Source organism: Duganella violaceipulchra, from assembly GCF_019166075.1.
Taxonomy (GTDB): domain Bacteria; phylum Pseudomonadota; class Gammaproteobacteria; order Burkholderiales; family Burkholderiaceae_D; genus Rugamonas; species Rugamonas violaceipulchra.
The window spans coordinates 515578-571917 of sequence record NZ_JAHTGR010000001.1; the positions used below are offsets into that span (position 1 = coordinate 515578).

The 56340-nt window shown below is 63.2% G+C and carries 53 protein-coding genes and 1 pseudogene (2 of these 54 cut by a window edge); 30 read left to right on the forward strand and 24 right to left on the reverse strand.

From position 1 onward, the window contains the following. Positions 1-2509, forward strand: partial view of a hybrid sensor histidine kinase/response regulator gene (locus KVP70_RS02170; protein WP_217940348.1) — the 3' portion only. Its footprint begins 2396 nt before the window's first position; only the last 2509 of its 4905 coding nucleotides appear in the window; its start codon lies off the left edge, out of view; its stop codon occupies positions 2507-2509. Between the two features lie 8 nt (positions 2510-2517). Beyond that, the gene (locus KVP70_RS02175; RefSeq protein ID WP_229224525.1) at positions 2518-3468 is read left to right on the forward strand and encodes a CheR family methyltransferase; all 951 of its coding nucleotides are present in this window, start codon (positions 2518-2520) and stop codon (positions 3466-3468) included. A gap of 4 nt (positions 3469-3472) precedes the next feature. Here KVP70_RS02175 and KVP70_RS02180 read toward each other — a convergent pair whose 3' ends face one another. Beyond that, positions 3473-4099, reverse strand: coding sequence for a glutathione S-transferase family protein (locus KVP70_RS02180; protein ID WP_217940350.1), 627 nt, complete (start codon positions 4097-4099; stop codon positions 3473-3475). 130 nt (positions 4100-4229) lie between these two features. Here KVP70_RS02180 and KVP70_RS02185 point away from each other — a divergent pair, with 130 nt between their 5' ends. The 5 genes from KVP70_RS02185 to KVP70_RS02205 all read left to right on the forward strand — a co-directional run bounded on the left by KVP70_RS02185 (position 4230) and on the right by KVP70_RS02205 (position 9709). Next, the gene (locus KVP70_RS02185) at positions 4230-6887 is read left to right on the forward strand and encodes a M1 family metallopeptidase (RefSeq protein ID WP_217940351.1); all 2658 of its coding nucleotides are present in this window, start codon (positions 4230-4232) and stop codon (positions 6885-6887) included. A gap of 405 nt (positions 6888-7292) precedes the next feature. Next, a complete protein-coding gene (locus KVP70_RS02190; protein WP_217940352.1) occupies positions 7293-7967 on the forward strand; it encodes a YceI family protein in 675 nt (224 codons plus the stop codon). 114 nt (positions 7968-8081) lie between these two features. Then, on the forward strand, positions 8082-8654 hold the full coding sequence (locus KVP70_RS02195; protein WP_255575711.1) for an FxDxF family PEP-CTERM protein: 573 nt from the start codon (positions 8082-8084) through the stop codon (positions 8652-8654). Positions 8655-8833: 179 nt separating this feature from the next. After that, positions 8834-9343, forward strand: a complete 510-nt coding sequence (locus KVP70_RS02200; protein WP_217940354.1) for a glycoside hydrolase family 73 protein — start codon at positions 8834-8836, stop codon at positions 9341-9343. 15 nt (positions 9344-9358) lie between these two features. Beyond that, positions 9359-9709 (forward strand): hypothetical protein, encoded by a 351-nt coding sequence (locus KVP70_RS02205; protein ID WP_217940355.1) that lies wholly within the window; start codon positions 9359-9361, stop codon positions 9707-9709. A 254-nt stretch (positions 9710-9963) separates the two neighbouring features. Here KVP70_RS02205 and KVP70_RS02210 read toward each other — a convergent pair whose 3' ends face one another. After that, positions 9964-10593, reverse strand: coding sequence for a LysE family translocator (locus KVP70_RS02210; RefSeq protein WP_262311675.1), 630 nt, complete (start codon positions 10591-10593; stop codon positions 9964-9966). 247 nt (positions 10594-10840) lie between these two features. Here KVP70_RS02210 and KVP70_RS02215 point away from each other — a divergent pair, with 247 nt between their 5' ends. Continuing rightward, positions 10841-13636, forward strand: a complete 2796-nt coding sequence (locus tag KVP70_RS02215; RefSeq protein ID WP_229224526.1) for a hybrid sensor histidine kinase/response regulator — start codon at positions 10841-10843, stop codon at positions 13634-13636. Positions 13637-13693: 57 nt separating this feature from the next. After that, on the forward strand, positions 13694-14353 hold the full coding sequence (locus KVP70_RS02220) for a class I SAM-dependent methyltransferase (RefSeq protein ID WP_217940358.1): 660 nt from the start codon (positions 13694-13696) through the stop codon (positions 14351-14353). 3 nt (positions 14354-14356) lie between these two features. Here the strand turns inward: KVP70_RS02220 and KVP70_RS02225 are convergent, their stop codons facing one another. Beyond that, positions 14357-15439 carry a flavodoxin family protein gene (locus tag KVP70_RS02225; protein WP_217940359.1) on the reverse strand — a complete coding sequence of 361 codons (1083 nt, stop codon included), beginning with the start codon at positions 15437-15439 and terminating at the stop codon, positions 14357-14359. Between the two features lie 107 nt (positions 15440-15546). Then, positions 15547-18672 (reverse strand): NAD(P)-binding protein, encoded by a 3126-nt coding sequence (locus KVP70_RS02230; protein ID WP_217940360.1) that lies wholly within the window; start codon positions 18670-18672, stop codon positions 15547-15549. Between the two features lie 121 nt (positions 18673-18793). Here KVP70_RS02230 and KVP70_RS02235 point away from each other — a divergent pair, with 121 nt between their 5' ends. After that, the gene (locus tag KVP70_RS02235; RefSeq protein ID WP_229224527.1) at positions 18794-19435 is read left to right on the forward strand and encodes a phosphohydrolase; all 642 of its coding nucleotides are present in this window, start codon (positions 18794-18796) and stop codon (positions 19433-19435) included. A gap of 68 nt (positions 19436-19503) precedes the next feature. Further along, entirely contained in the window at positions 19504-19908 is a 405-nt protein-coding gene (locus tag KVP70_RS02240) for a hypothetical protein (protein ID WP_217940361.1), read from the forward strand. 5 nt (positions 19909-19913) lie between these two features. Here the strand turns inward: KVP70_RS02240 and KVP70_RS02245 are convergent, their stop codons facing one another. The 6 genes and pseudogenes from KVP70_RS02245 to KVP70_RS02270 all read right to left on the reverse strand — a co-directional run. Continuing rightward, positions 19914-20177 carry a PAAR domain-containing protein gene (locus KVP70_RS02245; RefSeq protein ID WP_217940362.1) on the reverse strand — a complete coding sequence of 88 codons (264 nt, stop codon included), beginning with the start codon at positions 20175-20177 and terminating at the stop codon, positions 19914-19916. Positions 20178-20192: 15 nt separating this feature from the next. After that, positions 20193-20645 carry a hypothetical protein gene (locus tag KVP70_RS02250; protein ID WP_217940363.1) on the reverse strand — a complete coding sequence of 151 codons (453 nt, stop codon included), beginning with the start codon at positions 20643-20645 and terminating at the stop codon, positions 20193-20195. 14 nt (positions 20646-20659) lie between these two features. Next, the gene (locus KVP70_RS02255) at positions 20660-22474 is read right to left on the reverse strand and encodes a TIGR02594 family protein (protein WP_217940364.1); all 1815 of its coding nucleotides are present in this window, start codon (positions 22472-22474) and stop codon (positions 20660-20662) included. Next, the gene (locus tag KVP70_RS02260; RefSeq protein WP_217940365.1) at positions 22474-23625 is read right to left on the reverse strand and encodes a hypothetical protein; all 1152 of its coding nucleotides are present in this window, start codon (positions 23623-23625) and stop codon (positions 22474-22476) included. Before KVP70_RS02260 ends, KVP70_RS02255 begins: the two co-directional genes overlap by 1 nt. A gap of 133 nt (positions 23626-23758) precedes the next feature. Continuing rightward, complete coding sequence (locus KVP70_RS02265) at positions 23759-26515, reverse strand: type VI secretion system Vgr family protein (RefSeq protein WP_229224528.1); 2757 nt, start codon at positions 26513-26515, stop codon at positions 23759-23761. 140 nt (positions 26516-26655) lie between these two features. Beyond that, positions 26656-27684 (reverse strand): annotated as a pseudogene (locus KVP70_RS02270) (pectate lyase family protein); the annotation flags it as partial. A 1068-nt stretch (positions 27685-28752) separates the two neighbouring features. Here KVP70_RS02270 and KVP70_RS02275 point away from each other — a divergent pair. Further along, positions 28753-29655, forward strand: coding sequence for a PAS domain S-box protein (locus KVP70_RS02275; protein ID WP_217940368.1), 903 nt, complete (start codon positions 28753-28755; stop codon positions 29653-29655). Between the two features lie 264 nt (positions 29656-29919). On the opposite strand, the gene KVP70_RS02280 is transcribed toward KVP70_RS02275, so the two are convergent. Next, complete coding sequence (locus KVP70_RS02280; protein ID WP_116989348.1) at positions 29920-30108, reverse strand: hypothetical protein; 189 nt, start codon at positions 30106-30108, stop codon at positions 29920-29922. 169 nt (positions 30109-30277) lie between these two features. Here KVP70_RS02280 and KVP70_RS02285 point away from each other — a divergent pair, with 169 nt between their 5' ends. Both KVP70_RS02285 and KVP70_RS02290 read left to right on the forward strand, forming a co-directional pair. Continuing rightward, positions 30278-30856, forward strand: a complete 579-nt coding sequence (locus KVP70_RS02285) for a chromate transporter (protein WP_217940369.1) — start codon at positions 30278-30280, stop codon at positions 30854-30856. Then, positions 30853-31440, forward strand: coding sequence for a chromate transporter (locus tag KVP70_RS02290; protein ID WP_217940370.1), 588 nt, complete (start codon positions 30853-30855; stop codon positions 31438-31440). Before KVP70_RS02285 ends, KVP70_RS02290 begins: the two co-directional genes overlap by 4 nt. Before the next feature lie 20 nt (positions 31441-31460). On the opposite strand, the gene KVP70_RS02295 is transcribed toward KVP70_RS02290, so the two are convergent. The 5 genes from KVP70_RS02295 to KVP70_RS02315 all read right to left on the reverse strand — a co-directional run bounded on the left by KVP70_RS02295 (position 31461) and on the right by KVP70_RS02315 (position 35904). Beyond that, complete coding sequence (locus tag KVP70_RS02295; RefSeq protein ID WP_217940371.1) at positions 31461-32027, reverse strand: YceI family protein; 567 nt, start codon at positions 32025-32027, stop codon at positions 31461-31463. A 172-nt stretch (positions 32028-32199) separates the two neighbouring features. Next, complete coding sequence (locus KVP70_RS02300; RefSeq protein ID WP_217940372.1) at positions 32200-33003, reverse strand: ATP-binding cassette domain-containing protein; 804 nt, start codon at positions 33001-33003, stop codon at positions 32200-32202. Between the two features lie 13 nt (positions 33004-33016). Continuing rightward, positions 33017-33787, reverse strand: a complete 771-nt coding sequence (ssuC, locus tag KVP70_RS02305; protein ID WP_217940373.1) for an aliphatic sulfonate ABC transporter permease SsuC — start codon at positions 33785-33787, stop codon at positions 33017-33019. Position 33788: 1 nt separating this feature from the next. Further along, entirely contained in the window at positions 33789-34931 is a 1143-nt protein-coding gene (ssuD, locus tag KVP70_RS02310) for an FMNH2-dependent alkanesulfonate monooxygenase (RefSeq protein ID WP_217940523.1), read from the reverse strand. A 16-nt stretch (positions 34932-34947) separates the two neighbouring features. Next, positions 34948-35904, reverse strand: a complete 957-nt coding sequence (locus KVP70_RS02315; RefSeq protein ID WP_217940374.1) for a sulfonate ABC transporter substrate-binding protein — start codon at positions 35902-35904, stop codon at positions 34948-34950. Positions 35905-36108: 204 nt separating this feature from the next. Between KVP70_RS02315 and KVP70_RS02320 the strand changes: the two genes are divergently transcribed. Genes KVP70_RS02320 through KVP70_RS02330 form a run of 3 tightly spaced genes read left to right on the forward strand, consistent with a single transcriptional unit; the run spans position 36109 to position 38470 of the window. Continuing rightward, complete coding sequence (locus KVP70_RS02320) at positions 36109-36936, forward strand: methionine ABC transporter ATP-binding protein (protein ID WP_217940375.1); 828 nt, start codon at positions 36109-36111, stop codon at positions 36934-36936. Next, a complete protein-coding gene (locus tag KVP70_RS02325) occupies positions 36929-37609 on the forward strand; it encodes a methionine ABC transporter permease (RefSeq protein ID WP_217940376.1) in 681 nt (226 codons plus the stop codon). Before KVP70_RS02320 ends, KVP70_RS02325 begins: the two co-directional genes overlap by 8 nt. A 15-nt stretch (positions 37610-37624) precedes the next feature. Then, positions 37625-38470, forward strand: coding sequence for a MetQ/NlpA family ABC transporter substrate-binding protein (locus KVP70_RS02330; protein ID WP_217940377.1), 846 nt, complete (start codon positions 37625-37627; stop codon positions 38468-38470). Positions 38471-38483: 13 nt separating this feature from the next. Here the strand turns inward: KVP70_RS02330 and KVP70_RS34115 are convergent, their stop codons facing one another. The 3 genes from KVP70_RS34115 to epsC all read right to left on the reverse strand — a co-directional run bounded on the left by KVP70_RS34115 (position 38484) and on the right by epsC (position 41061). Continuing rightward, entirely contained in the window at positions 38484-39167 is a 684-nt protein-coding gene (locus KVP70_RS34115; RefSeq protein ID WP_229224529.1) for a PEP-CTERM sorting domain-containing protein, read from the reverse strand. 91 nt (positions 39168-39258) lie between these two features. Continuing rightward, positions 39259-40101 carry a glutathione-dependent disulfide-bond oxidoreductase gene (yghU, locus tag KVP70_RS02340; RefSeq protein WP_217940378.1) on the reverse strand — a complete coding sequence of 281 codons (843 nt, stop codon included), beginning with the start codon at positions 40099-40101 and terminating at the stop codon, positions 39259-39261. A gap of 36 nt (positions 40102-40137) precedes the next feature. After that, positions 40138-41061 (reverse strand): serine O-acetyltransferase EpsC, encoded by a 924-nt coding sequence (gene epsC, locus KVP70_RS02345; RefSeq protein ID WP_217940379.1) that lies wholly within the window; start codon positions 41059-41061, stop codon positions 40138-40140. 93 nt (positions 41062-41154) lie between these two features. On the opposite strand from epsC, the gene KVP70_RS02350 reads away from it, so the two are divergent. Further along, positions 41155-42336, forward strand: a complete 1182-nt coding sequence (locus tag KVP70_RS02350; RefSeq protein ID WP_217940380.1) for a multidrug effflux MFS transporter — start codon at positions 41155-41157, stop codon at positions 42334-42336. Between the two features lie 15 nt (positions 42337-42351). Here KVP70_RS02350 and KVP70_RS02355 read toward each other — a convergent pair whose 3' ends face one another. Next, a complete protein-coding gene (locus tag KVP70_RS02355) occupies positions 42352-42621 on the reverse strand; it encodes a hypothetical protein (protein WP_217940381.1) in 270 nt (89 codons plus the stop codon). A 74-nt stretch (positions 42622-42695) separates the two neighbouring features. On the opposite strand from KVP70_RS02355, the gene pdxR reads away from it, so the two are divergent. Both pdxR and KVP70_RS02365 read left to right on the forward strand, forming a co-directional pair. Then, a complete protein-coding gene (pdxR, locus tag KVP70_RS02360; RefSeq protein ID WP_217940382.1) occupies positions 42696-44129 on the forward strand; it encodes a MocR-like pyridoxine biosynthesis transcription factor PdxR in 1434 nt (477 codons plus the stop codon). A gap of 54 nt (positions 44130-44183) precedes the next feature. Then, entirely contained in the window at positions 44184-44639 is a 456-nt protein-coding gene (locus KVP70_RS02365) for an RrF2 family transcriptional regulator (RefSeq protein WP_217940383.1), read from the forward strand. Positions 44640-44641: 2 nt separating this feature from the next. Here KVP70_RS02365 and KVP70_RS02370 read toward each other — a convergent pair whose 3' ends face one another. Beyond that, a complete protein-coding gene (locus KVP70_RS02370; protein WP_217940384.1) occupies positions 44642-45304 on the reverse strand; it encodes a GntR family transcriptional regulator in 663 nt (220 codons plus the stop codon). Between the two features lie 131 nt (positions 45305-45435). Here KVP70_RS02370 and KVP70_RS02375 point away from each other — a divergent pair, with 131 nt between their 5' ends. Genes KVP70_RS02375 through KVP70_RS02420 form a run of 10 tightly spaced genes read left to right on the forward strand, consistent with a single transcriptional unit; the run spans position 45436 to position 54496 of the window. After that, positions 45436-46452 carry a TRAP transporter substrate-binding protein gene (locus KVP70_RS02375; RefSeq protein ID WP_217940385.1) on the forward strand — a complete coding sequence of 339 codons (1017 nt, stop codon included), beginning with the start codon at positions 45436-45438 and terminating at the stop codon, positions 46450-46452. Continuing rightward, positions 46449-47006 (forward strand): TRAP transporter small permease, encoded by a 558-nt coding sequence (locus KVP70_RS02380; RefSeq protein WP_217940386.1) that lies wholly within the window; start codon positions 46449-46451, stop codon positions 47004-47006. Before KVP70_RS02375 ends, KVP70_RS02380 begins: the two co-directional genes overlap by 4 nt. Then, on the forward strand, positions 47003-48352 hold the full coding sequence (locus KVP70_RS02385) for a TRAP transporter large permease (RefSeq protein WP_217940387.1): 1350 nt from the start codon (positions 47003-47005) through the stop codon (positions 48350-48352). Before KVP70_RS02380 ends, KVP70_RS02385 begins: the two co-directional genes overlap by 4 nt. Further along, positions 48353-50005 carry a malonate decarboxylase subunit alpha gene (mdcA, locus tag KVP70_RS02390; RefSeq protein ID WP_217940388.1) on the forward strand — a complete coding sequence of 551 codons (1653 nt, stop codon included), beginning with the start codon at positions 48353-48355 and terminating at the stop codon, positions 50003-50005. A 10-nt stretch (positions 50006-50015) separates the two neighbouring features. After that, on the forward strand, positions 50016-50327 hold the full coding sequence (gene mdcC, locus KVP70_RS02395) for a malonate decarboxylase acyl carrier protein (RefSeq protein ID WP_217940389.1): 312 nt from the start codon (positions 50016-50018) through the stop codon (positions 50325-50327). After that, a complete protein-coding gene (locus KVP70_RS02400; protein ID WP_217940390.1) occupies positions 50327-51229 on the forward strand; it encodes a biotin-independent malonate decarboxylase subunit beta in 903 nt (300 codons plus the stop codon). Before mdcC ends, KVP70_RS02400 begins: the two co-directional genes overlap by 1 nt. Position 51230: 1 nt before the next feature. Then, the gene (gene mdcE / locus KVP70_RS02405; protein WP_217940391.1) at positions 51231-51947 is read left to right on the forward strand and encodes a biotin-independent malonate decarboxylase subunit gamma; all 717 of its coding nucleotides are present in this window, start codon (positions 51231-51233) and stop codon (positions 51945-51947) included. Between the two features lie 10 nt (positions 51948-51957). Next, entirely contained in the window at positions 51958-52638 is a 681-nt protein-coding gene (gene mdcG / locus KVP70_RS02410) for a malonate decarboxylase holo-[acyl-carrier-protein] synthase (RefSeq protein ID WP_217940392.1), read from the forward strand. Further along, a complete protein-coding gene (gene mdcB, locus KVP70_RS02415) occupies positions 52638-53573 on the forward strand; it encodes a triphosphoribosyl-dephospho-CoA synthase MdcB (RefSeq protein ID WP_217940393.1) in 936 nt (311 codons plus the stop codon). The genes mdcG and mdcB overlap by 1 nt, the downstream gene beginning before the upstream one ends. Continuing rightward, entirely contained in the window at positions 53570-54496 is a 927-nt protein-coding gene (locus KVP70_RS02420; RefSeq protein ID WP_217940394.1) for an ACP S-malonyltransferase, read from the forward strand. Before mdcB ends, KVP70_RS02420 begins: the two co-directional genes overlap by 4 nt. A gap of 16 nt (positions 54497-54512) precedes the next feature. On the opposite strand, the gene trxC is transcribed toward KVP70_RS02420, so the two are convergent. The 3 genes from trxC to KVP70_RS02435 all read right to left on the reverse strand — a co-directional run. Beyond that, positions 54513-54974 carry a thioredoxin TrxC gene (gene trxC, locus KVP70_RS02425; protein ID WP_217940395.1) on the reverse strand — a complete coding sequence of 154 codons (462 nt, stop codon included), beginning with the start codon at positions 54972-54974 and terminating at the stop codon, positions 54513-54515. Positions 54975-55095: 121 nt separating this feature from the next. Further along, positions 55096-55737 (reverse strand): phasin family protein, encoded by a 642-nt coding sequence (locus KVP70_RS02430; RefSeq protein ID WP_217940396.1) that lies wholly within the window; start codon positions 55735-55737, stop codon positions 55096-55098. Positions 55738-55918: 181 nt separating this feature from the next. Continuing rightward, a protein-coding gene (locus tag KVP70_RS02435; protein WP_217940397.1) for an ABC transporter permease crosses the window boundary here: on the reverse strand, positions 55919-56340 show its end. The gene runs 1150 nt beyond the window's last position; the window shows 422 of its 1572 coding nt (coding positions 1151-1572); the start codon falls outside the window, past its right edge; its stop codon occupies positions 55919-55921.

A 56340-nucleotide genomic window follows, 5' to 3' on the forward strand; every position in this document is an offset into this window, starting at 1 on the left:
GGTGCGCATCTGGCTGACCGACGTGCCGCGCGATTACATCGTCGTCTCGTCCGGGCTGGGCGCGGCGCCACCGACCAACATCGTCGTGCTGCCGATCCTGTTCGAGCAGCAGGTCAAGGCGGTGATCGAGATCGCGTCGCTGGACCGCTTCACCGAAACCCACCTGTCCTTCCTCGATCAGCTGATGGAATCGATCGGCGTGGTGCTCAACACCATCGAGGCGAACAGCCGTACCGAATCGCTGCTGACGCAGTCGCAATCGCTGGCGCAGGAACTGCAACAGACCAACCAGGAACTGGCCGAAAAGGCCCGCCTGCTGTCCGAGCAGAACATCGAGGTGGAACGCAAGAACCGCGAAGTGGAGCAGGCAAAACTGGCGCTGGAAGAAAAAGCCACCCAGCTGGCGCTGTCCTCCAAGTACAAATCCGAGTTCCTGGCGAATATGTCGCACGAGCTGCGCACGCCTCTGAACTCGCTGCTGATCCTGGCGCAGCAGCTGGGCGACAACCCGGACGGCAACCTGTCCGGCAAGCAGGTGGAATTCGCCAAGACCATCCACGGCTCCGGCTCCGACTTGCTCACGCTGATTAACGACATCCTGGATCTGTCGAAGATCGAATCCGGTACCGTGACGCTGGACGTCTCCGAGTATCGCTTCCAGAACCTGCGCAACTACGTCGACCGCACCTTCCGCCACATGGCCGAGGCCAAGCACCTGGGCTTCTCGGTGGAGCTGAAGGACAACCTGCCGACCGCGATGATGACCGACACCACGCGCTTGCAGCAGGTGCTGAAAAACCTGCTGTCGAACGCGTTCAAGTTCACCACGCACGGCCAGGTCTCGCTCAGTATCAGCCTGGTGAACAGCGGCTTCTCCAGCGACCACCCCAACCTGCTGCATGCGGACGCCGTGCTGTCGTTTGCCGTCTGCGACACCGGCGTCGGCATCGCCGCCGACAAACTGCAACTGATCTTTGAAGCGTTCCAGCAGGCCGACGGCTCCACCGCCCGCAAATACGGCGGCACGGGCCTGGGCCTGTCGATCTCGCGCGAGCTGGCGCGCCTGCTGGGCGGCGAGATCCGCGTCGAATCGGCGGTCGGCAACGGCTCGACCTTCACGCTGTTCCTGCCGTATAACCGGGCCGGCTTCGTCAACTACGACATGGGCCGCCAGCCGCAGGTCCGCCTGCCGATGCCGGCCCCGCAAGTGGTGTACACCGCCCCGCACTACAGCGAACTGTCGCAGCCGGAGCACGACAGCCTGAGCGCCATCACCGACATCGAAGCAGATATGGAGCAATACGGCAGCAGCGACGACCGTGGCCTGGTGGCGCCGGGCGATCCATCGGTGCTGATCATCGAGGACGACGAGCGCTTCTCCAAGATCGTGCTGGACTTCGCGCGCGAGAAAAACTTCAAGGGCATCGTTACGCTGCAAGGCGATTCGGCCCTGAGCCTGGCGCGCGACTACCTGCCGTCCGCCATCCTGCTCGATCTCGACCTGCCGGACATCGACGGCTTCACAGTGCTGGACCGCCTGAAACGCGACCCCAGCACGCGCCACATTCCGGTGCATGTGATGTCCAGCCTGCGCGAGCGCGAACGGGCGCTGCGCCTGGGCGCGATCTCCTACCTGAACAAGCCGGTCAGCAAGGCGGCCTTGCAGGAAGAGTTCACGCGGATTCAGAAATTCCTGCTGGGCGGTAAGCGCAGCCTGCTGGTGGTGGACGACGAACAAATGCAGCGCGACGCCATCGTCGCCCTGATCGGCGACGCCGACCTGCACATCGTCGCCGTCGATACCGGCCAGGCGGCGCTGGACGCGCTGCGCGAGGCGCGCTTCGACTGCATGGTGCTGGACCTGACACTGCCCGACATCAGCGGCTTCGACCTGCTCGACATCATCGGCAAGGACGAATCGCTGCGCGACCTGCCGATCGTGATCAACACCGCCAAGGAGTTGAACCGCAAGGAAGTGGCAAAGCTGAAGCGCTACGCCAAGACCATCGTCATCAAGGACGCCCGCTCGCCGGAACGCCTGCTGGATGAAACCGCGCTGTTCCTGCACCGTTCGCAGGCCAGCCTGCCGGAAGCGCAGCGCCGCATGCTGGAAGAGATCCACGCGGCCGACGGCGGCCTGGCTGGCCGCAAGGTGCTGATCGTCGATGATGACTTGCGCAACATCTTCGCGCTGTCGTCGCTGCTGGAGCGCCAGCAGATGCAGGTGTCGTTCGCTGAAAATGGCCGCGACGGCATCGAGGTGCTGGAAAAGGATCCGACCATCGAGATCGTGCTGATGGACATCATGATGCCGGAGATGGATGGCTACGACACCATGCGCGCCATCCGCCGCATCCCCAAATTCAAATCGCTGCCGATCATCACGCTGACGGCGAAGGCGATGAAGGGCGACCGCGATAAATGTATCGCGGCCGGCGCGTCGGACTACATCACCAAGCCAGTGGACGTGGCGCAACTGCTGTCGCTGATGCGGGTGTGGCTGCACTGATGAGTGTCATGAATTCGTTACTGGCATCGCTGCGGGCGGCGTTGCGCCCCACCGACTCCGGCGGCGCCAGCGCAATGCCGCCCGAACCGGCTTGCGCGCCGGTCGCCGGCCATGCGGATGGCCCGCGTCGCCACTCGCCTTCCACGGTCGAGGAGTTGGAGCTTGAGCTGCTGCTGGAGGCCACGTTCCAGGTCTACGGCTACGACTATCGCGGCTACCAGCGCGACGTCGTCACGCGCCGGGTGCAGGCGGCGATGAAGCAGCTGTCGCTGCCCACCATCTCGGAGCTGCAAGCGCGCGTGCTGCACGACCCGCATGCGTGGAATGCCCTGTTGCATGAACTATCGGTGGAGCAGGCGTCGATGTTCGATGACGCATCGGAGGTGTCGCTGCTGCGGATGTCGCTGGGCGTGTGCCTGCACGGGGCCGCGCTGCCGCGCGTGTGGCTGGCCGATTGCGCCGGCGCGCAACAGGCGTGGACGCTGGCCATCCTGCTGGAACAGGAACAGCTGGGCGCGCGCACCGAAATCTACGCCACCGTCTCCAGCGACGCGCTGCTGGCGGAGGCGCAGGCGGCAAGCCTGCCGGTGGCGCGCCTGGGCGAGCTGCAAGCGAACTACGTGCGCTGCGGCGGCGTGGGCAAGCTGCTCGACTATTTCGAAGTCAGCGGCGACGGGCTGCACGCGGCGCTGCTGCCGCAACTGCGCAGCCGCATCACCTGGGCGCAGTACAACCTGGTGACGGACGCCTCGTTCAATGAATTCCAGATGATATCCGGGCGACGCGCCCTGCCCGACTTCGGCCCGGCGCTGCGCCAGCGCGTGCTGCGGCTGTTCAACGACAGCCTGGCGCAATCCGGTCTGCTGGTGCTGGACCGCCCGCTGGAACTGGACGACCCGCTGGCCGTCCATTACAAGCCGGTGTTCCCGCAACAGCCTTGGTACAAGCGGGTGGCCTGACAGCCTAGTACACCACCGAGGCGCTGGAGCGTTCAGCAATGCGGTCGCGCCAGGCCTGCAAATGCGCCATGCCTTCCGCACCCGGCCGGAACTTCATCAGGCCGCGCCCGAACTCCAGCGCGCAGAACGCCGTGATATCGGCGATGGTGAAGCGCTGCCCTGCCACGAACGGCTGCTTAGCCAACACGCCATCGAGCCAACGGGCCGTCTCGCGCATCTTCTCGCCCTGCGAAGCGCCAAAGTCGGCAAACTGCGGCTGTTCCAACATCGCCAGGCCCGGATGCGTGTGGCGCACGCAGTTGGCGATGCCCATGAACAGATGCAGCTCAACGCGGCGATCGGTCATCTCGATGAAGGCGCGTTCGTCGAACCCGTCGCCCATCAGGTTAGGCTCGGGCGCATAGCCTTCCAGCCAGGTGCAGATGGCGCGGGTTTCGCACAAGATGCGGCCATCGTCCAGCTCCAGCGCCGGCACCCGGCCGAACGGATTCTTTTCCAGGTACTCGGCACTGCGGTGGGCGCCCCCAACCAGGTCGATCGACACCAGCTCGATATCGGTCAGGCCCTTCTCAGCCATAAACATGGCGACCCGGCGCGGATTAGGCGTGCGCGGCGACGTATAGAACTTCATATCCAACTCCTGTTGACGTGATGGGTAGATTGACATTGTAACCAGTTAGCCTTAGATTGCTCGTTGGCCCACGAAGCCAATAACGGTTTATATCGTATGCCTCCCGGCTCACCCAACTGAAGGATATTGCATGCAACGTAGTCTGATTTCGCTCGCCGTGATGGCGCTGCTCGGCCTTACCTCCGGCCTCGCTCCACTGACCGTGGCCGCCGCGCCGGCCGCCAAGGCCGCCAACAAGGTCACCACGCAGCTCCCCCGCAACGCCGTGCCGACCCACTACGCGGTTTCGCTGACGCCGGACGCCGCCAAAAGCAGTTTCAGTGCCAGCGTCACCATCGCGCTCGACATCAAGCAAGCCAGCAATAGCATCACCCTCAATGCCGCCGACCTGAAATTCAGCACCGTCTCGATCAGCGCCGGTCCCGGCAAGCCGGCGCTGGCCGCCAGCAAGATCAACGTCGACAACGACAAACAGACCGCCACCTTCGAGTTCGCCCAGCCGCTGGCCGTGGGCAGCTACCAGCTCAAGCTGGACTACACCGGCGTGATCGGCACCCAGGCGACCGGCATGTTCTCACTGGACTACCAGAACGGCGGCGACAAGAAGCGCGCGCTGTACACCCAGTTTGAAAACTCCGAAGCGCGCCGCGTGATCCCGTCGTGGGACGAGCCGTTCTACAAAGCCACCTTCGCGCTGGAAGCGACCGTGCCGGCCGGCCAGATGGCCGTGTCGAACATGCCGGTGGCCTCCACCAGCAAGCTGGCCGACGGCCGCGAACTGGTGCGCTTTGCCACTTCGCCGAAGATGTCGACCTACCTGCTGTTCTTCGGCCTGGGCGAATTCGAACGCGCGACCGCGGTCGAAGGCGGCACCGAATTGGGCGTCGTCACACAAAAGGGATCGATAGGCCAGGCCCAGTTCGCGCTTGATTCGTCGGTCGCCGTGCTGAAGGAATACAACGACTACTTCGGCGTGAAGTATCCGCTGCCTAAGCTGGACAACATCGCCGCGCCGGGCCGCAGCCAGTTCTTCAGCGCGATGGAAAACTGGGGTGCGATCTTCACCTTCGAATCCGCGATCCTGCTCGATCCACGCGTGGCCACGCAGTCCGACAAGGAAACCTCGTTCCTGGTGGCCGCGCACGAAATGGCGCACCAGTGGTTCGGCGATCTGGTGACGATGGCATGGTGGGACGACCTGTGGCTGAACGAAGGCTTCGCATCGTGGATGGAATCGCGCACCACCACTCGCCTGCACCCTGAATGGAAATGGGAACTGCGCGCCGTCGGCACCCGCGAACAGGCCATGAGCCGCGACGCGTTGGCCACCACCCACCCGGTGGTACAGCACATCAGCACTGTGGAACAAGCCAGCCAGGCCTTCGACAGCATCACCTATCAAAAAGGCGAGTCGGTCATCCGCATGCTGGAAAACTATGTGGGCGATGACGCCTGGCGCGCCGGCGTGCGCAGCTACATGGCCAAGCACGCATATGGCAACACGGTGTCCGACGACCTGTGGCGCGAAGTGGAAAAGGCTGCGCACAAGCCGGTGACCGCGATCGCGCACGACTTCACGCTCAAGCCGGGCGTGCCGATGATACGCGTGGCCGATGCCGTCTGCAAAAACGGCCAGACCACCATCGCGCTGACGCAGGGTGAGTTCAGCAAAGACCAAACCGACAAGAAGCCGCTGAGCTGGCGCGTGCCGGTGATCGCGCAGACGGTGGGCGGCGCCCCCGTGCGCGCCATCGTCAACGGCAAGGCCGGCATGACGCTGCCGGGCTGCGGCACGGTGCTGGTCAACGCGGGCCAGAGCGGCTACTACCGCACGCTGTACGCATCGAAGGCGTTTGCCGCGCTGACCGAGAGCTTCGCCGGCCTGGCGACCATCGATCAAATGGGCCTGCTGTCGGACAGCTGGTCGCTGGGCATGGCGGGCTTGATGCCGGCCTCCAGCTTCATGGACCTGGCCAGCAAGGCGCCGGTGGACGCCGCGCCGCAAGTGTGGGACCAGATCGCCGATTCACTGGCCTCGCTGCACTACAGCTACGAAGGCAAGCCGGAACAACAGGCAGCGCTGGACCGCTACGCCCGCAAGCGCCTGGCGCCAGTGCTGGCGCGCATAGGCTGGACCAAGGCTGCGGATGAAGCGGCGCCTGTGGCCAACCTGCGCGAGACGCTGATCAACGTGCTGGGCGCCGTCGGCGATGAAGGCGTGGTAGCGGAAGCGCGCCGCCGTTATGCCGCCTCTGCCACCGACAAGGATGCGATGCCGGCTGCGCTGCGTCGTCCTATCCTGGGCGTGATCGCCGCCAACGCCGATGCCGCGACCTGGGACCAGCTGCATGCCGCGGCACGGGAAGAGAAATCGTCCATGATCAAGAGCGAGCTGTATGACCTGCTGGGCACCACCAAGGACAAGGCGCTGGCGCAGCGCGCGCTGGAACTGGCGCTGACCGACGAAGGCGGCGCTACCGAAGGCGCGGCTATCCTGAATCGCGTGGCAGGTCACCATCCAGACATGGCTTACGATTTCGCCATCGGCCACTACGCACAGCTCGAGAAGAAGGTCGATGGCAGCTCGCGCAGCCGCTACTTCCCAGGCCTGGGCGGACGCTCGGCCGACCTGGCGATGATAGCCAAGCTGCACGCCTACGCCAAGCAGTACCTGCCGGCCGAAGCACAGGGCGACACCAAGACCGCCATCGCCTCGATCCAGTACCGCGTGAAGCTGCGCACCACCCGTCTGCCGGAAATCGACAGCTGGCTGGCGAAGCACGGCTAACAGCCAAAAAAAACCAGCGTCATCGTGCGATGATGCTGGTTACGAAAACGCTCGAAAGCGTGGGGATGTCTGTTTGCCCGGCGGCGATGGTGTCGCCTGGGCGAAATTTGTGCCGGGCTTGATGGAGTCCGGCAGCCGGGCGCGGGGCTTAAACCTCGCGCTACAGGTGTTACTTTGCCAGCTATCGGCCGGCATAGGCTTAGGGATTGATTAAGGTGGGAATCGGGGCCGGGGTGCAGCCGGATCGAGGTGATGGTGCCGGTGTTTCAGGCCACCGGCGAGCCTGCTGAGTCATGCTTTGTGAAATCCCGCACCGGCTTGGGCACGAAACCAACTGGAGCACGCTGGGACCAGCGAGACGCATCATAATCGGGCAATATGACGGCCAAATGACCATGGTGCGGAATGACAAAATTATATAATCATCTAAGAATCGGCGTGCTGTGCGTGAGCGTGGCGGCGTGCACACAACTGCCCGGCAGCCCGCCGCCGGCCGCTGCGCCTGCGGTACCTGGCGCCCCTGTCGTTTATCCAGCACCGGCTGCGAGCGCGCTGACCATCGACAGCGCGCAATCGCTGATCGCCGTCACGGTGCAGCGCGGCGGCCTGCTGGCTCGGCTGGGCCACGATCATCTGGTCGCCAGCCGCCATGTCACTGGCACCGTATCGCCAGCGCAGAACCGCGCCGATTTCCAGTTCCGCCTCGACCAGTTGACGGTCGACGAGGCCGAGCTGCGCATCGCCGCCGGCCTGGAAAAGCAACCCTCCGCCGACGCCATCGACGGCACCCGCAACAATATGCTGACCAGGGTGCTGGATGCGGAACGCTATCCGCTGGTCACCGTTCACGCCGAGCGCGGCGCCACCGGCCAGCCGCTCCAGGTGGCGATCACGCTGCATGGCGTCACGCGCACCATGGCGATTCCAACGGACATACGCGAGACGAAAGGCGTCATGACCGCCACCGGCAGCGTCCATCTAAAACAGAGTGATTTCGGCATCACGCCATTTTCGGTGATGGCCGGCGCGCTGGCCGTGCAGGACCAGCTGGAACTGCGCTTCACGCTTGTGGCCAAATAGGAGAAATACAGTCAAATAGACAATTCCTGCAGGACTTACTGTGCTATTCTTTTCGATGAAATATCGATAACAAGAAGTACCGCCCTGCGGCCCACACTTATGACTGGAACAAGTATGAAAGTCTTTAACAAGGCAGTTATATTTTCCGCATTGCTTGCCTGCTCCGGACTGATGACACACTCCGCGATCGCCGCGAACGTCATAGGCTCGCCATTCAGTCAGCAGATCAGTGACGCGTTCGGTGGCTTCACTCTAAGTTTTGGCAATAATTTCATCAACACAGACCAGCACGGCACCTTTGACGACATCATCGGATTCGGCGTCGGCTCGTCGTTTGAAGCGGGAGGCTCGGTCTCGTCGGATTTCACCTCGACTCAATCGCTGACGCTGGCATCGCTAAAACTGGTGAACTACACCATCGACATCAACAACAATATCGTGATTTTGTCGTCCCTCAGCGCGTCGCAACTGTTGCCGAACTACTTCCGGTTCCATGCGAACAACCTGAGCGAGGGGCAGTACTACCTGGAAATCACCGGCAGCGTTGACGGCAGCAGCGGAGGCGCCTACGGCGGCAGCATGAACGTGACGCCACTGGAAGCCGTGCCTGAGCCGGCCACCTACGGCATGTTGCTGGGCGGCTTGGGCTTGCTGGGCTACGCAGCCCGCCGCAAGAAAACGAGCTGATCCGGCGCGGCCACTGTGCCGCAGCCACGAAGAGCGCATGCGCCGGCAACGGCCATGCGCTTTTTTTCTAAAATAAAGTGATTTCGACCGCAGACATAACTACTGAGCGAGTTCAACGATAGCTGCTGAATTTGATGCGATGCTAAGTCTGGCCACTTCGGCCGGATCGGAGATCGCTCATGTCAAAACACGCACACGCGCTTGCTCAAACGCATGCGCACAGACATCGGACCAAACAACAGCCAGCTCACGTCGCCCACTTTGTCGGCTTACATACCAGTGACGCAAGAATCATCTCAGCGCGTACTGGCATCCCAACCGAGGTAATACTTGCCCAATCCGCCCTTGAAAGCAATTGGGGTCGATCCGTCAAGGGGAATGCATACTTTGGGATAAAAGGTAAATCCGCAACTGGACACTCGACAACTTTCTCCACGCACGAGGTCAAGTTATCAGGGAAACGTATCCGTGAAATCAACGAATTTCGCGCCTACGCCAACTACACTGAAGCTGCCGACGATTATGCATCCCTCTTGCAACGAAAATACCCGACTGTTTTTGCGTATCAAAGCGATCCGGACAGATTCGCCGAGGCCATCGCCAGGCGTGGATACGCAACCGATCCGGATTATGCAAGAAAATTAAAATCTATCATTCATGCACACATCACGCCACTACTTAAAAAGTAACCATTGGGCAATACCATGAAACCAATTCACTGCTTGCCAGCCTTGCTGTTTCTTGCATCGACGTTGGCGTTTTCTGGCCAAATAAAGAGCAAAGATGAAGCGATCAAGCTTGCCATCGATGCCATACACAAATACCACCTCACGACGCTAAAAGATGAATGCGGGGTGGCCGATGTAATCGAGAAGCCGTCATATTTCGAAATTATAGTGCGCGAACTTCACACGAAAAATTGTGGTGGCACTCCAGAAACAGGGCCACGCCTGTTTAACGTGCGCGTTAGAAAACATGACGGTCAGCTAACCAGCGATGTTTATGACGGCACGAACTACAAGCGGGTAGATCACCAGCTTGTACCAGCTAGATAAGGAATAGCGACTTCTACTCGCTCAGCGTGTTTCCAATCGCGCTTCGGGGTCAGTTCCGGCCGATAGTGACATGAAAAAGTTGCAGCGGCAATCCCGCCCTCATTATGCGACGGACAAAAAAAAAGCCCGCAGCACAAAGAGGCGCGGGCCAAAAGTTTTCAAATCGGGAGAGACTTGAAAGAGCAAAGCCAGTATTGCAGTGCGACATTACGCCTTGATGACATCGGCGCCGCGAACAGACTTTTTTTGCTCTTTTAACGAGAAATAATCAGTTTCAACCCCAGTCCGACGAAAATCGCACCGGCCACGCGGTCCATCCACATGCCCGCGCCCGGATGGCGGTTGATCCATGCCCCCACCGCGCCGGAAAAATATCCCAGCAAGCCGAACAGGACCACGCCCTGCGCCGTGAACAGCAAACCCAGCTGAGCGGTCTGCCAGCTGACATCACCCCGCTCCGCCACCACAAACTGCGGCAGGAAGGACAGGAAGAACAGCACCACCTTCGGATTGACCGCATTGGCGAACAACCCCTTGCCAAACAACTTGGCCAGACTCTCGTCCGGCACCCCGCCACCCTCGACACGGGCGCCGCCACGACTGCGCAGCGCGCCGATGCCCAGCCAGATCAGATAAGCGCCGCCCAGCAGCTTGAGCGCGCCAAACGCCATCGGCGAAGCCTTGATCAGGGCGCTCACGCCCAAGGTCGCCAACAAAGTGTGGCTCAAACAACCCAGCGCGCAGCCCAGGCCGAACACCATGCCCTGGCGCCGTCCGCGCGACATGCCGACGCTGAGCACCATCAAGTTATCCGGGCCCGGCGAAATCGTGATCAGCAAGGCGGCGCTGAGAAAGCCGATGAATTGTTCTGGAGAGATAAGCACGGTCGCGTTCCTGTGGTGCAAAGGCGCCATCTTACCTGCCCCGCCCCGCATGCGCCAAGCATCGGTCCGTGCCATAGGTCAATTTTTGAATAAAACAATAAGTTCTCGTTTAAAATGGAAAAAACCTAACTTATTGAGACCTGCGGCCTTCGGAACACTAATGAGTACAGCTTGCAAGATGTCTTACGGTCTACCACGTGGCGCGTTGCTCGTGCTACTGGCGATGCTGGCATGGTGGCTACTGGCCTTGAGCCCCACCGCAGCCACCGCAGCGGAGCGTCCGCCGGCTGCGATCAGTGTCAATACCGCAAGTATCGATTTGATGACGACGGGCAAGCTATACCTGGACGAAGGCCAGCCTTTCCCGGTCGACGCCGCCGGTCTGCCCAAGCTGCTGGCCGGGCTGAGTCCGGCCTCCAAGGTCAATCTGCTGGGCGGCGCATATTGGCTTTATGCCGAGCTGCGCAACGACAGCCACCAGCCGGCCTGGGTCATCGATCCCAACGACACGCTGATCGATATGGTCGACATCCAGGTGTTCGGCCCCGACGGCAGCGCGCGCCAGATGCTGACCGGCTACCGCCAGCCGCATTCCTACCTGCTGCACTACGGCAAAGACGTCGACCTGCAGCCCGGCCAGCGCTACCAGATCCTGATACGCTTCGCCAGCCCCTACTACGCCCGCACGCCGGTGATGTCGGTGCTGCCGCGCACCGCCTACCAGCAGCTGGTGGCGCGCGAGAACGTGCTCATCATCGGCTCCATCGGCGCGCTGTTGGCGTTGACGGTGTTTAACTTCTTCATCTACTCGATCACCCGCGACAACTCGTCGCTGTACTACTCGCTGTACGTGCTGTGCTACGCCATCGCCTGGGGCATGACCTTCCACATGACGGCCGACCTGTTCGGCTGGCACAACCTGCAATGGCACTACGTGCCCTTCTTCCTGTTGCCGGTGCTGAGCACCATGTTCTACACCAACTTCCTGCGGCTGAAAGAGCATTCGCCGCTGCTGCACCGCCTCAGCCGCATCAACATCGTGCTGCCGCTGGTGACGCTGCCGAGCTGCTTCTTCTACCTGAGCTACGCGCACACCATCGCCACCATCGTCATCACGATCTGGATGACGATGGCGCTCACCAGCGGCATCGTGGTGTGGCGCCGCGGTTACTACCCGGCGCGCTTTTTCGTGCTCGGCTTCGTCGCGCTGATGGTGCCGGGGCTGTTCATCCTGCCGGCCAACCTGGGCCTGATCCCGGCCATGATCACCAACGCTCAGTTGTTCACGCTGCTGGGCGGCACGCTGGACGGCGTGCTGCTGGCGTTCGCGCTGGCCGACCAGATCCGCCTGCTGCGCAACACGCTGGAGCAGCGCGTGCAGGAACGCACCGCCCAGCTAACCGAAGCCAAGGAACACGCGGAGGTGGTCAGCCGCCACCGCATCGACTTCCTGTCGGCGATGAGCCACGACATCCGCACGCCGCTGGCCGGCGTGATCGGCATGATCAAGTTCGCCATGCGCGACCAGTCCGTACGCGGCCGCACCGAGGAATACCTGCGCATCGGCCTGCAGAACAGCGAATCGCTGCTGGCCATCCTCAACGACATTCTCGATTTCTCCAAGATCGACGCCGGCCGCCTGTCGATCGAAACGGTGGACTTCGACCTGATCGCACTGGTCGACGACGCCATCGGCATCCTGCAAGGCCAGGCTGACGGCAAGAGCCTGCTGCTGCGCTGCGACCTGGCGCTGGACCTGCCGCGCTACGTGCGCGGCGATCCGACCCGTCTGCGCCAGATCCTGCTTAACCTGCTAGGCAACGCCATCAAATTCACCGACCGCGGCGAAGTGCGGCTCGACGCCTCGTCCGTGCTGACCGTCGACGGCCGCACCAGCGTCAGCTTCGACATCGCCGACACCGGCCCCGGCATCCCGGCCGAAACGCTGCCACGCCTGTTCCAGAAGTTCGAACAGGCCGACCATTCGACCACGCGCCGCTACGGCGGCACCGGCCTTGGCCTGGCGATCTGCAAGGAGCTCGTTGAGTTGATGGGCGGTTCGATCGCCGCCGAAAGCCTGGTCGGCGTCGGCTCCACGTTCAGCTTCACGCTGCCGCTGGCGCTGGGCACGGCGCCGGCCATCGATCCTTCCAGCCTGCCGCGCAAGGAGCACCATGCCTATCGCCTGCGCGTGCTGTGCGCCGAGGACGTGCGCACCAACCAGATCATCGTCAGCACGCTGCTGGAAAACATGGGCCACGATATCCGCGTGGTGGAAAACGGCCTGCAGGCGCTGCACGCGCTCAGCACCGCCGCCTACGACCTGGTACTGATGGACGGCCGCATGCCGATGATGGATGGCGAACAGGCCGCGCGCCTGATCCGCAGCGGCGGCAGCGAAGACTACCGCGTGCTCGATCCCGGCATCCCGATCATCGCGCTCACCGCCAACGCCAGCGACCATGACCGCGCGCGCTATCTGGCGGTGGGCATGGACGGCTTCCTCAGCAAGCCGGTCGACGAGCGTCTGCTGTACGACCAGATCGAGAAGACCATCGCCCAGCACCTGAGCCGCGGCCGGCCGCTGCGGCCGACCGACGCCGCGCGCCTCGCCGCCACCCGCGCGCAATCGCTCGACGAGCAGTTCGGCGTGGCGCCGGCGGTCGAGAAGCGCGTCGATCCCTCCACGGTGCAGATCATGCCGCTGGCCGGCCTGTCGCACTCGCACATGCAGCGCATCACGCAGGCCTTCCTGGATGAAGCGCCGCGCCGGCTGGAGAACGCGCGTGCCGCCGTCACTGCCGCCAACGCCCACGCGGCGGCGGCGGCGATCCATGCGCTCAAGGGCAGCGCCGGCTATCTGAGCTCGACCCATCTGCACACGCTGTGCCACGAGATGGAGGCCGCCGCCGCCGCCGGCGATCTGGACGAAGTCACCCGCCGCCTGCCAGGCGTGGCCGCCGCGCTGGACCAGGCCTGCAACGACCTGCGCCGCGCCGCCAGCAACGATGTGTCCATGTCGCAGCAGGAATCGACGACCTGACCTGCGAGCCCACAGTGACACTGCTACACTGGCGGCATCCAACCAAGGAGACGCCGCATGTCCAACCGCACGCTCAACCTCACCGACCCACTGTACGATTATGTGCTGGCGCATTCGCTGCGCGAGCATCCAGCGCAGACCGCCCTGCGCGACGCCACCCGTGGCCACGAACGCGCCACCATGCAGATCGCACCCGAGCAGGGGCAATTCATGGCGATGCTGGCCAAGCTGACCGGCGCCCGCAACACCATCGAGATCGGCGTGTTCACCGGCTACAGCGCGCTGTCGGTGGCGCTGGCGCTGCCGGCCGACGGCCGCATCCTGGCCTGCGACATCAGCGACGAGTACACCCGCATCGGCAAGCCGTTCTGGGCGCAGGCCGGCGTCGCCGATAAAATCGATCTGCAGCTGGCCCCCGCGCTGGCCACACTGGATGCGCGCCTTGCCGCCGGCGAGGCAGGCCGCTACGACTTCGCCTTCATCGACGCGGACAAGATCAACTACGATGGCTACTACGAGCGCTGCTTGCGGCTGGTGCGGCCCGGCGGCTTGATCGTGATCGACAACACGTTGTGGAGCGGCCGCGTCGCCGAACGGGCCGACAGCGACGACACCGCCGCGCTGCAAGCGTTGAACCTCAAGCTGCACCACGACGAACGCATCGACCTGTCGCTGCTGCCGCTGGGCGACGGCCTGACGCTGGCCCGCCGCCGCTAGGGTTCATTTGGGCCGCGCCGGATGCACCACCGCATCCGGCTTGGTCAGCCAGCCGGTGCGCAGTTGCCCCACGGCGGCGGCCACCGAGCGGGCAACGTCGCGCACCTCCTGCTGAAGCTTCTCGTCGGCATCGAGCACCTCGTGGCTTGCGGCATAGGATGTGTAATAGCCGACGTAGCGGTCCAGCGCCGACTCCTTGCCGGCGTCGATCAATCCCATCCAGTCCAGCCAATCGGCCAGGTCGCGGCGCACGCCTTCCGCGCCGGCCACGTCGCCGTGCACCACCAGCCCGTAGGCGCGGCCGGCCAAATGTTTGGGATAGTCCCAGCCGGCCAGCTCCAGCGCCTTGGCTTCCTGCGCATGCTTGCCATGGGTGCTGGTGGGATCGGGGTTGCCACCGTCCGCGCACACCAGCCGGTCCATCATCAGCTTCAGCACCGACGGCGCCTGGTACCAGTAGACCGGGGTCAGGATGATGACGCCGTGCGCGGCCACCCATTTTTCGTAGATCTCCGCCATCCAGTCGCCGGTCTGGCGCTGGCCGTGGTTGGGATAGCAACTGCACGGCCAGTGGCACAGCGGCATCGCGGTCGAGACGCAGCCTTTGCAAGGATGGATGTGCAGGTCGTAGCCGGAAGTGAGCAGGCTCAGATCCAATAGATCGTTCTCGATATCGGATTCGGCCAGCGCCTGCTGCGCCCACTGCGCCATGCGGAAAGTCTTGGAGATTTCGCCGGGACAGCTGCCATCGTTGCGGGCGGCGCCCACGACGAGCAGCACACGGGAACGCGTGGCCACGTCCTTTTGACGCTTTTCGGCGGCCAGCAGGCGGTCGCGCGTCGCCCGCCATTCGACCGATAGCTCGTAGTCGGGATCGGCAAAGCCGCTGCCCGCCTTTTGCGTGACCGGCGCCTTGCGGCCGTCGCGGTAACTGGTCCAGGCTATTTCCTCGACCTGCGCCAGCGCCGACCGCACCGGCCCGAAAGCCGGGTCCTGGAACGAGCGCATGAACTGCATATGGAACTCATCACGGCCCAGTGGCGCCGGCGCCTGGCCGGTGCGTACCTTTGGCGCAGCATCTGTCATCACAGCCTCCACGGAAGGCTGCAGCGTGACACAGCTTGTCGGCAGCTTCCGTGCGCTGGCTTACACAAACCGTCCGGCGACCGGCCTGCGACGCCGGCGCCCTCGCCTCAGAAGTCGGTCTCGCCCTCGATCACGGCCGGGTGGCCGCTCATCGCGCGCGAGGTCTGCATGCCGGCCATTACCGCCGCTTCCACGCAACCAGCGTTCAAGCCGGTCTTGATCCAGTCGCCCGTCAGATACAGGTTGGAGAAGCCGGATTGGTCGGTCTGCAAGCGGTACTTGGTGCTGTTCACCACCGACATCACGTAGCGCTCGGACGGATCGACGTTGGCGCGCCAGTACTGGCTGTCGAAGCGCGCCACGCCGGTCGCTTCGCTGCCGTCCACCAGCCATTGCCACGGGAAGGCGCCGGCCGGCCCGGCCGCCGACCACAGCGAGGCTATCCTCTTGCTCAACTGCTCGACCGCGCCCTCCTTCGCCAGCGCCGTCATGCGCGCAGGGAAGCCGCTGTCGCTCACCGGCGGATAGCTCGTCACCGGCAATGCGCTGCAGAAGTAGGACACGTTGCGCGGGTCCAGCGGCGCCGGCCAGGCCTCACGGCACAGCAGCTGGTCCATCGGCGCCCAGGTGTCGTAAGGTTCGCTGAAGCCGCTCAACACCGGCTGCTGGCCGTCGGGCTGATAGTCCCAGCCCATCTGCTTCAGGTCCTTGTCCAGCCAGACCTGGTAGGCCTGCGTGGCCACCGTCTGCACCTGTTCATAGGTGGTGTTCAGCGCCGGGCTTTGCGCCAGCAGTTGCGGGCACACAGCCTTGAGCGAACCGACCGAGATGCCGAACACCACCTGGTCGAAATCGACGCCGCGCTTGAGCGTCAGCAAAGGCAGCTCCTTGTCGAACCGCTGGTGGTACAGCTTGGGCCAGTCGCTCCAGTAGGATTCCAGGTTGACGTCGTGCGCCTGCAGCAGCGCGGCTTGGGCCGGATCGATCTGGCCGTAGTTCGGGGTGCTGGGCCAGCAGGCCAGGTCCTTCACATCCACCAGCGGATCGTAGGCCGCGCCCTTCAGCGCCACCTGCTGCGTCATGCGAATGCTGCCGATCTGGCGGCCGTCCGGCACCAACTCCTCGACCTTGTGGAAGAACTTGAACTTGACGCCGCGCGCCAGCAAGGCCTGGTACAGCGGTGTGAACACCGTGTCGCCCATCCCCGCCTGCATCTTGAACATGATGCCGCCTTTGTAGGCCAGGCCGATGCGCGCCATCGCCCGCAGCAGCGTACCCGCTTCGATATTCGGTTTGCCGAAATCGCCGCCCTCGAAGGCGAACACCAGGTCGTAGAAACCGCGCACCGGCGCCGAATCCACGCAGAGGTCTTCATCGCCGCCGTGGTTGCGCAGCCACTGACGGAAATCGACGTCGTTGATCACGTCAAAGCCGTCGCGTATCACGCCATCCTCAAACACGCCCTTCATCACCGTCACGCCCAGGTCCAGGCAGATGAACAGGCGACGGACGTCATCGCTGGCGTCGCCGTCGGCGCGGTCGATCAGACTGCGGTAGCGCGCGTGCAAGCGCTGACGCACTCCCACCAGCGCACCCGCCAACGCCCGGTGCTCGCCCTCCGTATGCCGCGCGACGTCGGCCGACAGGTTGGCCACCATGCCATATAAGGCACTGCCTAGCAGCGACATGTCCTCCAGCAGTTCGTGCGCCGACGAGGTCACGCCTTCCGCCAGGTGATACAGCCAGTCCGGCAGTATGCCAGTGTGGTGCTCGTGCGGCGGCAGTTCCAGCTCGCGGGTCAGCTTGTCCAGGCTCTTGATCCATTGCTCGATCCAGCCCATCATCGCCACCGCCAGCTGCCACAGCGTGATCTGCTCGCTGCCCTCGCCCGGTTCGCCCGGCAGCGTCGGGAACACGATGGACCAGTTGTGCCACTGGTCGCCGACCTGCTCCGACAGCGCCACGTAATCCTGCTGCTTGAAGGCGTCGCGCCAGGTCGCCAGCGGCGCGCCGGCCGGGCGATCGAGGCTGGCGTAGGCGGCCTTGATCATCTTGAACGCGTTGGAGTAAAAGCCGAACCAGATGTGCAGGCCGTGTTCTTCGATACGCTGGCCGTATTGCGCGTTGCGCCCGCTGGCGCCCTTGCCACCCAGGCGCCAGCCTTGCTGGTAGACCGTGATGTCGTAGTTGTTCTGCCAGCCCGGCAGGTCGCTCAGGTAGTAGGCCGCCGTCATCGAGCCGACGCCGCCGCCGAGGATGGCGATTTTCTGCGGCGCGATCGAGGAATTGTCGATCAGCTCCTCGCCCGGCTGCGCGGTGAAATCGAAGTTCAGCTTGTACGGCAGGATGGCGGCCTGCGCGCCCAGTTGCAGGCCCAGCGTCTCGTTCAACGGGAAGCTGTCGAAGGCGTGCAGCACGCATTCGTATTCGTAGCCCAGCAGTTTGCCCCCGTGGATCTTGTCGATGGTGGCCGGCGCCGCCAGGATGGCCTGGTACACGGCTTTCAGGCCGGCGCTGTCCGGGAACTGCTTGAGGAAGATCTGGTCGATGCGCGGATTGCGCAGCAGCGAGATGATGTCGTCCCAGCCCGCCACGTCGAGGTTGAAGAAGTCCGGGATGGACAGGAACAGTTCTATCGCCTGTTCGATCAGATCGAGCACGCTGGTGACGGGCTTTTCGATGCCGGTCTTGCGGGTCGCGTTCACTTCCAGCAGCGGATGCATGGCGATTTTGGTTTCCGGCGCAAACGGTTGGAAGCCCTTGGCCGCGACAGAGCAGCGCAACGGCTCGGTGCCGGCGGCCGGGATCTCGTACTCGCACAGATATTTGGGATAGCCGAACAGTTCGCGGCCGTTAATCAGCGCCATCGCGTCGTCGACGAAGATGTGCGCGGGGTAGTAGTAGATGTGGGCCAGCTTGCCCTCGTCGTCCATGGCGCCGACCATGATCCAGGTGACGATGTCGATCTCGGTGATCCAACCCTTTGCGTGGTCGACCGGGGCCGCCGAATCGGCGTGGTTGACGCGCGTGAACGTCAGCAGCACATAGGGCGAAATCGCGTTGAAGCGCATGCGCTGTCCGGCCACCTGGTTCAGCGTGTCGTCCAGCGTGGCCTGGAGTTTGACCAGGTCGCCCTTGACGAAGAAGCCGAACATCTCGGAGTTTTTCAATTGCAGCGGCGAGTGCATCATCACCGAGCCGCCCTGGTAGATATATGAAGGTCTGGTCGTCATAGCTCATTCGTCGGGGGTTGAACAGCGTTCCAGTGTATTGCAAAATCACTCTTCATTGCCAAAAAATAATTCGCCGCCGTGGGTGTAGGATGTAGCCTGAGCCACAGACAAGGAACACCGCATGGGCCGCGATCAACATGAAACCCGCGCCTGGGTCCGCATGCCGTCGGAACGCCGGCTGGACCTGCTCGACCCCACGCCGTTCGACTGGGAAGACAGCGACCTGGCGCTGGGCCTGGCGCGCACCTATCGCTGGGGCGGGCATTCGGCGTGGCCGCTGCCGCTGTCGGTGGCGCAGCACTCGCTGACGGTGATGCATTTGCGCGCGGCCGCCAGCACGGCGGTCGGGCTGGCGTTGCCGCCGCTGGCCGCGCTGCGCGAACTGCTGCACGATGCGGAGGAAGGCTTGCTGGGATTCGATTGCGTCTCGCCGCTGAAGCCCTTCCTGGGCGAAGGCTTCAAGGCGTTGACGGTGCGGCTGGAACGCGCGGTGTTCCTGCGCTACGGCCTGCAGCATTGGACGCCGAAGGAACACGCCGCCCACAAGATGGCCGACCGGCTGGCTGCGGCCAGCGAAGCGGTGCATGTGGTGGGATGGTCGGCCAAGGAAGTGCTGCACACGTTGAAGATCGCGGTGCCGCCGTTGAACGACGATCCGCTGCAGGCCATCTACGGCGGCGCCGCGTGGGAACCATGGCCGCCGGCCATCGCCAGCGCGCGCTTCCTGGCGGAGCTGGAGCGGCTGAAAGCCCTCAGCGCCTGATACTTACGGACGATGCCGCGCACTCGGCAACGGCGCTATACTGCGGCGTAACTTTACGTGGAGATTTCATGACGACACCCGAAAACGAACTGGCCAACAACGCCAAGCTGACCGCGCTGGCGCGCGCCTTGCGCGACTTGCACAAGCAGCTGATCCATGTGGAGACGCAGTATTTTGGCGCGGTCGGCAGCCCATTGGAGCTGTTGCAGCTGGTGACGAATCATCCGCACTTCGCCTGGCTGCAAAAGCTGTCGGGCCTGATGGCGCAAATGGATGAGCGGCTCGATGAGCCGGAACCGGTCACCGTCGCCGAAGCCGGCGCTTACCGCAAGGCGATCGAGGCGCTGATCGGCCCGTCCGAGAGCGGCGACGCCGAGTTCCGCGCCAAATACAACGCCTTGCTGCACGACGGCACCGAGATCGTCATGGCGCACGGCGCCGTGCGCAAGGTGCTGGCCGGGATTACCGCCTGAAGAATCTAGGCGGTCTCGCCCGGCCCCGAGCCGATCAGCGTGGCGCCGCACGACGTCTTCATGCCGTCCACCGCCACGCGCACGCCCATCATGGTGACGGCCACCATTCCCTCGACAATCACCGGGGAACCCGTACATTTCGGGCAACTGACGCGGTGGCCGACGCCTGCCACGGGTTTGCCATGAATGGACAACAGCGGGAAACCTTCAAGGACGCGCCCACCGTGCGAGGTACGGTCGCCGAGGCGGATGATCGCTTTGCCGGACATGCGCGCTGCTCCCGTTTATTGACGAAACAAAACGGACAGCTTGGCGTCCGGCTTCTTGCCGCAGCTGCCGCGCAGTTGCGCGTCAGTCAGCTCGTCGTCGAACGACACCTGCCCCAACGCGCCCTTCAGGGGCAAGGTCAGCGTGACGGCTTCATCATAGAACATCAGGATTTGTGGCAGGGCCTTGCCCTTGCCATCCTCGGGATTGAAGACGTCCAGCACCACCTTACCGGCCCTCTCTTCAAAACCGGCAATCGCATGGCCCGCCACCTTGAAGTGGCAAGTGCCGGCTTGCTGTTCGTACACATAGTCAAACGACGGTACGCCCTTGCCGTCCACCTTCCATTGGCTGAGCTTGAGCGTGTGGTCGATGCCGGCGCGCTTGACGGTGAACGACGGCGCGCCCTCGAAGGCCTGGCTCAGGCTGGAGCACAACAGCAGCGCGGCAAAAATTACTTTATTACGCATACAAAAAATCCTGTCTAGTGAGTGGAACTGGCGGTCATCGGTGCGTGGTCGCTTTCCACGTCGTGCAGCACATAATCGTCGTCGTAATCCGGGTAGTCGGACGGATAGCGGTAGGTTACCACCATCGTCTTGGGACAGCGGCTATGGCTGACCTCGTGGCTTTCGCCCTGGTTGCCGCCCAGCGTGGCGATCAGGCGGCCGTTGGGGCTGATGCCGGCCACGAAGGTGACATGATGGCCGCCGCCGGGGAACCTGATCAAGGCCACCGCGCCCAGCGCCGGCTTGTTGTCCTTGGTCGGGCGCCCCCATCTGGCGAACGACGCCGCCAACGCGCTGCCGTTGCCTCTGTAGCCGGTGCGTCCCAGGCACCAGTTGACGAAAGCGGCGCAATACGGCGTTTCATCGATCGAAGCGGCGCTCCTCTCCAGGCCCGGCGTGGCGGTGAAGTATTCGAGGATGCGGGGGTCGTGGTTGCCCCGGCCGGTGCGGCGCTTGACGCCCTTCTCGAACTCTTCCTGCGCAACCTTCATCCATGGCGCCCGGCTGGCATGCATCAGATCGGTCTGCGGACGTTCATCCGCATTGCGGAAGAACACCGTGTGCAGGCCGGCCGTTCCTTTCGACAATGCCTGTCCCAGCGACGCCAGCGTGATGCCGCCGCTGCCGCCGTCATGATCGTTGGCGGCCGGGGCAGCGGGCGCCGAGGGCTTGACCGCGGCCTTGGCCTGCGTGCCGTGGCCTGCGGCAGCGCCATGCGCGGCGGCCGCAGAAGCGGCATGGCGCTTTTCCTGATCGGCCAGCTGCGCCTTCACATCGGGCACCCTCAGGACCTGGTCCGGGCGGATGATGTACGGCGAGCTGATGCCGTTGGCTTCGGCAAGCGCCTGGTAGCTGGTCCGGTGCGCGCTGGCGATCGAGGCCAGGCTGTCGCCCTTGAGGACTTTGTAGTCCTTGAACTTGGTTACGGCCGACGCCCCCGTTGCGGCCGGCTTGGACGCAGCCGGCGCAGCGGGCGGCTTGGCCGACGTTTTCTTGTCATGCTCGCGCGTACTGGTCTGCGCGGTAAAGGTCGGCGCGATCAGGGTAGCGGTCTTGTCCGTGGCCGGCTTGGCCAACTGGATCGGGTCCAGACCTACCCACACGTTCTGATCCTTGTCGAATACCTTGAGCCGGATATCCCCGCTCTTAGGCGTAATACGTATCACCAGGCGGCCATGGTCGTCGGTCGCCACCTCGGCCTGCTTGCCATCCTGCAGCACCTGCACCTTGGCCTTCTTGATCGCGACCTTGGCGCCGTCGAGCAGGAATACCTCCACCACCGGTAGCGCCGCCCCACAGCCACGCTTTTGCGCGCGGGCCACGCCACGCCGCATGGTAGGTCCTTCAATAATCTCGATCAAGCTCTTGGCGTACTTTTCATCGGTGGCATAGCCCGAGTCCAGCAACTCTTGCGCCTCCTTCTTGTAGTTGCCTTTGATGCCGGGTTTTTCCAGACCAGCATAGCGAGGATTAACCCGCAAGAACGTCATCCTATCCTTCAGGCTCTCGGTGATAGAGCCATAGACACGGAAGGCGTCATCAACCCATATGGTTTTACCGTTCACCTTTTCCCACACATGGAAAACCTTCGACTCGCCTTTCCAGCTTTTATCGGCTTTGATGTTGTAGATGTTATGCGTACCAGGCAGGCACTTTTCGCCCCAGCCGGTTTCCTGAGCCGCCTGCCCGAGGATAACCTCCCAGGAACATCCCGTCTGATCCGCAATCACCCGCGCAGGGCAATACAGATCGGCGATAAAATTAAGTTTGTCTTCGTACGTGTAGGCCATTACTGCATTCCGGTCGGAGAGGAATAGAAATAAAGCTTGCCGTCTTTGCTTTTGGCGACCAGCGCCCACGACGAACCGCTGGTGGCGATATTCAACGGCTCGTCACTGACCGAGTTCCAGACGACTTCCTTGCCAGTTAGTGGATCGATCTCGACCAGTGCGTTCTTGCTGCCTTTAGGACTGTCGTCACACGCTTCACGAACCGCGATCAGGCCCTTGCCGTAGCCGGCTATTGCCCTGGTACCGCAATAGCGGCTGGAATAACTTTGCTGCGGCAGCGGCTTGCCACCAGGAGGCACCGTCAACAACGTTGTGGTGTTGTCCATATAGCGCAACGCATAGGTAGTACCGTCCTCGGCCACCCCGGTGCGGACGCCCGAGCGCGTACCGAAGTTGGTGCGGGCACTCCATGCATAGCCGCCGCTCAAGCGCAACCTGGATGCGGCGAAATCGTCAATCAGCGCTCTCTTCCCAACCTTGGCCGGGGCGAAGGTGCCGGCGACATACATGCTGTCGCCGACGATACGGGCGCTCACAAACCTGGTGTAGGCGCCATTCTTGCGTATCACGGGTACTCCCTGGGTTTGCAGGGACGCATTCAGGGTTACGGTATAGACCGAGTAGTACTCGAAGTCCTCATCCACGTCCTTCAGATAGCCCGCCACCTTGATGCCATCTTGCGTCACGTCCATGGCATACGCATACTGATTGCGTGCCGGATTACTCAGCTGCTGCTTCGCGATCTGCTGACCCTTCATGTCGAAGCTATACACATAAGTCAGCGTCTGCGTGATCGGCGGCGAGCTCTTGGTGTCTACATTCGCCAAGAGATAGACGTGATCCGCGCTCGGCCTGCATTGAACGGGAAAAATACCCGCGTAATCGTCCGGCGCGGGGAACACCTTTTGCCACAGTATGGTGTTGCGTGCGCGGTCGACCAAAATCAGGCGTCCTGAAGTGGCGCCCATGTCGTCGTGATCGGCACCTGCGATGCAGACTTGCTCGCCGTTCGCGGAAAATTCCATCGCGTAGACGCTGAAGCGGCGGTCCTTTAGCTCCAACGGCAATTTCGCCGGTGCGGCGGCTGCAAGCGCATGAAGCGCAGCCATTAGCGGTAAACACAACACTGCGGTTCTTAATTGTTTCTTCATCTCGATCTCTCGTCATTTTTCAGTTCCAGCCAAACACGCTGGAATACAACACGATCTTGTCCGTGCCATCCTTGACGATTGCGGTCCACGTCGCGGCGCCGGTGCAAGGATTTTCCGATTCTGTTTTCTTGTTTCAAGTGGTCAGCGTATCGTCCGGACCTTCGATGGAGTCCTCGTCGACCGCACCTTCGGCATAGAGATCGAACACCACCTGCGGCGCATCCAGCGGCACGCTGATGGCCGGATGGCGATCGAAGATCAACTGCTCCCACTTGCCGCCGTTGACATCGACCTCGATGCGCGCCGGTTCGCCGCTGTCGGTAAATAATGGCGCCGACTTGCCCTTGCCGTCGAGCGTGCCGCGTCCCAGCACCTGGTTGGTGCGCGACAGGAAGGTGTATTTCAACGCCCTGGCGCCGCCCGGCAAGTTCCACAGTGCCGGATCGACGAACACCTGCTGGCTGAATTTCTTCGGCACCGCTTTTTCGAACTCGGCCTGCTTGACCGCGTTCATGTTCTTCGGCCCTTCCATCGTGTGCTGGCCGGCCTGCGACAGCCACTGGCCGCCCGTCCCCTGCTCGATGCCCTTGGCATTGATGCGGATGAAGCTGCCGCCGGCGTTGAGCAAGATCTCCTTGGCCGCCGTGATCTCGATATTCATCTTCGTACTGATCAGCTTGAGCACCTGCTCGGCAATGATTTCCACATTGTCGCTCTGCGCCTGGATTTCGACCTTGCCCTTGGCGGCGAACAGCTTCATGCCCGCTTTCGAGACAAACAGGCTGATCTTTTCTGTCACGCTGGCGAACAGGCTCTTGCCAGCGGCGATGGACACATGGCCACCGCTGCTGATGGCCGCATGCTGGCCGCTCTGGATGTGCGTGCTTTCCGGAGTGCTGCTGGCGATGCCGGCAGGGCTGGACAATACCAGATGCGGCGCCGCGAATTCGCCCTGCGCCGCACCGTTGCCGCGCACTGCCTCGTATTGCGCGCGCAGCGCATCGCCGGCCTCGCTCTGGTCGATGCCGGTTTTCTGCGCATCCTGGTGCTGAGCCGCTTCCGCCAGCTGCTGGTGCAGCGCCGCGCCCGAGCTCAGGCGGGCCACAGTCTCGCCCATGTCCTTGATGTGCGAGGCCGCCTGCGGGCGCGCCTCGGTGGTCAACAGCATGCCCTTGCCGGCACGCAGCGCCCCCCAAGCTTCGGTGGCCAGCTCGAAGCCTTCGCCACGAGGGTCCTTGCGGCCGCTGTTGTCCTCGATCCGCGTGATATGGCCCAGCGACAGCTGGCTGTGCGCATGGTCGCTTTTCAGCTGCGCCTGGATGCCGGCGTTGGTGTCGTCGAGGATCAGATGGTTGCTGCGGCCGGGCGCGGCGTTGCCGCCGTTCGGCGTCAGTTCGCGACTGCGCAATCCGGTCAACGCCTGCTGTGCGGGCAAGGCCCAGGGCGGCTGGTGCAACTCATTGAATACGGTGCCGGTAACGATCGGCCGGTCCGGCGATCCGCCCAACCACTGGACGATCACCTCGGTGCCGACCCGCGGCACCGCCGATGCGCCCAACTCGCTACCGCCCCAAGCGCTGGCCACGCGCACCCAGGAAGAGCTCTGTTCGTTGTTGTTGCCGACACGGTCCCAGTGGAACTGCAGCCGTACGCGGCCGTATTCCTCGGTATGAATGCCGTCCGGCCCGCTTGGCCCCACCACGGTGGCGGTCTGCGGCGCAGTGATGCGGGTGTCGACACTGTGGTAGCCGCGCCCCGGCCGCCAGGGAATCGTCTTGCGTATGCAGGTCAGGCGGTTGCCATACTGGGCGCCGGCATCCTCGCCCTCCGTGGTTTGCAGATAGTTGTTGGTGACCACATGGGTAACGCCAACAATCAGGAACGTATTCTTGTCGTTGTCGCCGGCAACGTCGAAGTGACCGTCAAGTTCGAACGCGCGCCCAGGCTGCAACCGCCGGCAATTGCCGGCGCCGTCGAAATGCTTGCCGGACGCTTCCAGCTCTTCGATGCGCAAGCGCGCCAGCCGGTCTGCGCCACGGCCGTCGATGAAGGCATAGGCGCCAGCGTACTCGTAGCTCTCTACGTTCAGCACCGCGCCCTGTTGATTGACGGTCGGCAGGCTGAACTGGGCCGGTATTGGCTGCTTGAAATTGAAGGCGCTCAGCGCGACGGTGCCGGCGACGATCTGGCGCACCGGCGACCAGTCGCCTATCGCCTCTTCTTCGACCGCACCGCCGTGGCGCTGAAACGGCACCGAGTGGCCGCCATCGATGGCGTCGGCGGCGGTGGTGTCGTCGCTCAGGACCAGCTTGTGGCCGTTGGCGCCGTGCTCGTACCAGTAACTCCAGCCGGCGGCTTCCCAACGGCGATGCAAGTAATTGTGATCGCTCTCGTCGAACTGGCAGGCGTCCGTCATCGGCGCATCGTCGCCGGCCAGGCGGCAATCCCAGTCCGGCAGCGGTGAATAGTCGGCAAAAATACTGTCGGTCTGTTCGCGCAAGGTTGCGTTGTGGAACAGATAGTTATCTTTGCGTAGCTTCAAATAGGCCAGCCACGGCGCCAGCGAGGCTTCGTAGAACACCACGCCGCCGTCGGTCTTGAGCAGGCGGAAGCGAAAGACATAGCCGGTGAAATAGCGCAGGCTGCCATCGCCGCGCACCAATTCCACACACATCAGCTTGCCCTGAACGTCCTTCAAGGCCAATGAGGCGTTGTCGGACAGCAGCTCGACCCGGTAGTCGAAGTCACGCGACAACGCTTCGTCCGCTTCCAGTTTATTTGGCAGCAGTTGCGCGTCAGGACCGTCCCCTTGAGGAAAGGACAGGCGCAAAATTCGTTTATTCTGCCGGCGGGCGATCACATCGCGCAAAAGAGTACTAGCATCCAACATTACTGTCGCCATAGAAAATTATTTGTGGACGAGAATGTTATCATGGAGGCAAAATTGATGCGATTCAATTGAAAATCCGGCTATCCATTTCTCCTGCGCGTCAAAAAGCGCCGGCCGTTACGTCCAGCCGGCGCCAAAGGTTAGCGGACGGTAATCTTGCCGGTCCCCGCATTGCCCAGGACCGCAGCCTTGACCGCCGACGCGTCCAGCAAGGGAGCGGAATAAGGCAAAGTCCAGCCCACCGCACTGCTGAAGCTGCATGCACCGCCCGCCGTCAGCGCGCCGCCGTTCAGCAGAGACCCCGCATCGGTGACCGCGCCGGTCTTGCTCGACGAACCCGGATTGGTCATGATATTGGAACAGCTGGTGGCGCCAGCGATGTCGAAAGCGTTGTTCTGCGAAATGATCTTCGCCTTGTACGCCACCCCGATGCTGTACTGGTGCGGATAAATCGGATGCGAGCGCGAGCCTTCGAAGTAGTTGTTGTAGATGTGAACCTTGCCGAAGCGCACGCGCGGCGCGCGCTCCGCCACGTTCAGGAAATGGTTGTTGTTGAAGGTGACCGTCAAATGGCCGTCGTCGCTGGTCTTGGAATCCGACGAACCGATCAGATTATTCTTTTCATGTAGCTCGAAGCGGTTGTTGGAGACCGTCACGTAGTCCGAACCATTCTTGACGTCCAATGCGCCATCATGGCATTCCTTGATCTTGCCATTCTCGATGGGCAGCTGGTCATCGGTCTTCGGCGCGTCGGTGAAGACATTGTGGTCGATCCACACATTCTTCGACGCCAGGATGGTGACGCCGTCATATTCGGAATTCCAGTTGCCGGCGCTGCCGTCGTTCGGATCCCAGACCGGGACGATATCGCATGGATTGACGATGTTGATGTTGCGGACGATGACGTTTTGTTTGCCGTTGATGACGATGTTGGCATTGACCAGCTTGGTATCGCCGCCCATGCCGATCAGCGTTGTGTTGCTGCCCAGTCGGATCTGCAAGCGGGCGGCCTGGTCGGTGGTGCTGGTGTAGGGTCCGCCGTTGTCCGCACTCGTTGGATCGATCGTGCCGTACAGCTTGATGATCTTCGGATTGTCTCCCTGGGCCGTGATGGCGGCCATCAATTGCGAAGCCGAGTTGACCTTGTAGATGGCCGTGGCGGGCGCCGCCGCGCCACCTGTGGTGCCGCCGTTCTGTCCCGCCCAGCCCGTGGCCGGTGCAGCTTCGAATGTGGCGTCGGCTGGGGTTGGTGTCGGTGTCGGTGTCGGTGTCGGTGTCGGTGTCGGTGTTGGCGTTGGCGTTGGCGTTGGCGTTGGCGCTGGGGTCGGTGTCGGTGTCGGTGTAGACAGCGGGCCGACTGCACACTTTTTGGCCAGTCCAGGATTAGGATCGCTGCCGAAGGTAGCCGTGGCACACAGGACGTCGCCGGACAGGGTGGCGATCACCCATTTGTCCTTGATGCCATACGACACCTGCCTGCCGCTCGCTCCCGCTTTGCAGGTGCCGCCCTCGTCGGCGCATTTCGAATACCCGCTGGGCCAATCGGCAGCGGATGCAGCGCCGCCGCACAACAGCGCTACGGCGCCAAAAATGATGGTTTCTTTCATAGCCACAAGTCAGTCTCCTTAAGATAGATGTCTGAATTTATTAACCAGAAACTCGCCGCGACCGATGACTAACTAACCATGTCATCGTACAACGGCGATAGACATCATATGACTTAATGAGAAAAAAGGCTCAAAAACAGCAAAATAATGCCAAATCGCCCAACAAAAATACATCAACATTCATGAAATTTTACAATGAGATCATATCACTTGATTATCAGAAATATTGGCGCGGCGGGACTGTCACATGCCGCGCAAGCAATTCCTGAAGAAAAGCCGCTAAGCAGCCGTATTTAAAGCCCTTTTCACAGATATCCACATCAACTGTGGATAAGGTTGTGAATAACCACCTCTTGACAGCCGAGAACGCCTTTAACGGCGCGGGATTCAACAAAATGCCTAATCCACAGGCAGATTTATTACCCTGTCAAATCAATGACTTACATCATATAAAATTCAGACCTCAAAGGTTTTTCGGCCCGCTTGAAAAATATTTTTTTGTGCATAAGTCGGCGGGGAGACACTCCGGTGCACGCCTGCCGGGGAATCCTTTGACAAAAGTGCTAGCAAGGAATAGTGTCACTCTGAAGGTCCGCAATTCCCTTCTTCGACTTATCGCGGGATCCATGCATGAATCAGAATGACGACGACACCGATTGGATGATAGAGGACGAGGCCCCACCGGCCAGCCAGCCCCAGCCAGGCAAGCCCGGCGCCGCGCCGACGCCGGCCCCGTGGCGGGTGCTGATCGTGGACGACGATGTCGATGTCCACGTGGTCACCAAATTCTCATTGAGCAATGTCTGCTTCCAGGGACGCCGGCTGAGCTTCCTGCATGCCTACAGCGGCGAAGAAGCGCTGACGACGCTGCGTACCACGCCCGACATCGCGCTGGTGCTGCTGGACGTCATCATGGAAACCAGCGATGCCGGCCTGAACGTGGCCCGCCACATCCGCGACACCCTGCACAACAAGCTGGTGCGCATCGTGCTGCGCACCGGCCAGCCGGGACAGGCGCTGGAACACAGCATCATCCTCGACTACGACATCAACGATTTCTGGTGCAAGACCGACCTCACCACGCGCAAGCTGTTCACCACGGTGATTTCGTCGCTGCGCGCCTATTCCGGACTGGAGCAGGCGCACCGGCAGATACAGGCGCTGCAACAGGAACTGGACCAGGCGAAAACCGTGCTGGCCGCGGTGGACCAGCACGCCGCCATGGTGACGCTCGACGCGCGCGGCAAGATTATCGCGGTCAACGATAAATTCTGCACGGTGTTCCAGTACAGCCGAGAGGAATTGCAAGGCGCCGATCCGCGCCTGCTGCACGCCCCGCCCTATCCGCCGGACCAGCTGGCCGACGCCCTGAAAGCGCTGAAGGAAGGCGAAGCCTGGACCGACGTGGTCAGCGCCTGGCGCCGCGACGGCCAGGAAGTACGGTTGCGCGCCACCGTGACGGCCACCGCCGACATCCCGCCGCGCTACATCGTCGTCGCCAGCGTCCTGCAAGCGCTCAAACGTCCGCTGTAACGCCGTAAGTCGCGGATTGTTATAGCACTTTTCAGGATATCCACAGAGGCTGTGGATATCTATGTGGATATCACCCCATTGACACCGCAGGGAGGCTTTACCTATGCGGTTTTCAACAAACTGCCCATCCAAAAGGCAAAATCAAACCTCTTACAAATCAAACACTTAGCGCACCACGTATTGTGACAAGAAAATATTTTGAAAATAATTCTTGTCAACATGGTTTGTGCATAAGTAAACGCGGCGCCGCTCCGGGCGGCGCTCTCAATGTGGGGATTTTCGGCGCTGTTCGGGGTGTAATAACACCCGTTCGATCACTTGCGGATCGACGTTGTGGGATTTCATGTATTCGATCGCACAAACGGTATTAAAGCTGGACTGCACCTGAATGCCGCGATTCACCGCGGCACTACATTGCTCGTCGCTACGTTGCTGCAATAACGAAACGTTCATCATGTTCCTTAGGAAGAAGTAAAGGTCGAGACTTTGATCTGCGTCATGCCTAGGCCAGTATGGGCGACCGTAGACTAAAGTCAATGTCAGCTTCCTATCAATTCCGATTTAAAACTCGCCATGTACCTGAGTTCATAGACATGCGGCAATACCGGCGCGATAATGGTGCATGCCTACCGATCCGCCACGCCACCGCCCCGCCTCGCTACTTGATCTATTCGTCTCTTTCACCATTTTGGCGCTCCAGGGTTTTGGCGGCGTCCTGGCGGTCGTGCAACGTGAGTTGGTCGAACGCAAGCGCTGGCTGACCCAGGAAGAGTTTATCGAGGAATGGGCAGTCGCCCAGATCATGCCCGGCCCCAACGTGGTCAATCTGGCGCTGATGATCGGCAACCGCTACTTCGGCCTGCGCGGCGGCCTGGTCGCGCTGGCCGGCATGCTCACCGTGCCGCTGCTGGTGGCGCTGGTGCTGGCCGTGCTGCACTCCCATTATGCGCACCACCCCGGCGTGGCCGGCGCGCTGCGCGGCATGGCGGCGGTGTCGGCCGGCATGATCGCCGCCACCGGCCTCAAGCTGGCCTCCGCGCTCAACAAACATCCGCTGCCGATGTGGCTGACCGCCGCCATCGCCCTGCTGTGCGTGATGTTCGTGGTGCTGCTGCATCTGCCGCTGGCCTACACCCTGCTGATTTTGGGCAGCATCGGCGTCACGCTCACTTACCGCAAGTTGAAGGGGCATCAGCCATGAACGACGCCCCGCTGCACCTGGTACTGAGCCTGGGCGACTGGATCAGCCTGTTCGCCCATTACATGCTGTTGTCGTTGATGTCGATCGGCGGCGCGATTTCCACCACCTCCGAAATGCACCGCTTCCTGGTCGAGGAACATCACTGGCTGACGCAATCACAGTTCAACGATTCGATCGCCATCGCCCAGGCTGCGCCGGGGCCGAACGTGCTGTTTGTGGCGCTAATGGGCTGGAACGTGGGCCTGAACGCGGGCAGCTACGCGGCGGCGATGGCCGGCGTGCTGGTGACGATGGTGGGCATCATGGTGCCGAGCACCACCCTGACCTATCTGGCGGCGCGCTGGGGCCACCAGAATCGCGAACTGCTGGGCGTGCGCGCCTTCAAGCAAGGCATGGCGCCGGTGGTGGTCGGACTGATGGTGTCAGTGGGGATCATACTCGGCAGCGCGCATCACAGCTGGACCGCCGATTGGCCCTTGTGGACCTTGTCGGTGGCGGCCGGCCTGGTGATCTGGCGTACCCGCATCCACTTGCTGTGGATGCTGGCCGGCGGCGCCTTGCTGGGATGGTTCCAGCTGGTGTGACGCCGCCAGGCTTGCTGCAATTAGTCCTTGATCGCTTCGACCGAGAACGTCAGGGTCACGTCGTCGCCGACGTTAGGCGCGTATTTGCCGGCGTTGAACTCGGTGCGCTTGATGGTGGCGGTGGCGTTGGCGCCGCAGGCCAGCTTCTTCATCATCGGGTGATCCATGCACTGAAAATGGGTCACGGTCAGCGTCACCGGCTTGGTGATGCCTTTGATCGTCAGGTTGCCTTCGATGGTAGACGGCACGTCGCCCTTGAAGTTGAACTTGGTCGACTTGTAGGTGATGGTCGGGAACTTGCCGGTGTCCAGGAAGTCTTCGCCCTGGATGTGGCCGTCGAACAGCTTGGAACCGGTGTCCACCGATTTGGTATCGATCACGGCTTCAACCGAACCGGTCTTGGCGGCGCGGTCCAGCACGATCTTGGCGGTCGTGTTGTTGAAGCGGCTTTGCTGCAGCGAGTAGCCGAAGTGGCTGTATTCGAAACGGGCAAAGGTGTGATTCGCATCGGAGGTGAAGCTTTCCGGCGCGGCGAAGGCGGACATCGAGATACCAGCGGCAACCAGCAGGGCGAAGATTTTTTTCATTAGTAAGACTCCATGATGTGGAAACAAGAGATAAAGACTCGCCCCGGCCGCCACGGCGGCCCGGTGCATGTCCTTCGAGTGAACCGATTATGCTCGTCACACCTGATGTTGTAAAACGAAAAATTTACCGCCTTACTATCGATAAAATCGATCATAAGCGCTAAACAGCATCTCAAGCCGCTGCGCCGGCCACCGCCGGATGATGCAGGATGCGGCTCAGCAGCCGCTGCTCCAGCGCAGCAAACGCCGCACTGCCGCGCGCGCGCGGACGCGGCAAGTCCACCTTCAGGTCCAGCGTGATGCGGCCCGCCTCGATCAACACCACGCGGTCGGCCAGGGCCAGCGCCTCCTGCACGTCGTGTGTGACCAGCACGGCGGTAAAGCCGCGCGTCTGCCACAGCGCCTCGATCAGCTGCTGCATCTCGATGCGGGTCAGCGCATCGAGTGCGCCCAGCGGCTCGTCCAGCAGCAGCAGCTGCGGCTCGTGCAGCAAGGCCCGCGCCAGCGCCACCCGCTGCCGCTGGCCGCCCGACAATTCAGCCGGCCAGTCATCGGCGCGGTCGGCCAGGCCTACGGTGGCGAGCGTGGCGGCCGCCGCGTTCAGCGAATGCGGCATGCCGATCGCCACATTCTCCAGCACCGATTTCCACGGCAGCAGGCGCGCCTCCTGGAACATGATGCGGATGCTGGCGGCGATGCTGCCGCTGCCGACGGCGATGCTGCCGGCGTCGGCAGCGTCCAGTCCCGCGATGGCGCGCAGCAGCGTGCTTTTGCCGCAGCCGCTGCGGCCAACCACGGCGACGAATTCGCCGGCGCGCAATTCCAGCCGCACATCGCTCAGCACCCGCCGGGCGCCAAACGATTTGCTGACGCCGTCCAGCGCCAGCGACACCCCCTGCCGCCGCACGGGCGTGGGAGCGGCCGGCCGGCCGCTCACTGAGTGGCCGGCGTCAAATAGAGCGGTCGAAATATACATACGGTTTCTTTCATTAACGGTAAGCGGGATTCCAGCGCAGGAAGTGCCTCTCCATCCCGCGCGACAGCAGGTCGGCCAGTTTTCCCAGCAGGGCGTACAGCAGGATGCCCACCAGGACCACGTCCGTTTGCAGGAACTCGCGGGCGTTCATGGTCATGTAGCCGATGCCCGCCTGCGCCGAGATGGTCTCCGCCACGATCAGCAGCACCCACACCAGGCCTAGCGAGAAGCGCACGCCCACCAGGATCGACGGCAGCGCCGCCGGCAGGATCACGTCGCGGTACAGCGGCCAGCCGGACAGGCCGTAGCTGCGCGCCATTTCGATCAGCCCCTGGTCGGCGCAGCGGATGCCGTGGAAGGTATTCAGATACACGGGGAAGAACACGCCCACCGCCAGCAGGAACAGCTTGGCCGTTTCATCGATGCCGAACCACAGGATCACCAGCGGTATCAACGCCAGCGCCGGGATATTGCGCACCATTTGCAGCGTAGTGTCGAGCAGTGTTTCGGCGCGGCGCACGCTGCCGGTCAACAGCCCAAGCAACAGCCCTGCGCCGGCGCCTAGCGCGAAGCCGCTGGCCGCGCGCCACAGGCTGGTGCGCAGGTGCAGCCACAACTCGCCGGAGGCGGCCAAGCTCCAGAAGGCCCTGGCCACCGCCCACGGCTCCGGCAGGATGCGGCTGGAAAGCCAGCCCAGTTGCGACGCGGCCTGCCAGCCAGCGACCAGCAACACCGGCAGTATCCACGGCGCGAACACATTGGGACGGGCGGCGATGGTGCTCATGTCATGCCGCCTTCTTCGGCAAGATGTCGCTGGCCATCACCTCGCCGAACGGACCGCTCAGCGACTGCTCGCCGGCCGCTTTTCCCTTGCCCAGCAGCGGGAACACCAGCTCGGCGAAGCGGTACGACTCCTCCAGGTGCGGATAGCCGGAGAAGATGAAGGTCTCGATGCCGAGGTCCGCATATTCCTGGATGCGCGCCACCACCGTCTGTGGATCGCCCACCAGCGCGGTGCCGGCGCCGCCGCGCACCAGGCCCACGCCCGCCCACAGGTTGGGCGATACCTCCAGCTTGTCGCGGCGGCCGCCGTGCAGCGCGGCCATGCGCTGCTGGCCCACCGAGTCCATCTTGCCGAACGCCGCCTGCGCCTTGGCGATGATGTCGTCGTCCAGATGGCTGATCAACTCATCGGCCGCGCGCCATGCCGCCTCATTGGTCTCGCGGACAATCACGTGCAACCGGATGCCGAACTTCACGGTGCGGCCATGCGCGGCGGCGCGGGCGCGGATGTCGGCGATCTTCTCGGCCACCGCGGCCGGCGGCTCGCCCCAGGTCAGGTAGACGTCCATCTGCGCGGCCGCCAGCGCGTGCGCCGGTTCCGACGAGCCGCCGAAGTACAGCGGCGGATACGGCTTCTGCACCGCCGGGTACAGCGTCTTCGCGCCCTTGACCTTGATATGCTTGCCCTCGAAATCGTAGCCGGCCTCGCCGCCCTCGCCCGACAGCGAGGCGCGCCACACGCGAATGAATTCATCCGAGATCTCGTAGCGCTTGGCGTGGTCGGCGAACAGGCCGTCCGCTTCCAGCTCGCCCTGGTCGCCGCCGGTGACGACGTTGATCAGCAGGCGGCCGTTGGACAGGCGGTCGAACGACGCGGCCATGCGCACCGCCAGTCCCGGCGTGGTCAGGCCCGGACGGATCGCCACCAGGAACTTGAGTTTTTGCGTCGCGCCGATCAGCGACGAGGCGACCACCCAGGCGTCCTCGCAGGAGCGGCCGGTGGGCAGCAGCACGCCGTCGTAGCCCAGCGTGTCGGCGGCGACCGCGCACTGCTTCAGGTAATCGGCATCGACCGGGCGCGCGCCCTTGGAGGTGCCGAGATAGCGGCCGTCGCCGTGCGTGGGAATGAACCAGAAAATATTCAGGGACATGATGGCTTCCTTAAAGGGCTTCCTTGACCACGATGGCTTTCGGGATCAACTTCAGGTTGGTGAAGGCGTCCGCCACCTTCTGCTGCTGTTCGATCACGGTCGCATTGATCGGCTTGACGCCGTAGGCATAGCGCGAGGCGGCCAGCGCCACCACGTCCACGGCCAATCCGGTCTGCGCGGCCAGGATAACGGCGACTTCCTTCTGGTTCTTCTCGCCCCACGCGTCGACCTTGGCGATTTCATCGAGCACGATGCGCACGATCTCCGGGTTCTTCTCGGCATAGCTGCGCGAGGCCAGGTAGAACTGGTGATTGGAGACCAGGCCCTTGCCATCGGCCAGCACACGAGCGCCCAGCTGCTTCTCGGCGGCGGCCAGGAACGGATCCCAGATCACCCACGCGTCCACGCTACCGCGTTCAAACGCCGCGCGCGCATCGGCCGGCGGCAGGTAGATCGCTTCGATGTCCTTGTACGCCAGGCCGGCCTTCTCCAGCGCCTTGACCAGCAGGTAGTGCACGTTGGAGCCCTTGTTCAGCACAACCTTCTTGCCCTTCAAGTCCGCCAGGCTGCGGATCTTCGAATCCTTGGGCACGACGATCGCCTCGCTGGACGGCGACGGTGGCTCATTGCCGATGTAGACCAGGTTGGCGCCCGCTGCCTGCGCAAAGATCGGAGGCGCCTCGCCGACGGTGCCGAAGTCGATGCTGCCGACGTTCAGCCCCTCCAGCAGCACGGGGCCGGCCGGGAATTCGGTCCATTTAACGGTGACGTTTTTGGCGGCCAGGCGCTGCTCCAGCGTGCCGCGTCCTTTCAGCAACGTCAGCGTGCCGTATTTCTGGTAGCCGATGCGCACTTCCTGTCTGGCCTGCGCGCTGGCGGCGGTCGGCGCGCCGGCGGCGAACACGCCCGCCGCAAACAGCAAGCCCAGTGTGTGACGGCGTGCCGCACGTTTTTGTTCGATGCTCATGGTTTTTCCTCCCCCAGATTCGTGAAGGCCAGATTAATTCCGCGACAATGAAATCAAAACGAATAGTTTTACGTTTTGATATGCGCTTTCTTCTTTATAATTTTTTGGAATATAGAAAGGGGAAAAACTTCGTTTGCCGCATGAGCGGCAGATGCGATACTGCGCGCACCGGTACCTTACAACCGGCACCAACCTCTATTTCCGATGACTACACCACTGATTCGCATCGATCATGCGAGTAAAACCTTTGCGCTGCCCGACGGCGGCCAGTTCCACGCAGTACGCGACGTTTTCCTGGAAGTGAACCAAGGCGACATCTTTGGCCTGATCGGCAAAAGCGGCGCCGGCAAATCGACCTTGCTGCGCCTGTTTAACCTGCTGGAGCAGCCCGACAGCGGCCGCGTGTTTGTCGACGGCCGCGAACTGACCGCGCTGTCCAAGCGCGACCTGCGCGACGCCCGCCGCAATATCGGCATGATTTTCCAGCAATTCAACCTGCTGCAGAACGCCACGGTGTTCGACAACGTCGCCTTCCCGCTGCGCATCCACGGCGGCATGACGCCGGAGCAGATCACCGCCCGCGTCAACGATTGCCTGGAGCTGGTGGAATTGGGCGGCAAGACGGCCAGCTATCCGGCGCAGCTGTCGGGCGGCCAGAAACAGCGCGTCGCCATCGCCCGCGCGCTGGCCAGCGGCCCTGCCGTGCTGCTGTGCGACGAACCCACGTCCGCGCTCGACGCCGAAACCACGCGCGCGCTGCTCGCCACACTGCGCGACATCAATCGCCGCCTGAACGTGACCATCGTGATCGTCAGCCACGAGCTGTCGGTGCTGGGCGAGATCTGCAACCGCGTGGCCGTGATCGAAGACGGCGCGATCGCCGAACAATTCGCGCTGGACGACGCCGCAGGCGTGGCCGAACCGCGCAAGACCGCGCTGGGCCGGGAGCTGGCGCAGCACGGCGCCGCCAGCTCATTGGCCGCCAATTCCGCCAACATCAACACCGCCAACACGGAGGCAGCCTATGTCTGAATACCTTGCCTCGCTCGACGCCATCATCGCCATGCTGCCGGAGATGTGGACCGCCCTCGGTCAAACGCTGACCATGCTCGGCATCGGACTGACCGCAGCAGTGTTGATCGGCGGCCCGCTCGGCATCCTGCTGTTCCTGGTGGCCGACGGACAATCGCTGCAAAACCGCCCCGCTTCGCTGATACTGGGGTGGTTCGTGAACACCGTGCGCTCGTTCCCGTTCATCATTTTGCTGGTGGCGCTGGTGCCGTTCACGCGCATCATCGCCGGCACCTCGATCGGGCCACTGGCCGCCGCCGTGCCGCTGTCCTTCGCCGCCATACCCTACTTCGCCCGCATGGTCGAACAGAACCTGCGTGAAGTGCCGCGCGGCGTGATCGAAGCGGCCCACGCGATGGGCGCCTCGGAGATGCAGATCGTATTGCGCGTGCTGCTGGTGGAGGCCCGTTCCGGCCTGGTGCTGGCGCTGACCGTGCTGTCGATCAGCTTCCTGTCCTACTCCGCCGTGGCCGGCGTGGTGGGCGGCGGTGGCATCGGCGACCTCGCCATCCGCTACGGCTACTACCGCTTCGAGACCGACATCATGGTCGCCACCGTCGCCATCCTGATCGCCATGGTGCAGCTGATCCAGTTCACCGGCAACCGCATCGCCAAACGCCTCGACAAACGCTAATTTAAGGGAACCAACATGAACGCACCTCGCCGCAACCTGCTGCTCGCCGCACTGACCATCGCCCTCGGCATCGCCGCGCCAAGCTACGCCAAGGACCCGAAGGAAATCGTGATCGGCACCAGCGCCGGCCCGTATGCGGACCAGATCAAGCTGGGCATCAAGCCTATCCTGGAAAAGCAGGGTTACAAGATCAAGCTGGTGGAATTCAACGACTACATCCAGCCGAACTTCGCGCTGGCCGAAGGTTCGCTGGACGCCAACGTGTTCAAGCACATCGTCTACCTGAATGAATTCGCGGCCAAGAACAAGCTGCCGCTGGCGGACCTGGTGAAGATCCCGACCGCGCCGATCGCCATCTACAGCAAGAAGCACAAGACGCTGGCCGAAGTAAAGGAAGGCGGCACCGTCGCCATGCCGAACGATCCGACCAACCAGGCGCGCGCGCTGGTGCTGCTGGATCAACTGGGCTGGATCAAGCTGCGCGACAAGTTCGATCCGGTGAAGGCGTCGGAAAAGGACATCGCCGTCAACGTCAAGAAGATCAAGCTGATCTCGCTGGACGCCGCGCAGCTGCCACGCTCCCTGCAGGACACCGACTACTCCTTCGTCAACGGTAACTACGCGCTGGCCTCGGGCATGAAGTTGAAAGAGGCGCTGTTGACCGAAAAGATCTCGTCCAACTACATCAACCTGGTGGCGATCCGCAGCGCGGACAAGGACAAGCAGTTCGCCAAGGACCTCGCGGCGGCCTACCGTTCGCGCGAGTTCCTGGCGGTGACCAACAAATACTTCCCCGACTACTCGAAGACCGAAGACCAGCTGGCGCTGGAAGCTAGCGGCGCGGCCAAGCCGGGCAAGTAATCGGGAACTCCAATCAGGCCAGCCGCTTCCTGCGCGCGGCGACGCCTGACACCAATGCGAGGCCGGCCAGGAACATGGCGTAGGACTCGGGTTCCGGCACGGCTGACACTTTGGTAAAGGAGGTCAACTCGCCCGTCATGGCGACGTTGCTGTAGTCGTATTCGGGAGAAGACCAGATTAGGGAGACCTCGGCACTGCTCCACGCTCTCAGGTCGAAGTTATTCGGGATGGAGAAATCGGACAAATTCCCCGGTTTATTATTGAAAAAATCAATCACGATGATCTGCATGTTTCCCGAAGTAACAGACAGCTGCACAAAATCGTAAGCTGCACGCACGATAGAAATATTGGGCGCCTGGGGTTTGAACATAGCCGAAGTGCCTGTTTTATCGAAAGTGATCGTCGCAGGCTTTACCACCTGTGGCGTTGACTGCCAGGGAGCCCAGTACCGCGCTGTTTGTGCATCGGAGAAGTCCAAAGGTACACCGGTATCGATCGTAAACGACCCGTGAAAATTATCGCCAATTCGCACGCCGCCGGGAATATAAACGCTCGACGTTACCTCAGCGTCGTAAGGAAAGTCTCGAAGGCTTTTGATAACCCCGGTGTATTCAAACGATACGATCTCGGCATGTGCCGACGCCGCAAATAAAAGTCCAATCAAGATGGAGGCAATACGGCGCATAGTAATTTTCATTGAGTTTCGAAAATAACATTTTATTGCAGAATAATTAATTCCGCAAATGAAATATTACGAAAGCGACACATAGTCGCTTCCGCAACTTTTATCAGTCCAAATCCGAGGCGGCGTGCCGTTCGTGCACCTGCTCTTCCGGTTCGCCGAAAGTCCGGTTGACCTTGCGGCCACGGATCACCGCCGGACGAGCGGCGATTTTGTCGGCCCAGCGGCGGACGTTTTTGTACTCCTGCACCGACAGGAATTCGCCGGCGCCGTAAATCTTTCCGAGTACCAGAACGCCATACCACGGCCAGATCGCCATGTCGGCGATGGTGTAGTCGTCGCCGGCGACGTAACGGTGATCGGCCAGTTGGCGATCCAGCACGTCGAGCTGGCGTTTGACTTCCATCGCATAGCGGTTGATCGGGTACTCCAGCTTTTCCGGCGCGTAGGCGTAGAAATGGCCGAAGCCTCCACCCAGGAACGGCGCGGAACCCATCTGCCAGAACAACCAGTTCAGCGTCTCGGTGCGCGCCGCCAGGTCCTTCGGCAGGAAGGCGCCGAACTTCTCCGCCAGGTACACCAGGATTGAACCGGATTCGAACACCCGCAACGGCTGCGCGCCGCTGCGATCCACCAGCGCGGGGATCTTCGAGTTCGGATTGATGCCAACAAAGCCGCTGGAGAACTGCTCGCCGTCGTTGATGCGTATCAGCCAGGCGTCATACTCGGCGCCGGCATGCCCGGCGGCCAACAGCTCTTCCAGCAGGATCGTCACCTTCACACCGTTCGGCGTGCCCAGTGAATACAGCTGCAAGGGATGCTGTCCGACCGGCAGTTCCTTGTCATGCGTGGGGCCCGCAACCGGGCGGTTGATGCTCGCAAAAGTGCCGCCTGATGGCGCTTCGGCCGCCCAGACTTTCGGCGGTACGTACTTCGATTGATCAGTCATTCAAAACTCCATGCAAATTCAAGCCAAAAGAATACCTTAATCGTTGCGCATCTGCGCCTGCGACACATTGCTCCCCGCCGGCACACTCTGCGTGAGCCATACGTTGCCGCCGATGGTGGAGCCGGCGCCGATGGTGATGCGGCCCAGGATGGTCGCGCCGGCGTAGATCACCACGTCGTCCTCCACCACCGGGTGACGCGGCACGCCCTTGATCAAGGTGCCTTTTTCGTCCGCCGGGAAGCGCTTGGCGCCCAGGGTCACATGCTGGTACAGGCGCACGCGCTGGCCGATGATCGCCGTCTCGCCGATCACCACGCCGGTGCCATGATCGATGAAGAAGCTGCCGCCGATCTGCGCGCCGGGATGGATGTCGATCCCGGTCAGCGAATGGCCGATGTCCGAAATCAGCCGCGCCAGAAAGGGCGAACCCAGTCGATGCAGGCTATGCGCCAGCCGGTAGTACAAAATGGCGATAGTGCCCGGATAGCACAGCATGATCTCGGCCACCGAGGTCGCCGCCGGATCACCGGAGAACGCCGCCTGCACGTCGGACACCAGCAGCCCGCGTATGCCCGGCAGGCCGGCCGCGAATTCGCGCGTGATGGCGTGCGCCTGGCGGGTCAAGGCTTCTTCATCCGGCGTGGCGTCCTCCAGCGAGAACTGCAGGCCGCGCCGGACCTGTTCCGTCAAGCGGTTCAAGGTGGTGTTGAGGGTGTCGCCGACGAAGTAGTCGATGCTCTCGTCGGTCAGGTTGGGACGGCCGTAATGCGTGGGGAACAGCACCGCGGACAGGCCGTTGACGATGATTGTCAGCGCCTCGCGCGACGGCAGCTCGCGCACCTTGCCGTGATGGCGGATGTTGTGCGTGGCCTCGCGCGACACGCGCAGCTGCTCGACCACATGGTCCAGGTTCCAATACGACGGCTTGACGCCGGTTCCATCAAAAGTATCGATAGTCATAATGTCTCGAATTATAAAAACGCATTTCGCGCTCGGATATGCGATGACTGCATATCGCGTAAAATGCTCGGTCCACTGAACAATACGCCTTAAATGAATATTTTGCTGACACTGCTGCTGGCCGGCCTTTCCATGGTCGGGCCGCTGGCCATCGACACCTATCTGCCGTCGTTCCCGGCGATCGCCCAGACCTTCGACGCGAGTCCGATGCTGATCCAGCAGACGTTGAGCATGTTCCTGTTCTGCTTTGCCTTCATGATGCTGTTCTACGGCACCCTGTCCGATTCCTTCGGCCGTCGTCCGGTGATCCTGGTGTCGCTGGTGGCCTACATCGCCGCCTCCATCGTCGGCGCGATGGCGCCGTCGATCGGCGTGCTGCTGGCCTGCCGCATTGTGCAGGGCCTGGCGGCCGGCGCCGGCTCGGTGGTCGGCCGCGCCATCGTGCAGGACCGCTTCTCCGGCGTCGCCGCGCAGAAGATCCTGGCGCATATCATGATGGTGTTCGGCCTGGCGCCCGCCATCGCGCCGGTGCTGGGCGGCTGGTTGCAGGTCAGCTTCGGCTGGCGCTCGATCTTCTGGTTCCTCAGCGCCTTCGGCGTCCTGATGTTCATCGCCGTGCAGCGCGCGCTGCCGGAAAGCCTGCCCGTCAAGGACCGCCATCCCTTCCATCTCGGCGTCATCGCCGCCAATTACTGGAAGGTGCTGCGCCACCACCAGTTCCTGCTGCTGTCGATCGCGGTCGGCATGAGCTTTGCGGGCGTGGCGCTGTATATCGGCTCGGCCGCCTACTTCGTGATGAACATCCTGCACTTGCCGGAGACGGCGTTCGCCTGGATGTTCGTGCCGCTGATCAGCGGCATGGTGGTTGGCTCGGCGCTGTCGGGTAAATTCGCGAGCAAATTCTCGCGCAACGCGCAGGTGTGGATCGGCTTTGCCATCATGATCGCCGCCGGCATCATCAACGTCGCCTACAACAGCGCCTTTGTCGCGGCCGTGCCTTACGCCGTGATGCCGCTGTTTATCTACTCGTTCGGCCTGGCGCTGGCCATGACGCCGCTGTCGCTGATCGCGCTGGAATACTTCCCGAACAACAGCGGCCTGGCGTCGTCGATGCAGTCGTTTATCCAGATGCTGCTGTTTGCTCTGGTCTCCGGCCTGGTGGCGCCGCTGCTGTTCGACAGCGCGCTGAAACTGGCCTGGGGCGTGCTCGCCAGCCTGGTCGTCAGCGTGATCGCCTGGCTACTGGCGCAGACCGGCAAGCCGCTGACGCACTGACCCCGCACTAAGCCGTCAAGGCCAGGGCGTCGGATTCACATCGATGTATTGGGCGCCGCCCTGTTCCGGTTCACGGGCATCGCCCTGAGCCTCGCCTGGCGAACGCTGTCCAGGCGCCTGCGCCGGGTTGCGCAAGCCCAGTAGCTCTTTGCGGGTCTCGACAAAGTCCGCGCTCGACAATGGATGCTCCTTGTCCGGCCAGTTTTCCTCCGCCCATCGCTGCAATTGTTCGTAGCGCTGCCAAAGTTCGTTGACGAACTGGCGGCGCGCGGTTTCCTTGTCCATGGTCCCTCCTGTGGTGGTTGCTAGTCTGTGGCAAACTGCCGATATCGTCCGTTAGCCCCCCGCACCAACATACCATGGAACTCCACATCGTCATCGAAGGCAAGAAGGACCTGGGCGGGCAGCTGTACCGCCAGTTGAGCGACTCGATCCGAAGCGGGCGGCTGGCCGACGGCCAGCAACTGCCGCCTTCCCGCCTGCTTGCCGAGCAGCTCGGCCTGTCCCGCAAGACCGTCTCCAATGTCTACACCCGCCTGACGCAAGAGCGGCTGGTGCTGGGCCAGGTCGGCAAGGGCAGCTTCGTCAGCGCGCCGGCCGAAGCCAAACCGCGCCGACAGCTCGCCATCAACCTGGCCAGCGCCGCCATCGTCGCCAAGTGGGACTCGATGCACACGCCGCTGCGCGCCCCCTTTCCGGAAGAACGCTCACGCTATGAGTTCGTCGGTGGCTGCGTCACGCCTGCCCTGTTCCCGATCGACGAATGGCGCCGCTGCATGCTGCACGGCCTGCGCCAGGACGTCAAAGGCAGCGGTATGTACCGCCAGGCGGAAGGCATCGCCGAACTGCGCGCCGCTATCGCCCACCATGCAGCCTTTGCGCGCGGCGTGGTCTGCACCGCCAACAACGTGGTCGTCACCAACGGCGCCCAGCAGGCGCTGGACCTGCTGGGGCGCGTGCTGCTCGAACCTGGCTGCGTGGTCGCCGTCGAGGAACCGGGCTACCCGGCCGCGCGCATGCTGTTCGCCAGCCAGGGCGCGCGGGTGGTCGGCATCGGCATCGACCAGGAAGGCATGCTGGTCGAGCAGATCCCGCAAGGCACGCGATTGATCTACACCACGCCGGCGCACCAATTCCCGCTGGGGATGCAGATGAGCGTGGCCCGCCGCGAGGCGCTGCTGGCGCGCGCGCTGGCGATCGGCGCCATCATCATCGAAGACGACTACGACAGCGAGTTCCGCTACGACGGCCGGCCCACCGATTCGCTGCAAAGCATGGACCGGCACGGCGTGGTGGCCTTCGTCGGCAGCTTCTCCAAGGTGATGCTGCCGGAACTGCGGCTGGGCTACGCGGTGCTGCCGGAGGCGATACTGAACGCGGCCCTCACCGTCAAGCACCTCAACGACTGGCATACCGCCACCGCCAGCCAGCATGCGCTGGCCAAGTTCATCGCCGACGGCTACCTGTCGCGCCACATCCGCCGCTGCGGCGCCACCTACGCGACGCGGCGCGAACGCCTGCAAACGCTGTTTGCCGATGTGCTGTCGCCGTGGTTCGAGCTGGTGCCGGCCAGCGCCGGCTTCCACCTGGCCGCACTGTGCAAAAAGCCGCTCGACCTGGACCTGCTGCTACGGCTGGCGCGGCGCGCCGATGTCGGCCTCCATCCCCTGTCGAACTTCTACGCATCGACGCCGCCCAGGGCGGGACTGTTCCTCGGCTACGGCGGCATCGAGACGCTCGATATCGAGATCGCGCTGCTGCGTGTGCGCGACATTCTCTTGCAAATGGAGTAAAGCTTAATCCGCATGTAGAATAGTGGATTGCTTTGTCACGACTCCGAGCCAGCCATGCGCCTCACCTCCTTCACCGACTATTCCCTGCGGACCTTGCTCTACCTGAGCGCCCACCGGGACCGGCTGGTCACGATCCAGGATATCGCCGACATGCACGCGATCTCGAAGAACCATCTGATGAAGGTGGTCTATCAGCTGGGGCAGTCCGGATGGGTGGAGACGGTACGAGGCCGCAACGGCGGCCTGCGCCTGGCGAAAGAGCCAAAGGATATCAACATCGGCGCACTGGTGCGGATGACGGAGACCGATTTCTTCATGGCCGAATGCTTCGACCGCGCAACCGACACCTGCCCGCTGACGCCCAACTGCGCGCTGAAGCACACGCTGAACGACGCCACCAAAGCCTTCCTGGCAGTGCTGGATAAACAAACCCTGCAAGACATGCTGCCGCAGGCCGCGCCCAACACCGCCAAGCCGGTGCGCATCGTGCGCGGCGCCTCGGCCCAATAACGCTAGGCCGCGTCCTGCCGCAAGCGAGGCAGCGACGACATCAGATCCGAAAAGCGCTGCCCCTGTATCATCACGTGCTCGCGCAGCAGCTTTTCCGCCAGGTCACCGTCGCCGTTGACGATGGCCTGCACCACGCCGTCATGCTCGTGGTAGGACGTGGCCAAACGGTCGCGCACCCGCAGCTGCAAACGGCGGTACGGCCGCAAGCGCCGGTACAGATTGCGCGTCTGCTCGATCAGGAACTGATTATGGCTGCCGGCGTAGATCGCCTCGTGGAATAACTCGTTCTTGTAGTAATAGACATCCGGCTCCTGCGCATCACGCGCATCCTGGCAGGCCTGGTGCGCCGCCAACAGGGCCTGCTGCTCCTCGGGCGTCATGCGCCGCGCCGCCAGGCGGCCGCAGGTCGCCTCCAGTTCCGACATCACCTCGAACATCTCCACCAACTGCTGCGGCCCCAGCTCCGCAACGATGGCGCCGCGCCGTGGGCGTATCACCACCAGGCCCATGGAGGCCAGTTGTATCAGCGTTTCCCGCACCGGCGTGCGCGAGACGCCAAAGCGCGTGGCCAGTTCGGTCTCGTCCAGGTGCTGCCCTGGTTTGAGCTCGCCGACGGCGATCATCTCTTCAATTTCTTCGCGCAGTGTGGCGGAGTGGGTGGTCATGGTGTTTTTGCAGCCTTGTGTATAACAAGCTTCATTATAAGCAGTAAATTTTGCTTGACAATGTATTCCAACGAGATATTCTTGTATACACAAAAAAGAACGTTGCATATTTTACCCATCTTGGAGGAGTTATGAGCGCAATCACCCGCAGGTCCGTACTGGCCGCCTTGGCCGCCAGCCCGTTGTTGCTGCAGCCTGCATGGGCGCAGGGCACCACCCTCAAGATTTCGCACCAATTCCCCGGCGGGACGGTCGCCGAGGGCGACTTCCGCGACCGCCTGACCCGCATGTTCGCGGCCGAGGTGGAGAAACGCAGCAAGGGCAGCCTCAAATTCGAGATCTATCCGGGTTCCTCGCTGATGAAGACCAACGCCCAGTTCTCGGCCATGCGCAAGGGCGCGCTGGACATGTCGCTGGTGCCGCTGTCGTACGCCGGCGGCGAAGTCCCGGAAGTGAACATCGGCCTGATGCCCGGCCTGGTGACTTCCTACGAGCAAGCCTACGGCTGGAAGAACGCCGAAGTGGGCAAGGAATTGAGCCGCATCCTGAACGAAAAAGGCATCGTGCTCATTAGCTGGATCTGGCAGGCCGGCGGCGTGGCTTCGCGCACCAAGCCGGTGATCGATCCGGACGACGCCAAGGGCATGAAGATACGCGGCGGCTCGCGCGAGATGGACCTGATCCTCAAGGCCGCCGGCGCCGCCGTGGTGTCGCTGCCGTCCAACGAAATCTACGCCGCCATGCAGACCGGCGCGATGGAAGCGGCGCTGACCTCCTCCACCTCGCTGATCTCGTTCCGCCTGGAGGAAGTATCGAAGGCGCTGACCACCGGCCGCGCCGGCGCCTACTGGTTCATGTTTGAGCCGCTGATGATGTCCAAGGCCATCTTCGACCGCCTGACGAAAGAACAGCAAGCCACCATCATGGCCGTCGGCGCCGAGATGGAGACCTTCGCGCTGAACTCCGCCAAGGCCGACGACTCGGAAGTGGCCAATGTCTACGCCAAAGCCAAGGCCAAGGTGGTCGACCTGAATCCGGCCGCGCTGAAAAAATGGCAGGCCATCGCCCGCACCACGGCATGGAAGGACTACGGCGAACGCAATGAAAACTGCGCCAAGCTGCTGAAACTGGCCGAGAAAACGCTATGAGCCACGGCATCGAGCTGGAGCCGCCGCGCGCCGCGGCGCCGCCGGACAACGCCATCGTCGCGATGGCGACCGCACTGCTGGGCAAGCTCAATCACGCGCTGATGATGGTGTCCATGGTCGCGCTGGTGCTGACGGCGTTCGTGCTGACCTACTCGGTGGTGTCGCGCTACTTCTTCCACGCGCCCACCGACTGGCAGGATGAAGCGTCGGTATTCATGCTGGTCGGCGTGACCTTCTTCTGCACCGCCTACGTGCAATCGCATCGCGGCCATATCGGCATTGAGGCGCTGGCGTCGCTGCTGCCGCCGCGCGTGAACGCGGCGCGGTTGTTCATGGTGGACCTGGTGTCGGCTGTGTTCTGCGCCTTCTTCTCGTGGAAATCTTGGACGCTGTTCCACGAAGCCTGGGTCGACGGCCAGACCACCTCCTCCACCTTCGCGCCGCCACTGTGGATACCCTACGCCATGATGGCCGCCGGGATGAGCATCCTCTCGCTGCAAATCGTGCTGCAAACGCTGGCACGTATGACTAACAAAACGGAGCGCGCGGCATGAGCGACCTGACTCTTGGCGCCCTGTACGGCGCCGTTACCCTGGTGGTGATGTTCTCCGGGATGCCGATCGCCTTCGCGCTGGGCGTGGTGGCCACCGGCTTCATGTACTTCTGCATGCCGCCCTCCTCACTCGACACCATCACCCAGAACGTGTACGAGGAAATGGCGTCGATCACGCTGCTGTCCATCCCCCTGTTCATCCTGAAGGGCGCGGCCATCGGCAAGTCCCCGGCCGGCAAGGACCTGTACTCCGCGATACACACATGGATGCACAAGATACCGGGCGGCCTGGGTATCGCCAACGTGTTCGCCTGCGCGCTGTTCGCGGCGATGGCCGGCTCGTCGCCGGCCACCTGCTCGGCCATCGGCTCGGCCGGCATTCCGGAAATGCGCCGTCGCGGCTACTCGCCCGGTTTCGCCGCCGGCATCATTGCCGCCGGCGGCACGCTGGGCATTTTGCTGCCGCCGTCGATCACCATGATCCTGTACGCGGTCGCCGCCGAGCAGTCGCTGGGCCGGCTGTTCCTGGCAGGGATAGGCCCCGGCGTGCTGCTGGTGCTGCTGTTTGCCGGTTACGCCGTCTACCGCGCGCACAAGGAATACAAGGCCGCGCTGGTCATCTACGAACAGGGCGGCGCCAAGTCGGCCTATCTGGAGGACGAACACTTCACGCTGGCGCAGAAGGTGGAAATGCTGCCGCGCGTGCTGCCCTTCATCATCCTGCTGATCGGCGTGATGATCGCGCTGTATGGCGGCTTCGCCACGCCGTCCGAAACGGCAGGCCTGGGCGCGCTGCTGGCGCTGGTGCTGCTGGCCGTGATCTACGGCGTGTGGCGGCCGAAGGATCTGTCGCCCATCCTCAGCTCATCGATCAAGGAATCGACGATGCTGTTGCTGATCATCGGCATGTCGCTGTTCTATTCGTACGTGATGAGCTACCTGCACATCAGCCAGTCCGCCGCCGCGTGGGTGGTCAGCCTGCACCTGTCGAAATGGCTGCTGCTGGCGGTGATCCTGCTGATGGTGATCGTGTTCGGCTTCTTCCTGCCGCCGGTATCGATTATCCTGATGACCGCGCCTATCATCCTGCCGCCGCTGAAGGCCGCCGGCTTTGACCTGATCTGGTTCGGCATCGTCATGACGGTGGTGATGGAGATGGGCCTGATCCACCCGCCGGTGGGCCTGAACATCTTCGTCATCAAGAACATCGCGCCCGACATCCCGCTCAAGGATGTGGTGTGGGGCGTGTTCCCGTTCCTGATCCTGATGTTCGTGGCGGTGCTGTTGTTGTGCGTCTTCCCGTCCATTTCGACTGGATTGCCGGACATGATCATGGGAGCAAAGTAAATGAACTGGAACACCCTTCGGGACAACCGCGAAGCGCGCCTGCAGCGGACGCGCGCCGCCTTGGGCAATCAACTGGACGGCAAGACCCTGCCCTCCGCCCGCATCGCCGACCTGCTGCACACGGTGCTGGAGTGCGGCGACCGCGTCTGCCTCGAAGGGAACAACCAGAAGCAGGCCGACTTCCTCGGCCACGCGCTGGCCAACCTGAACCCGGAACGCATCAACAACCTGCACATGCTGCAATCGGTGCTGGCGCTGCCGGAGCATCTGGACGTGTTCGAGCGCGGCGTCGCCTCCAAGCTGGACTTCTCGTTCTCCGGTCCGCAGGCGGTGCGCGTGGCGCGGCTGGCTTCCGCCGGCAAGCTCAATATCGGCGCCATCCACACCTACCTGGAGCTGTTCAGCCGCTACTTCATCGACCTGCCGCCGCGCGTCTGCCTGGTCGCGGCGGAAGCGGCGGACCGCCACGGCAATCTGTACACCGGCCCGAACACCGAGGACACGCCGGCCATCGTTGAGGCCACGGCGTTCAAGCAAGGCATCGTCATCGTGCAGGTCAATCGCATCGTCGACACCGTGCCGCGCGTGGACATTCCGGGCGACTGGGTCGATTTCGTCGTGCAGTCGCCGCGCCCCTACTACATCGAGCCGCTGTTCACGCGCGATCCGGCGCAGATCTCCGAGATCCAGGTGCTGATGGCGATGATGGCGATCAAAGGCATCTACGCCGAGTATGGCGTGCAGCGGCTGAACCACGGCATCGGCTTCGACACCGCCGCGATCGAACTGCTGCTGCCGACCTATGCGGAGTCGCTGGGCCTGCGCGGCAAGATCGGCAAGCATTGGGCGCTCAATCCGCATCCGGCGCTGATCCCGGCGATCGAAGCGGGCTTCGTGCAATCGGTGCACTCCTTCGGCTCGGAGCTGGGCATGGAGGACTACATCCACGCGCGGCCGGACGTCTTCGCCATCGGCCCGGACGGCACCATGCGCAGCAACCGCGCCATGTGCCAGGCCGCAGGCCACTACGCTTGCGACATGTTCATCGGCTCGACGCTGCAGATCGACCTGCAGGGCAATTCCTCGACCGCCACCGCCGACCGCATTTCCGGCTTCGGCGGCGCCTCCAACATGGGCGCCGACGCGCGCGGACGACGCCACGCCAGCCCCGCGTGGCTGAAGGCCGGCCAGCAGGCGCGTGTAGGCCGCAACACCATCCCGCGCGGCCAGAAGCTGGTGGTGCAGATGGTGGAGACCTTCCGCGAACATATGCAACCGGCCTTCGTCGAGAAGCTCGACGCATGGGAGCTGATGGAACAGGCCAAGATGGCGATTCCGCCGGTGATGATCTACGGCGACGACGTCAGCCACATCCTGACCGAGGAAGGCATCGCCAACCTGCTGATGTGCCGCACCGACGAGGAACGCGAACAGGCCATACGCGGCGTGGCGGGCTACACGCCGGTCGGCCTGGCGCGCGACAAGCGGATGGTGGAGAACCTGCGCGATCGCGGTATCATCCAACGCGCGGAAGATCTTGGCGTCGACAAGCGCCTGGCCACGCGCGACCTGCTGGCCGCCCGCAATATGAAGGACCTGGTGCGCGCATCGGGCGGTTTGTACCAGCCGCCCAAGCGTTTCCGCAACTGGTAAGGAGCTGACGATGGAAACACTGAACTACCGATTTGAACAAGGCACGCAGCGCTTGAAGTCCGCGCCACACGTGGTGGGCGTGGTCGGCTCCGGCAACCTGGAAGTGCTGATCGAACCGGCCGACCTGGCCGGCGCCTGCACCATCGAGATCACCACCGCCGCCGTCGGTTTCGGGCCGATCTGGGAGGCGGTGATGCGCGACTTCCACCAGCGCTGGCTGCTGGCCGACACCCGCATCTCGATCAACGACATGGGGGCCACGCCCGCCGTAGTCAGCCTGCGCATGGACCAGGCGGTGCAGACCATGCTGGGAGTATCCTGATGAGCCGATCATCCAGCTACCAGGAAGCGAACGCGCGCGAACGATTGCAGCAGCTGTTCGACCCGGACAGCTTCGAAGAGTTCCTGCCGCCGTCGGAGCGCGTCGTCAGTCCCCACCTGGGCCAATTGAACGCGCCGGTGGCCTTTGACGACGGCGTCGCGGTAGGCCGCGCGAAGCTGGACGGCGTGTCCGTCTACACGGCGGCGCAGGAAGGTGGTTTCATGGGCGGCGCGGTCGGCGAGGTGCACGGCGCCAAGCTGGTCGGCCTGCTGCGCCGCGCGGTGCGCGACCACGTCGCGGCGGTGGTGCTGCTGGTGGAATCGGGCGGCGTGCGCCTGCATGAAGCCAACGCCGGCCTGATCGCGGTGTCCGAAGTGATGCGCGCGCTGCTCGATACGCGCGCCGCCGGCATCCCCGTGATCGTGCTGGTGGGCGGCTCGAACGGCGCCTTTGGCGGCATGGGCATCGTCTCGCGCTGCGCCAACGTGGTGGTGATGTCGGAGGAAGGCCGGCTGGCGATGTCCGGCCCGGAAGTGATCGAAACCGCCAGCGGCGTCGAGGAATTCGATTCGCGCGACCGCGCACTGGTGTGGCGCACCAGCGGTGGCAAGCATCGCTACCTGATGGGCGATTGCCAGCGCATCGTGGCGGACGATATCGCCGCCTTCCGCGCAGCCACGCGCGACACGCTTGCCGCGCTAACCGGCGCGCCAGCGGAGCTGACGCTGGAAGCGCTGGAGGCCGAGCAGCAGATGCTGGACGAACGCATCACCCGCTTCGGCTCCCTCATCGATCCGGCCGATATCTGGACTGCGATGCAGATCCCCGACGCGGCCAATGTGCCGATGCTGGATGTGGACAGTTTTATCGCGGTGGCCGACCAGCACCGCATGGGAGCTTAAGATGGACTGGAAAAAACTGGCGGACACGCTGTTCCCGCAAGGGCATGCCATCGTCGAGCAGAACGACTTCCTGTGCGGCAGCGCGCAGGTGGACGGACAAGCGGTGGCGGTGATCGGCACCACGGCCCACACGCCGATCGGCGTGGAGATCGCGCTGGCGCAGGCCAAGGCGATCCTGCGCACGGTGCGCGAATTCCCCGGCATGCCGATACTGATGCTGGTCGATACGCAGGGCCAGCGCCTGCGCCATCGCGACGAGATGTTGGGCATCAACAGCTACGTGGCGCACCTCGGAAAATGCGTGGACCTGGCGCGCCGCAAGGGGCACAAGATCATCGGCCTGGTGTACGACCAGGCGCTGTCGGGCGGTTTCATCACCAGCGGCCTGATGGCCGACGCCTGCTACGCCCTGCCCGACGCCACCATCCGCGTGATGGGCTTGCCGGCGATGGCGCGCATCACCAAGGTGTCGGAGGAACGCTTGACCGAGCTTGCGCAGAGCAATCCGGTGTTCGCGCCGGGGCCGGAGAACTATCTGCGCATGGGCGGACTGGAAGCGATCTGGGAAGGCGATCTTGCGGCGCATCTGCGCGCCGCGCTCGCGGGGACGTTCGACGGCGACCAACGCAGCGCATTGGGACTTCAGCGCGGCGGACGGCGCTGGGCGCAGCCGGTGATCGAAGCTGTGATGACTGACGGTCATGTACACGTTGCCTGAATCGGAGCAGATGGCACAGCCAGGGGCCGCCGCGCGCGGCCTTGAGCGGCATATGCTGGCCTGGCTCACAGAACCGGGCTGGCAGGCCGTCATGCGCGCGGCGCAGCCGCAGCACAAGGCTGCGCTCACGCTCTGGCAGGGACAGGATTGGCCGGCCGTGGTGCGGCGCTTCGATATCGACGCGCAGCCGGACGAGGTTTGCCTTGGCCTGCCGCTGCCGCCGGATGAGGACACTGGCGAAAAGGTGCGCATCGCCTTGCGCGCGCAGATGCTGGACATCAGCAGGACGTCGCAGGCGGTGGAGCTGCGGTCGGCGCTGCGCTGCGCCGGCCCGTGGCGCGAGGCGTTGACAACGCTGGAGCGCGAGACCGGACATCTTCACCTGCGCATCTACGGTTCGATGGCGATGCAGGCGCTGACTGGCTTGCTGTATCTAACGCCTACTTCGGACATCGACATCCTGTTCCATCCGCGCAGCCGCGAGGAACTGCATGACGGCGTGGCGCTGCTCTCGCGGCACGCGGCACACCTGCCACTCGATGGCGAAATCGTATTCCCCGGCGGGCAGGCGGTATCGTGGAAGGAGTGGCGCACGGCGATGGAAAACCCGGCCCGTGTGATCGTCAAGGAGCTGCATGCGGTGCGGCTTGCAGATACGGCTTCGCTGCTGGCGACGTTGGAGCCTCATTGATGCGCACCGCCCTCGCACCAGCGCGCCTGCGGACGCCGGCGATGATCAAGCCGGGTATGAGCCGCACGGCGCAGCACAACTTTGCGGGCGAGGTGGCGCGGCTGGCGGTTCGCAGCCTACACGCGGAGCTTTGCCTGTATCCCAAGCCCGGCCTGGTGTCGCTGGTGGACACCGGCAGCCATGACGATATGGATGCGCAGACCTTCGTGCGCAGCCTGTTCTCACTGCGCCACTATTTCAAGCAAATCTGCCTGGCAGGGTTGAACGATGCTCCGTTCGCGCGGTTGAAGCAGCTGGGCATCGAAGCCGAAGCCGCGATGCTGAAGTCGACGCGCGGTATCAATACGCATCGGGGTGCAATCTTCAGCCTCGGCCTGCTGTGCGCCACCGCCGGTCTCGCCCGCGCGCAAGGCACGCCGATGACGCCGGCCGCCCTGCGCGCCGCCATGCTGATACGCTGGGGCGAGGAACTGGCCATGCATGCCGCCGCAGTCCCAGCTTCAAGCCCGCCGCCGGCGCAACTGAGCAACGGCCTGCGCGTCGCGGCGCAATATGCCGTCAGCGGCGCGAGGGAAGAAGGCGCGCTAGGGCTGCCATCGGTGTTCGACATCGGCGTCCCGGCGCTGCTGGCCTCACGCGCGCGTGGCGCCAGCATGACGCACGCGCGCATCGACACGCTGTTCACGCTGATGGCGCGCATCAGCGACAGCAACGTCTATCACCGCGCCGGCCCGCAAGGAGCGCAGACCGTGCGCAAGCACGCCCAACACTTCATCGATCTGGGCGGCACGGCCAACGCCAACTGGCGCGCGCAAGCGCTGGCCAGCCATCGCGCATTCGTGCAGCAGCGACTTTCCCCAGGCGGCGCGGCGGACCTTCTGGCAGCCAGTTGCCTGGTCCACGCCATCGCCGCGATGGAGCAGGACGGGCAATGACAAGCTCCTACGGCGCCCAATCACGCCTGCTGCTGCTCTGCCCCGGCCAGGGGGGACAGCATGGCGGGATGTTCGACCTGCCCCGCAGCAGTCCGGCCGGCGACAGCGTCGCCAGCGCACTGCTGGCCGGCCTGGCGCTGGCCGACGACGAGGACATCTACGCCAATCGCAACGCCCAACCATTGATAGTCGCAGCCACGCTGTCGATGTGGGCGGCGATACGCGAGTTCGCGCCGCCGCCGGCGCTGGTGGCCGGCTACAGCATAGGCGAGCTGTCCGCCTACGGTATCGCCGGCGCCTTCCCGCCACAGATGGCGGTGCAACTGGCCGCACAGCGCGCGCAGCTGATGGACGACTGCGCCCGTGCCCTGCCCGGCCAAATGCTGATGGCGATCTCCGGCCTGGCGCTATCGCGCGCCTCGACCCTGCTTGCTGAACACGATTTTTACATGAGCATAGAAAACGGCGACGACGCCTGCATCGCCGGCGGCCCGGCCGCAAGTGCCGAAGCGCTTGAGCAGGCGACGCTTGCAGCCGGCGGCCGCTGCACGCGCCTGCCGGTGGCGGTGGCCTCGCACACGCGCTACATGCAGGCCGCCGTCGCCCCCTTCGCCGCGGCATTGCAGCGAACCGAATTCCAGCCGAAGAGCGCACCGGTTTTGGCGGGCATAGTCGCGATGGCCGTCAACAGCAAGGCCTTGGCGGTCGAGCAGCTGTCGCGCCAGCTGGCGGAGACCATCCACTGGGCCGCCTGCATGGACGCCGCCGCCGAAGCGGGCATCACCTACGCGCTGGAACTCGGCCCAGGCGCCGCGCTATCGCGCATGCTGCAAAGCCGGCACCCGCACATCAACACCCGCTCCGTGGCCGACTTCCGCACGCTGGACGGCATCCGCAAATGGCTGGAGCGCGCCGCCGAATAGCGGGCAACGAAACAACTCAAGCGCGATTGTTCTGCGTCGCCCAGGCGACGATATTGGTCGCATCCATCGCGCCCGGCTGCCGCGCCACCTCGCGCCCGCCCTTGAACAGCGCCAGCGTCGGTATGCTGCGGATCGCATAGCGCGCCGCCAGTTCCTGCGCCTCTTCCGTATTGAGCTTCACCACGCGGAACTGCGGCTCGAGCCGCTGCGTGGCCTGTGCGTAAAACGGCGCCATCGTCCTGCACGGTCCGCACCACGGCGCCCAAAAATCCACCAGCACCGGAATATCGCTGCGCTCGATGTGCTTGAGGAAGCGCGCGGCCGACAACTCCAGCGGCTGTCCGGTGAACAGTGCCTTCTGGCACTTGCCGCACACCGGCTGCTGCGCCAGCTTGGCGGCGGGCACGCGGTTCACGGCGTCGCAATGGGGGCAAACGATATGCAGCGATTCAGGCTGCACGGCGGCGGTATTCGTCATCTTTATCTCCAGGCTGCTTCAAGCCTCCCATGATAAAGCAAGGACAAAAAAAATGCCGCGCTACGCGATGCCAGATCGCGGACGCGGCGAAGACTAGAACCTACCGGCTCCGTCGTCGTTCTCAGGTTTCCTTGCGGGCGCCGGTCTGCTTTCCGGATTGAGCAGCTTGAGCGGCAGTCTGGGCCTGGGATGCCTGTTGCCCACCCTGCATGCTGCCTTCACGGCTTTCGACGCCGTTCTGGCTGGCGCTCTGCATGGTCGAGCTGCTGCGCATTTCATTGCCGCGCGATTGGCGTGTGCCGTCGCTATGGCTGATGAACGGATCGGAGAAGCGTTCCACCGCGTCCTGATGGCTGCGCAGCGTTTTTTCCGTTTCTTCGGACGTGACGCGGGCCACTTCGTCAGCCAGGGCCTTGGCGGTGCGGCTGGTTTCCTGCACGTGCTCTTCCGCCACCTTGGACAGGTCGACCTGGGTGTCGGCGGCAATGCGAGACAGATGCTGCTGGTAAGCGCGCAGCTTCTCGGCGGTGGGTTGGGCATGGGCGGCGGCGGCGGCAATCGCCTCCGTCGGACGGTGCGCGGTAATGATTTGCTGGCCCGTCGTCGTGCTTTCTTCCAGCAGTGTTTGCGCCAATTGGATGTTCAGGTCGCTGTACTGTTGAACGGTACGGAACAGGGACTTCGACATGTCGTTAAAGAACGCCAACTGGGCTTCCATATGGGTTTTGGCTGCTGGGGTGACAGATTGAGAAAATGGATACATAGATGCCTCGAAAAGAAAGTAAAAGATGGCCTGGGGATAGTCGAACCGGTTTCGACGCCGCATCGCAGCGCGAATGCCAAGGCTACGTTAGACAGTCCCGCGACGTCTGATCTAGATCAAACGTGCGTTGCCGCTATCGCGGGAACTCCGGAAAGCGGATTAATCCTAGGCCATCTCTTCTTCAGTTCCGCGCCGCCCGCCATTTCTCGTGCCACAGGGCGATGGAGAACAGCATGATTCCCACCACCAGTTGCCCCATCACCGAGGCCGCGTTGGCGGCGCCGGTAAAACCTGCGATGTCGAGCGCCGGCACCTTGGCGGTCTGGCCGGCAACGTACATCAGGAACAGGAACAGCGCGAGAAACACCCGGCCGCTGCGGCTGGTGCGGCCCAGCAGGCTGGCCGCCGCCGACAAGCTGAACACGCCGGTGAACAAGGCGGCGGCGCGCAAGGGATCGGTGGCCAGCCAGCGCACCGCCACCGGCGCGCTGAACAGCAGCGCCAGCAGGCAGGCACCCAGCAGTTGCGCCATGAAGCGCCGCTCGACGCCGCCCGGCGCCGCGCCGCTCATGGCGTCGACGTCGCTGCGGAAGTCGCGCACGC

Bases quoted from the DNA above. Each gene is read 5' to 3' on its own strand.
- KVP70_RS34115 (WP_229224529.1), bottom strand. From the start codon at position 39,167: ATGAAAATTACTATGCGCCGTATTGCCTCCATCTTGATTGGACTTTTA.
- mdcE (WP_217940391.1), top strand. From the start codon at position 51,231: ATGGACTGGAAAAAACTGGCGGACACGCTGTTCCCGCAAGGGCATGCC.
- yghU (WP_217940378.1), bottom strand. From the start codon at position 40,101: ATGACTGATCAATCGAAGTACGTACCGCCGAAAGTCTGGGCGGCCGAA.
- KVP70_RS02285 (WP_217940369.1), top strand. From the start codon at position 30,278: ATGCCTACCGATCCGCCACGCCACCGCCCCGCCTCGCTACTTGATCTA.
- pdxR (WP_217940382.1), top strand. From the start codon at position 42,696: ATGGAACTCCACATCGTCATCGAAGGCAAGAAGGACCTGGGCGGGCAG.
- KVP70_RS02355 (WP_217940381.1), bottom strand. From the start codon at position 42,621: ATGGACAAGGAAACCGCGCGCCGCCAGTTCGTCAACGAACTTTGGCAG.
- KVP70_RS02430 (WP_217940396.1), bottom strand. From the start codon at position 55,737: ATGTATCCATTTTCTCAATCTGTCACCCCAGCAGCCAAAACCCATATG.
- KVP70_RS02380 (WP_217940386.1), top strand. From the start codon at position 46,449: ATGAGCCACGGCATCGAGCTGGAGCCGCCGCGCGCCGCGGCGCCGCCG.
- KVP70_RS02385 (WP_217940387.1), top strand. From the start codon at position 47,003: ATGAGCGACCTGACTCTTGGCGCCCTGTACGGCGCCGTTACCCTGGTG.
- KVP70_RS02190 (WP_217940352.1), top strand. From the start codon at position 7,293: ATGACAAAATTATATAATCATCTAAGAATCGGCGTGCTGTGCGTGAGC.
- mdcA (WP_217940388.1), top strand. From the start codon at position 48,353: ATGAACTGGAACACCCTTCGGGACAACCGCGAAGCGCGCCTGCAGCGG.
- KVP70_RS02180 (WP_217940350.1), bottom strand. From the start codon at position 4,099: ATGAAGTTCTATACGTCGCCGCGCACGCCTAATCCGCGCCGGGTCGCC.
- KVP70_RS02275 (WP_217940368.1), top strand. From the start codon at position 28,753: ATGAATCAGAATGACGACGACACCGATTGGATGATAGAGGACGAGGCC.
- KVP70_RS02420 (WP_217940394.1), top strand. From the start codon at position 53,570: ATGACAAGCTCCTACGGCGCCCAATCACGCCTGCTGCTGCTCTGCCCC.
- KVP70_RS02290 (WP_217940370.1), top strand. From the start codon at position 30,853: ATGAACGACGCCCCGCTGCACCTGGTACTGAGCCTGGGCGACTGGATC.
- mdcB (WP_217940393.1), top strand. From the start codon at position 52,638: ATGCGCACCGCCCTCGCACCAGCGCGCCTGCGGACGCCGGCGATGATC.
- KVP70_RS02400 (WP_217940390.1), top strand. From the start codon at position 50,327: ATGAGCCGATCATCCAGCTACCAGGAAGCGAACGCGCGCGAACGATTG.
- epsC (WP_217940379.1), bottom strand. From the start codon at position 41,061: ATGACTATCGATACTTTTGATGGAACCGGCGTCAAGCCGTCGTATTGG.
- KVP70_RS02300 (WP_217940372.1), bottom strand. From the start codon at position 33,003: ATGTATATTTCGACCGCTCTATTTGACGCCGGCCACTCAGTGAGCGGC.
- KVP70_RS02195 (WP_255575711.1), top strand. From the start codon at position 8,082: ATGAAAGTCTTTAACAAGGCAGTTATATTTTCCGCATTGCTTGCCTGC.
- mdcG (WP_217940392.1), top strand. From the start codon at position 51,958: ATGGCACAGCCAGGGGCCGCCGCGCGCGGCCTTGAGCGGCATATGCTG.
- KVP70_RS02230 (WP_217940360.1), bottom strand. From the start codon at position 18,672: ATGACGACCAGACCTTCATATATCTACCAGGGCGGCTCGGTGATGATG.
- KVP70_RS02245 (WP_217940362.1), bottom strand. From the start codon at position 20,177: ATGTCCGGCAAAGCGATCATCCGCCTCGGCGACCGTACCTCGCACGGT.
- KVP70_RS02220 (WP_217940358.1), top strand. From the start codon at position 13,694: ATGTCCAACCGCACGCTCAACCTCACCGACCCACTGTACGATTATGTG.
- KVP70_RS02240 (WP_217940361.1), top strand. From the start codon at position 19,504: ATGACGACACCCGAAAACGAACTGGCCAACAACGCCAAGCTGACCGCG.
- KVP70_RS02225 (WP_217940359.1), bottom strand. From the start codon at position 15,439: ATGACAGATGCTGCGCCAAAGGTACGCACCGGCCAGGCGCCGGCGCCA.
- KVP70_RS02175 (WP_229224525.1), top strand. From the start codon at position 2,518: ATGAATTCGTTACTGGCATCGCTGCGGGCGGCGTTGCGCCCCACCGAC.
- KVP70_RS02325 (WP_217940376.1), top strand. From the start codon at position 36,929: ATGTCTGAATACCTTGCCTCGCTCGACGCCATCATCGCCATGCTGCCG.
- KVP70_RS02330 (WP_217940377.1), top strand. From the start codon at position 37,625: ATGAACGCACCTCGCCGCAACCTGCTGCTCGCCGCACTGACCATCGCC.
- mdcC (WP_217940389.1), top strand. From the start codon at position 50,016: ATGGAAACACTGAACTACCGATTTGAACAAGGCACGCAGCGCTTGAAG.
- KVP70_RS02185 (WP_217940351.1), top strand. From the start codon at position 4,230: ATGCAACGTAGTCTGATTTCGCTCGCCGTGATGGCGCTGCTCGGCCTT.
- trxC (WP_217940395.1), bottom strand. From the start codon at position 54,974: ATGACGAATACCGCCGCCGTGCAGCCTGAATCGCTGCATATCGTTTGC.
- KVP70_RS02350 (WP_217940380.1), top strand. From the start codon at position 41,155: ATGAATATTTTGCTGACACTGCTGCTGGCCGGCCTTTCCATGGTCGGG.
- KVP70_RS02295 (WP_217940371.1), bottom strand. From the start codon at position 32,027: ATGAAAAAAATCTTCGCCCTGCTGGTTGCCGCTGGTATCTCGATGTCC.
- KVP70_RS02200 (WP_217940354.1), top strand. From the start codon at position 8,834: ATGTCAAAACACGCACACGCGCTTGCTCAAACGCATGCGCACAGACAT.
- KVP70_RS02255 (WP_217940364.1), bottom strand. From the start codon at position 22,474: ATGGCCTACACGTACGAAGACAAACTTAATTTTATCGCCGATCTGTAT.
- KVP70_RS02265 (WP_229224528.1), bottom strand. From the start codon at position 26,515: ATGTTGGATGCTAGTACTCTTTTGCGCGATGTGATCGCCCGCCGGCAG.
- KVP70_RS02370 (WP_217940384.1), bottom strand. From the start codon at position 45,304: ATGACCACCCACTCCGCCACACTGCGCGAAGAAATTGAAGAGATGATC.
- KVP70_RS02250 (WP_217940363.1), bottom strand. From the start codon at position 20,645: ATGCGTAATAAAGTAATTTTTGCCGCGCTGCTGTTGTGCTCCAGCCTG.
- KVP70_RS02235 (WP_229224527.1), top strand. From the start codon at position 18,794: ATGGGCCGCGATCAACATGAAACCCGCGCCTGGGTCCGCATGCCGTCG.
- KVP70_RS02260 (WP_217940365.1), bottom strand. From the start codon at position 23,625: ATGAAGAAACAATTAAGAACCGCAGTGTTGTGTTTACCGCTAATGGCT.
- KVP70_RS02315 (WP_217940374.1), bottom strand. From the start codon at position 35,904: ATGAGCATCGAACAAAAACGTGCGGCACGCCGTCACACACTGGGCTTG.
- KVP70_RS02365 (WP_217940383.1), top strand. From the start codon at position 44,184: ATGCGCCTCACCTCCTTCACCGACTATTCCCTGCGGACCTTGCTCTAC.
- KVP70_RS02280 (WP_116989348.1), bottom strand. From the start codon at position 30,108: ATGAACGTTTCGTTATTGCAGCAACGTAGCGACGAGCAATGTAGTGCC.
- KVP70_RS02375 (WP_217940385.1), top strand. From the start codon at position 45,436: ATGAGCGCAATCACCCGCAGGTCCGTACTGGCCGCCTTGGCCGCCAGC.
- KVP70_RS02205 (WP_217940355.1), top strand. From the start codon at position 9,359: ATGAAACCAATTCACTGCTTGCCAGCCTTGCTGTTTCTTGCATCGACG.
- ssuC (WP_217940373.1), bottom strand. From the start codon at position 33,787: ATGAGCACCATCGCCGCCCGTCCCAATGTGTTCGCGCCGTGGATACTG.
- KVP70_RS02320 (WP_217940375.1), top strand. From the start codon at position 36,109: ATGACTACACCACTGATTCGCATCGATCATGCGAGTAAAACCTTTGCG.